Origin of the sequence: Blastococcus sp. CT_GayMR16 (assembly GCF_004570875.1) — a bacterium.
GTDB lineage: Bacteria > Actinomycetota > Actinomycetes > Mycobacteriales > Geodermatophilaceae > Blastococcus_B.
Genome location: NZ_SPQK01000014.1, coordinates 1 through 56,396 on the forward strand (window position 1 = coordinate 1; position 56,396 = coordinate 56,396).

Genomic DNA, 56,396 nt, shown 5'->3' on the forward strand with positions numbered 1-56,396 from the left:
AGGCCGTCGCAGCCCGGCCCAGGAAAGCCAGGACGACGGCGCCGCCCAGCCACCGCCAGCCGCCCACCTCCACCGACCGGAGCACCTCCGAGGCCCCCGCCAGCAGCGGGACGCCCACCAGGATCGTCGCGGCGCCCACGCCGACGAGGACGTGCGCGACCACGCCGGCGGGTGGGAACTCCGGCCGGGCCGGGTCGGGCAGGGCGAGCCTGCGACGGACCTCGCGGCGCAGCGCGCTGAGCCGGCCGGGTGTGGCCCGCTCCTCCGACCGGGTCACGGCCGAGAGCGTCAGGGGCGCCAGGCCGGGCAGTGCCGCGGCGAGCGCGTCGTCGCCCTGCACCGAGAGCGCGGAGTCCACGACCAGCGCGACGTCGCTGCGCATCGCCAGCGAGGCCATCAGCTCGGCGTCGTCCTCGGCGAGGTCCGCGTCGTCGGCACCGGTGAGGGCGTTGCCGAAGTCGACGATCCACGGCCGCCCGTCGCCGTCGATCAGCACGCTCGAGGCCACCAGGTCGTGGTGCGCGATGCGGGCGGCGTGCAGGAGCGCCACCTGCTGCCAGACGTCCGCGAGCAGGGCGGGGGTCCGCTCGTCCGGCTCCAGGTCGCTGAGCGGCCGGCCGACGACGTACTCCTGGGCGACGACCGCACCCCGGTCCGTGCCGCGGGCGAGGATCACCGAGGGCACCCGCACCCCCCGGTCGCGTGCGGTCATCGCCGCGACCGCCTCGTGCTCGGCCTGCTGGCCCAGCGGCGCGACGGCGTCGGCGTCCTTGATGTCCCGCGCGGCCAGGAGGCGGTAGAGCCGGTAGAGCCAGTCGCGCTCGAAGCGGTCCGGGTCGAGGACCTTCACGTAGCAGCGGCGGCCGCGGTCGTCGACGGCCTCGAACGGATGGGAGCTGCGGGCCTCGACGTCGGCCGGGCGCAGTTCCTGCACGGGCAGCCCGAAGCGGGCGAGGAGCGCGGCCACCCGCGGCACGGAGGGTTCCCAGCGTGGCACGCCCAGGACCCAGTGCACCAGTGAGCCCACCGCCCAGCCCGCGGCCACCCCGCCCAGGACGTCCAGCGGCAGGTGGGCGCCGACGTAGACGCGGGTGACCGCGACCGTCCAGGCGAGGACCCACACCGTGCGGCGGCTCCGCCGGCCCAGGTAGGGCGCCGCTGCGGTGGCGAGCGCCGCGGCGACGGCGGCGTGACCGGAGATGAACCCGGAGCCCCCGGTGGCCCCCTCGTGCAGGACCGCGCCGACCGGCAGACCGGCCGGCCGCTCCCGGCCGACGACGGCCTTGACGAGATCGGCCAGTCCGTAGGCGAGGAGGCCCGACACCAGCAGGTCGCGGGCCATGCGGAAGCGCCGGGTCAGCGCTGCGAGCGCGGCCACCGTGGGGACCGCGACGACGTTCCCCAGCTGCATGACCAGCCACGCGACGGGCAGGACGATGCCGGAGAGGTCGTTGACCAGCCGGAACAGGTCGCGCTCGAACACCGACAGCTGCCCCTGCTGGGCGATGAGCGAGCCCACTCCCACGACGGCCAGGCCGAGCGCCACGCGCACGAGGTCGATCGGGTGACGGATGGGTCCGTGGTGCCGGGACGGCGTGCCCTCCGGGGGGTGCACCGCGGAGGGCGTCGCCACCTCGCGGGTGGTCATGGCGGGCGTGGGCTCGGCGAGGATCCGAACCTGCGCTCCGACATCCGGGCCTCCCGCCGCGGCATCCCGACGCTCGGAGGCGGTGCGCTCCGTCCGCGGCTCGGACCAGTGTGGCCTGCGGTTCCCCCCGGCGGAACGTTCCGAGGCGTCGGGCAGGGTGAGGGCATGGACGACTGGATCCGGCACGCCATCTGGTGGCAGGTCTACCCGCTGGGGGCCACGGGCGCGGAGCGCGCGGCGCTGCCGACCGGCGCCCCGGCGGTGCCGCGGCTGACGGAGCTGCAGGCGTGGCTGCCCCACCTGGTCGGGCTGGGCTGCAACGGGCTGGCGCTGGGCCCCGTCTTCGAGTCCTCGACCCACGGCTACGACACCGTCGACCACCTGAGCGTCGACCGGCGGCTGGGCACCGAGCAGGACCTGCAGGAGCTCATCGAGGCCTGTCATTCACGCGGCGTCCGGGTGCTGTTCGACGGCGTCTTCAACCACGTCGGCCGGGACTTCCCGCGCTTCCGCGAGGTGCTCGAGCAGGGGCCGCGCTCGCCGGCCGCGGCCTGGTTCGACATCGACGCCGGACGCCCCGGCCCGGACGGCTTCGGCTACCGCGACTTCGAGGGGCACTCCGCGCTCGTCGCCCTCGACCACGGCAACCCGGAGGTGGCCGAGCACGTCACCCGGGTCATGACGTACTGGTGCGACCGCGGAGTCGACGCCTGGCGGCTGGACGCCGCCTACGCCGTCCCTCCGGCGTTCTGGCGCGAGGTCCTGCCGCGCCTGCGCGACCGGCACCCCGCGGTGTGGATCGTGGGGGAGGTGCTGCACGGGGACTACGCCCGCTACGTGGCCGACTCCGGCGTCGACTCGGTGACCCAGTACGAGCTGTGGAAGGCGGTCTGGAGCTCGCTGAACGACCGGAACCTGTTCGAGCTGGCGCACGCGCTGTGCCGGCACGGGGAGATGGTGCGCGCCTTCCTGCCGCAGACGTTCGTGGGCAACCACGACGTCACCCGCGTGGCCAGCCGGCTCGACGACCCGCGGCACCTGCCCCTGGCCCTCGCCCTGCTGTTCGCGCTGCCCGGCGTCCCCACCGTGTACTACGGCGACGAGTTCGGTCTCCGCGGCGTGAAGGAGGACCGGGCCGGCGGGGACGACGCCGTCCGCCCGCGGCTGCCGGAGAGCACGGAACCGGCGGACCCAGGGGCGGCGGCCGTCGCCGACCTCCACCGCCGGCTGATCGGGGTGCGGCGCCGGCACCCGTGGCTGGCCGACGCCCGCGTCGAGGAACCCGACCTGCTGACCAACGACGTCCTCGCCGTCCGCCTCACGTCGGACGGGAACGCGCTCGGCGTCGTCCTCAACGTCGGCGACACCCCGGCCGAGGTGCGCCTGCCGCTGTCGGGAGCCTCGGTGCTCGCGGGGGAGGCGGTGGTCGACGGGACGGCGTTCCGGGTGCCCCCGCACGCGTTCGCCCTCATCGGCAGCGAGTGAGGGTCAGCCGACGACGACGTTCCAGGGGCGGATCGTCCACCCGGTCACGAGGCCGTTGCTGACGTAGGGGTCCTGCTCGACGAAGCGCTCGACGGCGTCCCGGTCGACCGTCCAGATCAGCAGGGCGCGGTCGTAGGGGTCCGGCAGCGCCCCCGCCAGCAGCAGCTCGCCGCGGTCGTGGGCGGCCACGGCCAGCGCGAGGTGCTCGTCCCGCAGGGCGGCCCGGCGCTCCAGGTAGTCGTCGACGAGGGCGTACTCGAGCAGCAGGTACATGCCGTCACTGTCACACGGTGCGCGAGGCAGGATGCCTGCATGCCGCGCCTGCTGGTCGTCCACCACACACCGTCGCCCGCGATGCAGGCGGTGCTGGAGGCCGTGCGGGAGGGGGTCGCGCTGGTCGAGGAGGTCGAGCTCGTCGTCCGGCCGGCCCTGTCGGCGGGGGCGGCGGACCTGCTCGACGCCGACGGCGTCCTGCTGGGGACACCCGCGAACATCGGCTACATGTCCGGCGCGCTCAAGCACTTCTTCGACACCGTCTACTACCCCTGCCTGGACGCGACCGTCGGGCTGCCGTACGGCGTCTACGTCCACGGCAACGACGACACGGCGGGTGCGGTGAACGGCATCGCGAAGATCACCGGGGGGATGCGCTGGAAGCAGGTGGCCGCCCCGCTGAGCCTCGTCGGCGCACCCGGTCCGGCGGAGCTCGAGGCCTGTCGCGAGCTGGCCGCGACCGTCGCGGTGAACCTCTGAGGCCTCAGGTCAGGTCGCTGACGACCCGGTCCCGTCCCTGGCGCTTCGCCCGGTAGAGGTGGGCGTCGGCGCGGCCGAACAGCTCGAGCGCGGTCGGCTCGGGCAGCCCGGCGGTGCTGGTCGCCCCGATGCTCACGGTGATCGCCAGGGCGCCGGTCAGCTCCGACCACGGGTGGTCGGCCACGTCCCCGCGCAGGGTCTCCAGCCGGCGGGCCGCCGCGCGCGGGTCACTGCCCACCAGGACGAGCAGGAACTCCTCGCCGCCCATCCGGGCGGCGAACGAGCCGGAACCGTCCTCGATGTCCAGCAGCAGCTCCGCGACGGTGCGCAGCACCTCGTCACCCACCTCGTGGGAACAGGTGTCGTTCACGAGCTTGAAGTAGTCGAGGTCGAGCAGGGCGACGGACACCTCGGGCGCGCCCGCGGTGCGGCGCAGCAGCCGGGGCAGCTGCTCGTCCAGGAAGCGTCGGTTGTAGAGACCGGTGAGCGGGTCGCGCAGCGAGAGCTCCCGGTACCGGCGGCTCTGCCGGCGCGCCTCGGTCGTCTCGTACATCGCCTGCAGGGCGCGCGCCCGGGCGTCGCGCTGGGCGGACTGCAGGTCCATGAACTCATCGGAGTACAGCTTGTGCTCCTCGAACGCGGCCCGGAAGTCGCCCCCGGCGGCGTGCAGCTCGGCCTGCTCCCGGCGGGCCCGCACGCGGATCGAGGTCAGCCCGTGCTCCTCGCAGCGGCGGACGCTCTCGTCGAGGCTCTCCTGGGCGCCCGCCACGTTGCCGCGCCGGCGCCGGACCTCGGCGAGGGTCAGCAGGAAATCCGCGCCGGCGTCGCCGTCCAAGGACGCGGCCAGGGCCTCGGGCCGGAGTCCGGGCAGCAGCGCGGCCTCCGCCTCCTCGAGCCGGCCGAGTCCCATCAGGGCGCGGGCGACGGTGTCCAGCCGTCCGATGTGCAGGGGGACGTCGGACGTGGTGGCGACCGCCTGCAGCTGGGTGCTGAACCCGAGGGCCGCGTCGAAGTCGCCGAACAGCGTCTCGGAGTAGGCCCGGTTGTTGAGCACCATCAGCTGGCGGTCGACGTCGCCGAGCTCCTCGGCGACCTGCTGGACCTGTGCGTAGCGATCCCGCGCCGCCTCGTCCCCGTTGAGCGCCAGGCAGTCGCCCAGCCGGGTCAGGTGGTCGACCCGCATGGCCGGGTCGGCGTCCTCGCCGAGCACGTCGACGGCCCGGACGGCGTGCTCGAGTCCGAGCGAGACGTCGCCGAGCTCCTGGAACACCGCCGACAGGACGAAGTGGCTGCGGGCCAGGGTGCGGCGCGAGTCGTCGTCGGTGGCCCAGCGCTGCACGGCCTGGGCGATCCGGCCGGCCTCGGCGACGTTGCCGCGGCGCCGGAGAAGGTCGGCCTTGATCAGCTGCGCCCGCTGTTCGATCTCGGCAAGGCCCAGCTCGCGGGCGTCGGCGACGGTCTGCTCGGCGCGCTGTTCGGCGCTCCCACGGTCGAAGCGGGCCAGCATCTCCAGCTCGTCCACGGTCGCCAGCAGTTCGGCGGCTCGCGGGTCGTCGGGAGCCGGCGCGGGCGGGCGCGCATCGGCCACGGCTGGCGGGCTGATCACAATCGATCCATCGGCACCGACGCCGCGCAGCTTGAGCGCCGTCGCATGCCGGGTTCCCCCGGGCCCGGTCGCCCACGACCCGGGGTGGCGGAAGAAAGTCACTGGAGACCGATCACTTGGCGGCGGACCCTGTGTCTCAACACAGGACAGGACTGCACGGCGCAGAGGTGAGGGATCCGATGACGACGCAGGCACCGCTCGCGATCGAGGCCACGGGACTGGAGAAATCGTTCGGTGACACGCACGCCGTGGCCGGCGTGGACCTCGCGGTCCCGGAGGGGGCCATCTACGGGGTCCTGGGGCCCAACGGGGCGGGGAAGACGACCGTCATCCGCATGCTGGCCACGCTCATTGCACCCGACGCCGGTTCCGCCCGGGTGCTGGGCCACGACATCCGCACCGACGGGGACGCCGTCCGCAGCCAGGTCAGCCTGACCGGGCAGCTCGCGTCGGTGGACGAGGAGCTGACCGGCCGGGAGAACCTGATCCTGCTCGGCCGGCTGCTCGGGCTGTCTCGCGCGGCCTCCCGGACCCGGGCGGACGAGCTGCTGGAGGCCTTCGGCATCGCCGAGGCGTCGGCCCGCCTCGTCAAGCACTTCTCGGGCGGGATGCGCCGCCGGCTGGACATCGCCGCGAGCATCGTCGTCACGCCGCGACTGATGTTCCTCGACGAGCCGACCACCGGCCTCGACCCGCGCTCGCGCAACCAGGTGTGGGAGATCGCCCGGGCGCTGCAGGCCGGCGGGACGACGATCCTGCTCTGCACCCAGTACCTGGAGGAGGCCGACCAGCTGGCCGACGGGATCGCCGTCATCGACCGCGGCCGGGTGATCGCGGAGGGCACACCGGGGCAGCTCAAGGCGTCGGTGGGGACCGGCGGGCTGCACGTCCGGCTCCTGGAGTCCGAGCACCGTCCCGAGGCCGCCGAGATCCTCGAGCGCGCCGTCGGCACCGTCGTCCTCGAAGCGGACCCGGCCGCGCTGTCGGTGTCGTGCGCCGATCCGGCGCGGGCGGCGGACGGGGTGTCCGCGGTGGCCCGGGCCGGTCTCGGCATCGCGGAGTTCTCCCTCGGCCAGCCCAGCCTGGACGAGGTCTTCCTGGCACTGACCGGCCATCTGGCCGAGGAGCCCGACCCGACCCTCGAGGAGCAGCCGTCATGAGCGCCGCCACGCAGGCGACCGACGGCGCCGACACCGCCGCCGTTCGTCAGGCCATCACCACCACCGCCCGGCCGCCGCGTCCCGGAGGCCTGTCACAGGCGCTGACCTTCGGCTGGCGGGGCATGCTGAAGGTCAAGCACGTGCCCGAGCAGCTGCTCGACGTGACCGTCACCCCGGTCATGTTCCTGCTGCTGTTCACCTACCTGTTCGGCGGCGCGATCGCGGGGTCCACCAGCGCCTACCTGGACTACACGCTGCCAGGGCTGCTGGTCATGTCGGTGCTGTTCACGACCGTCTACTCCGGGGTGGCGCTGAACACCGACCTCACCAAGGGCGTCGTCGACCGGTTCCGGTCGTTGCCGCTCTGGCGGCCGGCACCGCTGCTGGGCTCGCTGCTGGGCGACAGCGTCCGCTACGTCATTGCCGGCACAGTGATCATCGTGGTGGGCGTCGCGCTCGGGTACCGCCCCGATGCCGGGGTGGTCGGCGCGGTCGCGGCGCTCGCACTCGTGGTGGTGTTCTCCTTCGGGCTGTCCTGGGTGTTCTGCGTCCTCGGCCTGCTGCTGCGTTCGCCGAACGCCGTGATGAACGCCGGCTTCATGGGGATCTTCCCGCTGACGTTCCTGTCCAACGTGTTCGTCGACCCCGCCACGCTGCCGGGACCGCTGGAGGCGTTCGTCGAGGTCAACCCGATCTCGATCCTGGCGACGGCGTGCCGGTCACTGATGGACGGCGAGCCGGACGGCCCGGCGATCCTCGTCTCCCTCGCCGTGGCCGCGGTACTGGCGGCGGTCTTCCTGCCGATCACCACGCGGCTCTACCGCAGCCGGTGAGCGGGGTGGACGACGAGGCGGAGATCCGCGGACTCCTGGAACGCTGGGCGCGGGCGGTGCACGAGGGCGACCTGGACGCCGTCCTCGACCGGCACTCCGCCGACATCGTCATGTTCGACGTCCCGCCGCCGCACCGGGGCGCGCGGGGTATCGCGGCCTACCGCGAGACCTGGCCCGGGTTCTTCGAGTGGCAGCGGCAGGGGGCCGTCTTCGAGATCGAGTCGCTCGACGTCACTGCCGGCGCGGACGTCGCCTTCGCCCATGCCCTGCTCCGGTGCGGCACCGCAGCCGAGTTCGCGGAGGACGCGGAGCGGCGGCTGCGGCTGACCGTCGGGCTGCGCCGGGACGACGGCCGATGGGTCGTCGTACACGAGCACCACTCGTTCGCCACGTCCTGACGGGAGTTCTCGATGCCTGACGACGCGTCCGCCCTCGAGCCGCTGATCGGCACCTGGGACATCGAGGCCTCGGCACCCGGGGGCGAGTGGTCCGGCACCGGGCGGACGACGTTCGAGTGGCTGCTCGGTCATGCCTTCGTCCTGGAACGCTCGGCGGTCGACCACCCCGACGCGCCGGACTCGCATGCGGTCGTCGCCCCGGCCGCCGAGGGGCACGGCTGGACGCAGCACTACTTCGACTCCCGGGGGGTGGTACGGCTCTACGAGATGGGATTCGACGGCCGGGAGTGGACGCTACTGCGGCGCACCCCGGACTTCAGTCCGCTGAGCTTCCACCAGCGCTACGTCGGCACGTTCAGCGAGGACGGGGGCGTGATCGACGGGCAGTGGGAGATGTCCGACGACGGCGCCGAGTGGCGGTCGGACTTCCGGCTCACCTACCGGCGCGTCCGCTGACTCCCGGAGCGCCGGGCCGGGTCAGCGGGGCAGCGGCGTCGGTGCGAAGGCCAGCAGGCGCCAGTCGCCCGCCGCCCTCGTCCAGACCGACAGCGCCAGGTTGTCGATCGTCTTCGGGACTCCGTCGACGAGGAGGTCGGCGGTCATCCGGCCGACCACCATCGCGCCGTCGCCCACGACCTCGACCCGCTCGACCGGGTGGTCGACCCGTCGGTAGACGTAGTACCCGCTGCGGATCTTCTCCAGGTACTCCGCCTTGGTGTCCCTGACGCCGCTGGAGTGGCAGTAGCTCAGCTCCTCGGCGAAGAACCGGTCGAGGGCGGCCAGGTCGGGGCCGAGCAGGGCCTGGTAGCGGAGGTCCTCCGCGGCCAGGACCGTTGCGACGTCGTCGGACATGCCGGACCTCCTCAGGCCACCAGGACGACGATCAGTGCGCGGGGGCCGTGGACACCTTCCACCCGCTGCAGCTCGATGTCACTCGTGGCCGACGGGCCGCTGATCATCGTCAGCGGCGCGAGCGGGTCGAGGACGGCGAGGCCCTCCGGCACGCTGCCGACGACCTGGGCGGCCTCGACCACGCAGACCAGGCAGTCGGGCAGCAGCGACAGCGCCCGGCGGCCGCACAGCGGGGAGCCGTCGAGGACGAGGGTGCCGGTCTCGGCGACGGCGGCCGAGACGCCGGTGAGCGTCGCGCCATACCCGGCCAGGTCGACGGCGGGGCGGCCGTCGTCCTCGACCGAGCCCTCGGGCCGCCAGGCCGACGGCACCCCGGGGGCGACGACGACGTCACCCTGGACCGCGGCCAGGGCGGTCGCGACGGTGGCCGCGACCTCGTCCGGCCCGCAGCGGACGACGGTGGCCTTGTAGTCCTCGAGCCGGTCGACCAGGACGTCGAGCAGGACCTCGGCCGGCCGGACATCGACGGTGCGGTAGCCGCGGGTCACCGGCGACACGGGGCCTCGCTCGCCCAGCGCCGTCCGGATCCGGCCGAGGATCTCCTCGCGCGAGCTCACGACCGGTGCTCCTCGGCCCACTGCTGGGTGAACGTCTTCGCCGGCGGGGTGGGCAGGTCGCGGGTGCGGGTCCACGTCGAGACCGGCGGCGGCAGAGCGTTCGGGAGGGTCGTCTTCCCGCGGGCGAGGAACCGGCCGAGGCCCGCGGCCCGCTGGGCCAGCCGCCACAGGCGCGGGCTCGACATCGCCTTCGACAGCGCCCGGAAGGCCACTGCCTCGGGCGTGGTGCGCGTCTGGGCCTCGACGTGCTCGGCGCGCAGGTGCACGAGGATCGAGGGGATGTCGATCGCCACCGGGCAGACGTCGTAACAGGCTCCGCACAGGCTCGACGCGTACGGCAGCGAGGCGTTGTCCTCCACCCCGGTCAGCTGCGGGGAGAGGATCGCCCCGATCGGGCCCGGGTAGACCGAGCCGTAGGCGTGTCCGCCGGTGCGCTCGTAGACCGGGCAGACGTTGAGGCAGGCCGAGCAGCGGATGCAGTGCAGCGCCTCGCGGCCCACCTCGTCGGCGAGCACCGCCGTCCGGCCGTTGTCGAGCAGCACCAGGTGGAACTCCTGCGGACCGTCGCCGGGCGTGACCCCGGCCCACAGCGACGTGTACGGGTTCATCCGCTCGCCGGTGGAGCTGCGGGGGAGCAGCTGCAGGTAGACCTCGAGATCGCGCCATGAGGGCACCACCTTCTCGATGCCCATGACGGTGATGAGCGTGTCGGGGAGGGTCAGGCACATCCGGCCGTTGCCCTCGCTCTCGACGACCGCGAGCGTGCCGGTCTCGGCGACGGCGAAGTTGGCGCCGCTGATCGCCACGCGGGCCCGCAGGAAGCGCTCGCGCAGGTGGGTGCGGGCGGCCATGGCCAGCTGCCGGGGGTCGTCGGTGAGGTCGGGATCTGCCCCCGGCATGGTGCGCAGGAAGATCTCGCGGATCTCGGCCCGGTTCTTGTGGATGGCCGGGACGAGGATGTGGCTCGGCTTGTCGTCTCCGAGCTGCACGATGAGCTCGGCGAGGTCGGTCTCGTGCGCGGTGATCCCCGCGGCCTCCAGCGCCTCGTTGAGGCCGATCTCCTGGGTGGCCATCGACTTGACCTTGACCACCTCGTCGGCGCCGGTGGCCTGCACGAGACGGGTGACGATCGCGTTCGCCTCGATCGCGTCCCGGGCCCAGTGCACGGTGCCGCCGCGGGCGGTGACCTGCTCCTCCAGGGCGATGAGGTGCTCGTCGAGGCGCGCCATGGTGGCGGCCTTGATCGCCCGCCCGGCCTCGCGCAGCTCCGCCCAGTCGGGCAGCTCGCCGACCACGGCGGCCCGCTTCGCGCGGATGGTCGACGTGGCGTGGCCCAGGTTGGCCCGGAGCTGGCCGTCGCGCAGCGCCTCGCGGGCGGCGTCCGGGAAGGACCGGTCGCCCCGCAGGTGGCCGACGCCCGGGGGAGCGGTGGGGATCCCGAGGAACACCGCGGTCATGCCGTCACCGCCGGCGTCGTCGACTGCTGCGGCGTCACGGCCTCCTCGGTCGAGGCGAGGATCTCGGCCAGGTGCACGGTGCGGGTGCCCGAGCGCAGGCGGGACAGGCCGCCGCCGATGTGCAGCAGGCAGGACGCGTCGCCGGCGGTGCACACCTCGGCGTGCGTCGACAGCACGTCGGTCATCTTGTCGGTGAGCATGGCGGTCGAGGTGTCGGCGTTCTTGACCGCGAAGGTGCCGCCGAAGCCGCAGCACTGGTCGGCGCCGGGCAGCTCGACGAGGTCCAGTCCGCGGACGGCACGCAGCAGCTGCAGCGGGCGGTCGCCGACCCGCAGCAACCGCAGCGAGTGGCAGGTCGGGTGGTAGGTGACGCGGTGCGGGTAGTACGCGCCGACGTCGGTCACGCCCAGGACGTCGACCAGGAACTGGGACAGCTCGAAAGTGCGCTCGGCCAGTGCGGCGGCGTCGTCAGCCAGCTGGTGCTCGCCGGCCCGTCGGGCGACGGCGGCCTGCTGGTGATGGATCGAGGCGACGCACGACCCGGACGGCGCGACGATCGCTTCCACTCCCGACGACAGGGCACCGGCGAAGGCGCGGACGTGGTTGGCCACGATCGGCACCGCCTCCCGCCGGTAGCCGGTGTTGACGTGCATCTGGCCGCAGCACGACTGCCCGGGCGGGACGACGACCTCGTGCCCCAGTCGCTGCAGGAGCGTGGCGGTGGCGCGGGCGACCTGGGGCGTCAGGGTGTCGACCAGGCAGGTGGCGAACAGGGCGACCTTCACGACGTGGGGTGGCCGGGGGCCGGCGCCGGCTGAGCCGGCGCGGGTTCGAGGAGCAGCAGCGGGATCTGCCGTCGGGTCCGGCTCTGGTACCCGACGTAGGAGGGGAACACCGTGCACGCCCTCGACCACCACGCGCTGCGCTCCGCCCCCGCGGCCGCCCGGGCGACCAGCGACAGGACCTCGTCCCCGTCCCGCAGGGTGACCCTCGGCTCGGCGAGCACGTTGGCGTACCAGTGCGGATGCCGGTCGGAGCCGGCCATCGAGGCGACGATCGCGTAGACCCCGGCATGGGTGACCCGCATGAGCGGCGTCTTGCGCAGCAGGCCGGTGCGGGCGCCGGCCGTGGTGAGCAGCACGACCGCCCGGCCCCGCAGGCCGGCGCCGGTGCGTTCGAGGTGCTCGACCTCCTCCCGAACCCACGGCACGGGGCTGGGGGCGTACTCGCCGTCCGGTGCCATGAGCAGAGTGTCCACCGCGGCGCAGTGTTGCCTCCGGAGGCCGCCCGGAGGAATACGGTCGGGCGATGATCGAGCGGGCGCCGTTCGGCGCGACCGGCCACGACTCCAGCCGCGTGATCTTCGGCGCGGCGGCCCTGGGCAGCGTCTCGAAGGGAGACGCCGACCGGGCCCTGGACGTGCTCCTGGCACACGGGATCAACCACCTCGACGTCGCCGCGAGCTACGGCGACGCGGAACTGCGGATCGCTCCGTGGTTGCGGCGGAACCCCGGGACGTTCTTCGTCGCGACCAAGACCGACGGGCGGAGCTACCGCGCAGCGCGAGAGGAGATCCGTCGATCGCTCGACCGGCTCGGCGTCGATCACGTCGACCTGATCCAGTTGCACAACCTGGTCGACGTGATCGAGTGGGACACCGCGCTGAGCTCAGGTGGTGCCCTCGAAGCCGCGATCGAGGCGCGCGAGGAGGGTCTCGTGCGCTTCATCGGCGTCACCGGCCACGGCCTCTCGGTGCCGGAGATGCACCGCCTCAGCCTGGAGCGTTTTCCCTTCGACTCGGTTCTCGCTCCCTACAACTTCGTCCAGATGCAGGACACCCGCTACGCCGAGACGTTCGAGGCGCTGGCCGCCGTGTGCGCCGAGCGCGGCGTGGCCCTCCAGACGATCAAGAGCCTGGCCCGACGTCGCTGGGACGGCCGACCGGCCACGGCCGCGACCTGGTACGAGCCGCTGCGCGAGCAGGCCGACGTCGACCTGGCGGCCCATTGGGTACTGGGCCGGCCGGAGGCCTTCCTCCTGACGACCGGGGACGTCGAGATCCTGCCCCGGCTGCTCGACGCCGCCGAGCGCTTCGAGCGTCGGCCGTCGGACGGGGAGATGGCCGGCCTGGCCGCCCGGCAGGACGCCACGCCGCTGTTCGTCTAGCTCCCGCAGGCCGGGGGTCCGTCAGACCGACCGACCGGGGTCGTGTGACGGCAGCGTGACGCCCCGTCGGCGACGATCCCACGACGGGACCGGACGCCGGCAGGCGGGAGCACGCGCGATGGAGCTGGAGCTCCGCTTCGACGGTCTCTCCGAGGACGTCGTGGACGCGCAGGTCGACGTCCAGGTGCTGGACCTCGGCATGGCCGACGCCCCGGCCGACTCCGCCGTGGCGCACGTGCCGTCCTTCTCGGTGTCCCCGGCCCGGCCGTCGGTGCGGGTGACCGTCGACCTGCCCGCGGCCGAGGGGGCCTACGAGCCGGGCCTGCTGGTGCGCGTGCGGGGGCGGACGGCGCGCGACGAGCGGGTCGAGTTCTTCAACACCAGTACGACGCCGCTGACCACGCGACCGGACCGTCCGGTGCAGGTCGTGCTGTCGCGGATCACGTGAGGCCGGAACCGACGAGCGGAGATGACCAGGATGAATCCCCAGGACGACGTGCAGCTCGGCGTCATCGACCACATGGCCGGCAGCGACGTCACCGCCATCGGCTACCTGACCGGGCCCGGGCTGTTCGAGTTCCCGGTCACCTACGCCGTCGTCGACGGGCGGGCGATCCACGAGGGCTGCATCGACATGGGTCCGGCCGAGGAGGTGGCCGCCCAGGCCGAGGAGATCGGACAGCGGCGGGCGGTGCGGCTGACCACCGCCTACGCCGGCAGCTCGGACGGCGACGGGAGCCTCCCCGACGTGCACGAGGCCGGGGTCGGTCTCCCCGGGGACTCCACGTTCCTCTGGACGAACGGCCGCGTCGCGTACGAGATCGACGGCGGGGTGCCCAACCCGGCGCGGGTGACCGACTCCATCGCCCACCTCGAGGCCAACACCGGGATCCGGTTCACGCTGCGCACCGCGGCCAACGCCGGCACCTGGCCGGACTACATCCGCGTCGTCAGCAACGGCGCCGCGACCTTCAGTTCCTCGGCCATCGGCCGGCGCGGCGGCATGCAGGACCTGCGCGCCGCGGACGCCCACCCGTGGCCGGTCATCGCCCACGAGTTCCTGCACGCCCTGGGCGTCTACCACGAGCAGTCACGGTCGGACCGGGACGCGTTCGTCGAGATCAAGTGGGACAACATCCAGGACGGCCCGCCACCGGCCGGCGAGACGAACGCACTCGGCAACTTCCAGACGAAGCCGGACGCGGTCGACTACTTCGACTACGACTACGGCTCGCTCATGCACTACCACGCGAAGTCCTTCGCCAAGGACACGTCGAAGCCGACGATCGTGCCCCGGCAGGCGGGTGCGGTCATCGGCCAGCGGAACGGGCTGAGCTACGGCGACCGGCAGACCGTCGCCAAGATCTACGAGCGCTTCTTCGCCAAGGGCTACTCGGGCGTGTGGCGGGCGGGAAGCGGCCGCTACGCCCTCTGGGCGAACGCCGAGTGGAACGACTTCGCCGGCAAGTGGCAGGCGTGGAGCGCCGACGGCCTGCGGCTGGTGGACATCCACGTGCAGCCCACCCGCCAGGGCCTGCGCTACTCCGGGGTGTTCCTGCCCGGCACTGGCGGGCACGCCCTCTGGGTCGATGCCCCGTGGGCGAGTTTCGTCGCGAAGTGGCAGGAGTGGTCTGGTCAGGGGCTGCGCCTGCACGACATCCATGTGGTCACCGTCAACGGCCAGGACCGCTGGACCGGGGCGTTCCTGCCCGGTACCGGCGGGCACGCGCTGTGGGCGGGCGCGACGTGGGACAGCTTCGTGGCCAAGTGGCAGGAGTGGTCGGGCCAGGGGCTGCGCCTGCACGACGTCCACGTGCACAACGCGAACGGCCAGGACCGGTACACGGGCGTCTTCCTTCCGGGCAGCGGTGGCCACGCGCTGTGGGCCAACGCGAGCTGGGCGAGCTTCGTGGCCAAGTGGCAGGAGTGGTCGGGCCAGGGGTTGCGGCTGGCCGACCTGAACTCCCACCGCGTCGGGAACGAGACGCGCTACACGGCGGCCTTCCTGCCGGGCAACGACGGTCACGCGCTGTGGGCCAACGTCACCTGGCAGAGCTTCGCGGCGAAGTGGCAGGAGCTCGCCGGCATGGGGTTGCGGCTGGTCGACTTCGAGATCGTCAACCCGGCCGCCGGGGCGATCTTCGACGGCGTCGACGTCGGCGAGTCCGACCTGCCCATGGCCGAGGAGCCTTTCGGCGGGATCCTCGCCGCCGTGGAGCCGGCGGCCGCGCGGGCCATGGAACAGGGCGCGGAGCAGGACGTCGGCTACGGCGGCGCGCAGTTCGAGGGCGAGCCGGCCGCGACCGGGGCGCCCGTGGCAGGTGACCAGGGCGGCGCCGAGCTGCCGAACATCGTCGCGCCGAGGGACACCGCCGAGGGTGTCGGTGGCCGGGTCGGGAACGGGGGCCGGACCCGCAAGGTGGCGAAGTCCGGGCAGGGTGGCGCCGTGCGCGGCTGAGCACGGGCTCTTCCGCTGGGGGACGCGAGCATGGACAGTTCGGGGCCATGCGCCCGACGTTGTACGAGTTCGCGGGGGGCGACGACGCGTTCCTGGCCCTGGCCAGGGCACATCACGCGCGCTGCCTCGCCGATCCCGAGCTGAACCACCCGTTCTCCCACGCGGACCTGAACCCGGAGCACGTGCAGCGCCTAGCCGCCTACTGGGCCGAGGTACTCGGCGGACCGCCCCGGTACTCGGCGCTGCCCGCCGACCACTCGTCCCTGCTCCGCATGCACGCCGGCAACGGCGACATGGGCGACCTCGGCCGGCGGTTCCTCGAGTGCTTCGTGGCCGCCGCGGACGACGCCGGGCTCCCGGCCGACCCCGAGTTCCGGGCCGCGCTGCGGGCGTACATGTCGTGGGCGGTCGACGACGTGCTCGCGTTCCCGGACGGCGCGGCGGTCGTCCCGGGAGGCCTGCCGATGCCGCGCTGGTCCTGGGACGGCCTGCAGTCGAGGTGACGTCGCCGGACAAGCCGCTGCCCGACGTCATCGCCCCGGGGCTCGACGTGCTGTTCTGCGGGATCAACCCGTCCCTGATGTCCGCGGCCCGAGGGCACCACTTCGCCCGGCCGGGGAACCGCTTCTGGCCGGCGCTGCACCTCGCCGGCCTGACTCCCTCCCGACTGACCCCGGAGCAGGACCGGCAGCTGCCGGAGTACGGGCTCGGGGTGACCAACCTGGTCGACCGGCCGACGCGGGCGGCCGCGGAGCTGACCGCGGACGAGCTGCGTGCGGGCGTCGGCGCCCTGGCCGATCTGGTGACCCGGTACCGGCCCCGGGTGGTGGCGATGCTGGGCATCACCGCCTGGCGGGTCGCCTTCGACCGGCCGCGCGCCACGCTCGGCGTGCAGCCGGAGCGGGTCGGGGGAGCGACGACCTGGGTGGCGCCGAACCCGAGCGGCCTCAACGCCCATGTCCAGCTCCCGGAGCTCGCTGCCTTCTACCGGCGGCTCCGGCCCGAGGATCAGGACGGCAGCTCCGGCGCGCGGACCAGGGGCCCGCCCGGCCGGTAGGCCAGGTGCCGGAAGGACGGCGCGTCCAGGACGGAGAGGTCCGCCCGCGCGCCGGGGAAGGGCGAGCGTCTGCCGCGCGGGCAGGGCGTCAGATTTCGACCGGGCTGCCCATTGTGACGGTCCGGTCGACCGGCAGACCGAAGTAGGCGGCCGGATCGGCGGCGTTGTGGGCCAGCCGCAGGAACAGCACCTTGCGCCACGGCGCCATTCCCTTCGCCCGCGTCCGCCGGATGGATCCGCGGGACAGGAAGAACGACGCCCCCTCGATCTCGATGGTGCCGGGGTAGAGAGCACCGGTCGCACAGGCCTGTGCGAGCGCCTCCGGCAGGTTCGGCTCGTCGGAGAACCCGAAGCGGACGGCGAGGTGCTGGATGCGGTCGTTGTCGTAGCCCAGGTGGTCGACTTCGAACCGGTCGGCCACGGGCACGTGGGGCACGTTGGCGGAGCTCGCGGACACGATGAGCACGTTCTCGTGGAGGATCTTGTTGTGCTCGACGTTGGCCCGCAGGGCCAGCGGGGTGGTCTCCTTGCCCGGGTGCGGGAACACCGCGGTGCCGGAGACCCGCGGCAGCCCGCGCGCGTTCACGTCGTCGATGAAATCCGACAGCGTTCCCTCCTGCTTCCGGCGGTTCCCGGCCACGATCTCCCGCCCCCGGCGCCAGGTGGTCATGACCGTGAACACCACGAGGGCGATGAGCAACGGCAGCCACCCACCGTGGGCCACCTTCGACAGATTCGCCGCGAGGAACGTGAGCTCCACGCCGCCGAAGGCCACCGCCGCGAGCGCCAGCTTCCACGGCCCCCAGTGCCACAGCATCCGGGCGACGAGCAGCATCAGCAGCGTGTCGATGACCAGGGCGCCGGTCACGGACACCCCGTACGCCGTCGCCAGCCGTTCCGCGGAGCCGAACGTCAGCATCACGACCATCACGCCGACGTAGAGCAGGGCGTTGACCCCCGGGAGGTAGATCTGTCCGCCCTCGTGCTCGGAGGTCTGGCGCACGGTCACCGGTGGCAGCAGGCCGAGCTGCACCGCCTGCCGGCTCAGGGAGAAGGCGCCGGTGATGACCGCCTGGCTGGCGATCACGGTCGCCGCGGTGGCCAGCACGACCATCGGCAGCTGCGCCCAGTCCGGATAGAGCAGGTAGAACGGGCTCTCGACGGCGTCCGGGTGCCGGATGATCAGCGAGGCCTGGCCGAGGTAGTTGAGGATCAGCGCGGGGAACACGACGAAGAACCAGCCCCGCAGGATCGGTGACCGGCCGAAGTGCCCCATGTCGGCGTACAGGGCCTCGGCGCCGGTGATCACCAGCACGATGGCGCCCATGGCGATGAACGCGATGCCCGGGTGCCCGACGACGAACCCGATCGCATAGGTCGGTGAAAGCCCCTTCAGGACGCCGGGGTACGCCACGATCCCGCCGATCCCCGCCGCCGCGAGCGCGGCGAACCACACCAGCGTGACCGGCCCGAACAGGGCACCGACCCGGCCGGTGCCGAAGCGCTGCACGGCGAACAGGAGGGTGAGGATCACCGCGGCGGCGGGCACGACGAGGTGATCGAGTGCCGGGGCGGCGACCCGGACGCCCTCGACGGCCGACAACACGCTGATCGCCGGGGTGATCAGCGAGTCGCCGTAGAAGAGGGACACCCCGAGGATCCCGATGACGACGATCGGCGCCGTGCCGGCGGGCCGGCCCGCGTACAGGCGGCGGGCCAGAGCGGTGAGCGCCATGACGCCGCCCTCGCCGTCGTTGTCGGCCCGCATGAGGATCCCGATGTACTTGATCGACACGATCAGGGTCACCGACCAGAACATCAGCGAGACGACCCCGTAGACGTCGCCGACGGTCGGGCGCACCGCCCCGTCGTTGATGGAGAACACGGTCTGCAACGCGTAGAGCGGGCTCGTGCCGATGTCGCCGAAGACGATGCCGAGGGCGGCCAGCACGAGGCCGCCGGCAGCACCGTGGGGCGGGTTCTTGGCCGGTGCCTGCGCGGCTGGGACGGGGGAATCGGCGTGCGCGACGTCCGACGCCGTCGCGCCGCTCCCGCGAACCTCGTCTTCGGTCACGAGAGGAGCCTGCACCACAGTGTCCCCGGCCGCAGTGTCCGACCAACGCCCGGTCGGCGATTCCTCGGGCCGGGGTCAGCCCATCGAGTGGATCTTGTCCGCAGCGATCCTGAGGAGGACCCGGACCTGGTCGCGTCCCCCGAACCACGGGTACGGACCACCGAGGTACCGCTGGGCGAGGGCCTCGATGTGCTCGGCTGCCCCGTCGGTGGTCGCGTCGACGACCCGGCCCCGGACGGCGAAGTACCGGGTGGGGTTCTCAGGATCGGAGACGCCCAGCGCCACGCGTGGGTCCCGTTCGACGTTCCTGACCTTCTGGAAGCCCTGCACGGTGTTGATGAGGACGTGCGAGCCGTCGGTGTCCACCCAGGTCTGCGTCATCTGAGGGGACCCGTCAGGCATCGTCGTCGCCACATAACAGGTGCTGGGCCTGCGCAGGAGGGCGAGCAACTCGTCGGGCAGGTCCATCCGGGTCTCCCTGGGAATCGGCCGCCCGCGACCGGGTCGTGCGCGGTGGAGGTCGTCTGCCGTCGAGTAGACGGGTCGCAGCCGGAATCCGCGCGGCCACCGGATGGACAGTCGCGTGCTGTGCACGCCCTGAGCCTGGCGGACGATCCGCGAGTCGGCGACGCAGCACTACCAGCTGCGGCAGCTGGAGGCGTGGGCGGCGAGGCGGACCCTGGAGGGGCACCGGGCGCTGATCGCGGACACGGCGGCCTTCGTCGCTGTGCGACCGTGGCACTGGCCCCGGTCGGCGTCCTGGTGGCTCATGCGTCGTGGCGGGCGGCGCCGGTGTTCGAGCGCATGGGCTACTCGCGGGCCGAGGTCGAAACCGTGCACCTCGAGGGCGTCCCGATCACGCGCGTGCTGATGCGGGCCCCGTTCCCGTCAGTCCTCGGCCGCCCGCCGCCTCATAGCCGAACGCCCGGCATCGGGCGTCGCCCCGGACTCCAGGAGCGGGAGGGTGCGCCAGGGAACCAGGGTGGACAGGGCGACGACGCTGGTGGAGCGGACCACCGCCGACGAGCGGTTGAGGTCGACCAGCACCTGCTGCAGCGCTTCGTGCGAGCGGGCGGCGACCCGGCACAGCACGTCGCCGCTGCCCGTGGTCGCGTGCGCCTCGAGCAGACCCGGGATCGCCTCCAGGTCACGCTGCACGTCCTCGATGGCGCCCTGCGCGATCTCCAGGGTCACGAAGGCCTGGACGCCGAACCCGGCGGCCTCGACGTCGACGTCGGGGCCGTACCCGGTGACGACGCCGCCCTCCTCCAGGCGCTGGAGACGCGCGGACACGGTGGCCCGGGCCACCCCGGTGATCCGGGACAGCTCCAGGGCCCCCGCGCGGGGGTGCTCGCGGAGTGCGGCCAGCAGGGCGACGTCCAGGGCGTCCAGGGGGCGCTTCTCGATCACCCGGCAACTATGCGCCCTGTACAGCAGAACGGGGCGACAGGTAGCTCAATAGTGCGGACAGGCCAGAACTACTGAGCCTGCTTGCGCAGCCGATCCGGTCGGGTGTGGAGTGCCGGGATGAGCCTCGAGCAGACCCTCAACGACGAGGAACGCCTCGCCGACCTCGATCTCGGCCAGCTCCAGCAGCTGGTGGGGCTGGTCGAGTACGACGCCTCCGCCGATCCCTTCCCGGTCTCCGGGTGGGACGCCCTCGTGTGGATCGTCGGCAACGCGGTGCAGACGGCGCACTTCTTCCAGTCCGCGTTCGGCATGGAGCTGGTCGCCTACTCCGGGCCCGAGACGGGCAACCGCGACCACCACGCGTTCGTCCTGCGGTCCGGGGCGGCCCGGTTCGTGGTTACGGGCGCCTACGACCCGGCCAGCCCGCTGGCCGACCATCACCGCGCGCACGGCGACGGCATCGTCGACATCGCCCTCTCCGTTCCGGACGTGGACCGGTGCATCCGGCACGCCGCGGCGCAGGGCGCCACCGTCCTCGAGCAGCCGCACGACGTCACCGACGAGCACGGCACCGTGCGGGTCGCGGCGATCGCCACCTACGGCGACACCCGGCACACCCTCGTCGACCGGTCCCGCTACGACGGCCCCTATCTGCCCGGCTACGTCGCGCGGACGTCGTCCTTCGTGAGGCGGGCCGGTGCCCCGACGCGGTTGTTCCAGGCCGTCGACCACGTCGTCGGCAACGTCGAGCTCGGCGCCATGGACCAGTGGGTCGACTTCTACAACCGTGTCATGGGCTTCACCAACATGGCCGAGTTCATCGGCGAGGACATCGCGACGGACTACTCCGCACTGATGAGCAAGGTGGTCGCCAACGGCAACCACCGGGTGAAGTTCCCGCTCAACGAGCCGGCGGCGGGCAAGAAGAAGTCGCAGATCGATGAGTACCTCGAGTTCTACGGCGGCCCGGGTGCCCAGCACGTCGCGCTGGCGACGAACGACATCATCGGCACGGTCGACGCGCTCCGCGCCGAGGGCATCGAGTTCCTCAGCACGCCGGACTCCTACTACGAGGACCCCGCGCTGCGGGCCCGCATCGGCGACGTGCGCGCCCCCATCGAGGAGCTGCAGCAGCGCGGCATCCTGGTCGACCGCGACGAGGACGGTTACCTGCTGCAGATCTTCACGAAGCCGACCGGGGACCGGCCGACCGTCTTCTTCGAGCTGATCGAACGGCACGGCTCGCTCGGCTTCGGCAAGGGCAACTTCAAGGCACTCTTCGAGGCGATCGAGCGCGAGCAGGACAAGCGCGGAAACTTCTGAGGAGGACGACGTGGCTCATTACCGGCAGGTGGGTGAGGTCCCGCCGAAGCGGCACACGCAGTTCCGTCGTTCGGACGGCGGGCTCTACTCCGAGGAGCTGATGGGGGAGGAGGGCTTCTCGTCGGACTCCTCGTTGCTCTACCACCGCGCCATCCCCTCGGCCCTGGTGGACGCACGCCCCTGGGAGCTGCCCGACCAGTCGCTGACGGCGAACAGCCCGCTGCTTCCCCGGCACCTGAAGCTGCACGACCTCTTCCCCGGTGAGGAGGCCATGCCGTCGAAAGGCGTGGGCGTCGACCCGGTGACCGGCCGGAGGCTGGTGCTGGGCAACGCCGACGTCCGGATCTCCTATGCGGTGTCCTCGCTGACCTCGCCGTACTACCGCAACGCCACCGGCGACGAGTGTGTCTTCGTCGAGCGCGGCACGGCCACGGTCGAGACCGTCTTCGGCGCGCTGGACGTCGGCCCCGGCGACTACGTGATCGTCCCCCGGGCGACGACGCACCGCTGGGTGCCGACCGGCAGCCCGGACAGCATGGAGCCGCTGCGCACTTACGCGATCGAGGCCAACAGCCACATCGCCCCGCCGAAGCGGTACCTGTCCAAGTACGGCCAGCTGCTCGAGCACGCCCCGTACTGCGAGCGCGACCTGCGCGGCCCGAGCGAGCCGATGGTGGCCGAGGGGAGCGACGTCGAGGTCTACGTCAAGCACCGCGGCGAGGGTCCCGGCGGGCTCGGCGGCTCGATCCACGTCGTCCCGGAGCACCCGTTCGACGTCGTCGGGTGGGACGGCTGCCTCTACCCCTACGTCTTCAACGTCGCCGACTTCGAGCCCATCACCGGCCGGGTGCACCAACCGCCGCCGGTGCACCAGGTCTTCGAGGGCAACAACTTCGTGATCTGCAACTTCGTGCCCCGCAAGGTCGACTACCACCCGCTCGCCGTCCCGGTGCCCTACTACCACTCCAACGTCGACTCCGACGAGGTCATGTTCTACGTCGACGGCGACTACGAGGCGCGCAAGGGCTCGGGCATCGGCAAGGGCTCGATCTCGCTGCACCCCGGCGGGCACAGCCACGGCCCGCAGCCGGGCGCGGTGGAACGGTCGCTCGGTGCGGAGTTCTTCGACGAGCTCGCCGTCATGGTCGACACCTTCCGGCCGCTCGGCCTGGGCGAGGGCGGCACGGCCGTGGACGACGGGACGTACGCCTGGTCGTGGTCCGGCCGCGGACCGCAGGCGTGAGCTGGCTCGACCTTCCCGCCGACACCGGGTTCGGGCTCGACAACCTGCCGCTCGGCGTCTTCTCCACGCCGGGCACCGAGCCTCGCTCCGGCGTCCGCATCGGCGACCTGGTGCTCGACCTGTGGGCGTGGAGCCACGACGAGGACCACCGCACCGGTTCCCTGAACGCTTTCCTGGCCCGCGGCCCGGAGCGGTGGGCGCAGCTGCGGAGCGAGCTCCGCGGCTCCCTCACCGACGAGGCCCACCGCGGCGGCACCGAGCCCTTCCTCGTGCCGGTCGACCAGGTGGAGATGCACCTGCCGGTCGAGGTGGCCGACTACGTCGACTTCTACAGCTCGCGGCAGCACGCCGAGAACATCGGCAGGATCTTCCGCCCGGACGCCGAGCCGCTTACCCCGAACTGGACGCATCTGCCGATCGGCTATCACGGTCGCGCCGGCACCGTGCGGGTCTCCGGCACGCCGGTCGTCCGGCCGTCCGGGCAGCGCCGGTCGCCGGCCGACGACGCCCCGACGTTCGGCCCCTCGGAGCGGCTGGACATCGAGGCGGAGGTCGGCTTCGTCGTCGGGACGCCGTCGGCACTGGGGGAGGCGGTGCCGCTCCGCGCCTTTCCCGACCACGTGTTCGGGGTCTGCCTGGTGAACGACTGGTCGGCACGTGACCTGCAGGCCTGGGAGTACGTGCCTCTGGGACCCTTCCTCGGCAAGTCGTTCCTCACCTCGGTCTCCCCGTGGGTGGTCCCGCTGGCCGCGCTGGAGGCGGCCCGGGTGGCGCCGCCGCCCCGCGACCACACCGTGCTGCACTACCTGGAGGACGACGAACATCCCTGGGGGCTGGACATCACCCTCGAGGTGGCGCTGAACGGCGAACGGATCAGCCGGCCCCCGTTCCGCGAGATGTACTGGACGGCGGCCCAGCAGCTCGCACACCTGACCGGGAACGGGGCCGCGCTCCGCACCGGTGACCTGTTCGCCTCCGGCACCGTGAGCGGCCCGGAGCTCCGTCAGCGCGGCTCCCTCATCGAGCTGTCCTGGAACGGCCGGGAGCCGCTGACCCTCGCCGACGGCTCGACCCGCACGTTCCTCGAGGACGGCGACGTCGTCACGATCTCCGCGTCGGCGCCCGGCCCGGGGGGCAGCCGGATCGGCTTCGGCGAGGTCACCGGGCGGGTGGTTCCCCCGCGACACACCCTGTCCGGTTAGCTTGCCGGAGATGGAGATCCGGGCGGGCCGGGTGGTGGTCCACTTCGTGGAGCACGGGGCCGGCCTACCCGTGCTGGTGCTCCACGGCGCGGGCGTCGACCACCGCGAGGCGGAGGCGTGCTTCGAGCCGCTGCTCGACGGCGTGGCCGGGCTGCGGCGGATCTATCCCGACCTCCCCGGAATGGGCGCGACCCGCGCGCCCGAGACGCTGCGCAGCGCCGACGACGTCCTCGACACGCTGCTCGACTTCGCCGACGAGGTGAGTAACGGCACTGCCTACCTCCTCATCGGTCACTCCGCCGGCGCGTACTTCGCGCGGGCGATGGCCGCGCGGCGCCCGGCGCAGGTCACCGGTCTCGCTCTGGTCTGCCCGCTGCTGCCGGGACTGCGCGACGTCCCGGAGCACCGTGTCGTCGTCGGATCGGGTGCCCTCGGGGACGACGTCTTCCGGAGCTACTTCGTGATCCAGACCCCGGAGACGCTCGAACGGTACGAGCGTTCCGTCGCCCCGGCCGCCGCTCTCGTCGACCAGGCGGCGCTCGAGCGGATCGGCGAACGATGGGCGCTCGCCCCGGATCAGGGGCCGGCCTACGCGGGGCCGACGGTCGTCGTGGCGGGGCGGCTGGACTCGACGGTCGGCTACGCCGCCGCTGCCGACCTCGTCGACCACTACCCGCACGCCTCGCTCGCCGTGGTCGATGACGCGGGTCACGCCCTGCCCCACGAGCAACCGGAACTCCTGCGCGCCCTCCTCGCCGAGTGGCTCTCCCGCGTCGAGCGCGCGTAGCGTCGCTGGGAACCGTCGTTTCCAGGGGACGCCGATGGCTCTGCTCCGCCGGATCGCGGGCGCCTGGCCGGCCGCCGCCCCCGCCGTCCTGCCCGCGGGACTGCTCGCTGAGCCCACTCGTGCGGCCGGCCGGGTCGCCCGTCCTGCCGTGGACGCCACGGCGGCGGTGGCCGGGTGGTGCCCGGCGCCGAGCTGGCACGGGCCTCGGGCACCGAGCGGGCCGAGCTGGTGCGGACGGCGGCGGTGTTCGCGCGCCTCTCCCCGGAGCAGAAGGTCTCGCTGGTCGGGGCGCTGGACCCGGTGTCCTGGCTGGTCGTGCTGGGCTGGGCAGCCGTCGGGACGGCGACAGCCGAGCTCGCGCCCGGCCTGATCGAGCGGCTCCGGGGCGATCGAGCTACCTGACCGGACCGCGGAGCTCCCGCGCGATGGCCCGTGCGGCCGCCCGGGCATCGAGATTGATCTGCAGGAGCAGGCCCTTGAGCGGGTTCGACAGCCCGACGAAGCGCAAGCCCGGGACGCTCGTCCGGGCGCCGTTCGCCGGCGGACGGCCGCGGTCGTCGAGCACGCCGAGGTGCCCGACCATCGGCGCGAGCGCGGTCGTGTACCCGGTCGCGGCGATCACGGCGCCGGGTGCGAGACGGGTGCCGTCGGCCAGCACCGCCTCGCCGCCGTCGAAGCGCTCCAGCGCGGCCACGGGGGTGACCCGCCCGGCCTTCAGCTCCCGGATCAGACCGACGTCGATCGTCGGGGTGACCCCGGTTGCCCGCATCTGGGTGACGACGCCGCTGCGCGGGGCGGGCAGGCCGTACCGGGTGAGGTCGCCGACGAACCGCCGCTGGAGGAACCGGTTGATCGGGTCGGCCAGCCAGGCGGGGGAGAAGTCCATCGAGATCGCGAGCAGCGTCGTCGGGATCGGTCCGAGGGAGCGGGGCACCACGTTCGGTGGTGTGCGCACCGCGAGCCGGACGCGGGCGGCCCCGCCCTCGGCGAGGTCGGCGGCGATCTCCGCACCGGTGTTCCCGGCGCCGACGACCAGGACGTCCGTGCCGCGGTAGCCCTCCGGGCCGGTGTAGGACGACGCGTGCAGCAGCTCGCCGCCGAAGGAGTCCTGTCCCGGCCAGGCCGCCCGGACCGGCTCCCGGTTGTAGCCGGTGGCGATCACCACCTGCCGGACCTGCAGTGGCGCTCCGTCGGTGTGCGCCTTCCAGGAGTCGCCGTCCTGCTCGAGCCGCTGCACCTCCGTCCCGAAGCGGGGGGTCAGGCCGTGGTGCCCGGCGTACTCGGTCAGGTAGCGGGCGACGTCGTCCTTGGCCACCCAGCGGCCGAACCGGCGCGGCATCCGCAGCCCGGGCAGGGCGGACTGCACGCGCGGGGTGTGCAGGTGCAGCCGGTCGTAGCGCTTACGCCACGAGAGTCGCCGACCGCCCCACCGCGGTCCACCACGAGCACGTCCACACCCCGGCGGCGCAAGCAGGCGGCGACCGCCAGCCCCGCCGGTCCCGCTCCGACCACCAGCACATCCTCGTCCATTCCGACCTCCCGGCGGGAGGCTAGCGGCAGCGGCTAGCGACAGTGGCTCTCAGGCGGCGGAGAGAGCCCGGTCGAGGCCGTCGAGGATCAGGTTGAGCCCGTACTCGAACTCGTCGCCGTAGTCGTAGCCCGGCTGCAGGATGTGCTGCACGGTCAGCTCCGTGAGGTGCGGATACATGCCGTCGGGCATGCGCGCGAACATCTGCCGGCCGACCTCCTGCGCCTCCTCCAGGGTGTCGAACGGGAGGCTCCGCTGCTGCATCGCGAACCCGTAGATGTAGCCGTCCAGCGCGGAGAAGGCGTGCGCGGTCAGCTCGATCGAGAAGCCGGCCCGCCGAAGCGTCCCGATCACCGTGTCGTGGTGCCGCAGCGTGGCCGGCCCCGGCGCCGTCCGCGACTGCATCAGCGGCGTCGCCCAGGGGTGGCGGATCAGCGCCGCACGGGCCGAGACGGCCCGCTCGCGCATCGCCGTCCGCCAGTCGGGATCGCCGGGAGGGAGGTCGATCTCGGCGAACACCAGGTCGACCATGCCGTCGAGCAGGGCGTCCTTGTTGGCCACGTGCTTGTACAACGACATGGCCTCGACGCCGAGGTCCTCGCCGAGCCGGCGCATGGTGAGCGACTCGAGGCCACCGGTGTCGGCGAGGGCGATCGCGGCACGCAGCACCCGTTCCGGGCTCAGGCGTGCGCGGCCGTGCCCGGGATCTCTCGGTGGCATCGAGGGGCCCTCCTTTCGACTCTTGACTAGCTTACGTTGTAAGCGTAAGCCTTACAACGTAAGCCAGGCAGTGCACGTCAGGGACCCCCGGAGGAAGCATGAAGACCGAGCAGCGACAGACGAACCCGGCAGCCGGGACGGCGACGATGCGAGCAGTGGTCCAGGACGTCTACGGGGACACCTCCGACGTAATGCGGCTCGAGCAGATCGCCCGCCCCGAGCCAGGCCCCGGCCAGGTGCTGGTGCGCGTGGCGGCGGCGGGCGTCGACCGGGGCGTGTGGCACCTCATGGCCGGCAAGCCCTACGCGGCCCGGCTGGCCTTCGGCCTGCGCACCCCTCGGCACCCGGTGCGCGGGCGGGAGTTCGCCGGCCGGGTCGAGGCCGTCGGCAGCGGCGTCACCACGGTGCGGCCCGGCGACGAGATCTACGGCATGGGCGAGGGCACGTTCGCCGAGTACGTCCTGGCGTCGGAGTCGAAGGTGGCACCCCGCCCGGCGAACCTGTCGGCGGTCCAGGCCGCCGCGCTGTCGATCTCGGGGGTCACCGCCCTGCAGGCGGTGCGGGACCACGGCCGGGTGACGGCGGGCCAGCAGGTGCTGGTCATCGGTGCGTCCGGCGGGGTCGGCAGCTTCGCCGTCCAGATCGCGAAGGCATCCGGTGCCGAGGTCACCGGCGTGAGCAGCGCGGCCAAGGCGGATCTGGTTCGGGCGCTCGGCGCCGACTCCGTCGTCGACTACTCGGTGGGCGACGGCCTCGAGGTGGGCGAGCGGCGCTTCGACGTCGTCCTCGACATCGGCGGCGACCGGCCGCTCCGGCAGCTGCGGCGGGTCCTCACCCCGCACGGCAGGCTGGTGATCGTCGGCGGTGAGGGCGGCGGCCGCTTGCTGGGGATCGGTCGTCAGCTGCGGGCCGCGGCGCTGTCCCCGTTCGTCGGGCAGACGCTGGGCTTCTTCGTCGCGTCGGAGAAGGCGGCCGATCTCGTCCTCCTGACCGGGCTGGTCGAGTCCGGCCAGGTCACGCCGGCCGTCGACCGGACCTTCCCGCTGGCCGAGGCCGCTGCGGCCGTCACGTACATGACCGGCGGGCACGCCCGCGGGAAGGTCGTCGTCGAGGTCAGCCGGTGAGCTCCAGGGTCTGCATCGTCGAGGCGCGGACCTCGGCGAGCAGTGCCGGGTCCTGCGACAGCGAGCGGCCGTAGGAGGGGATGGCCTCCTGCAGCGCAGGGCGCCACGCGGGGATGCGGTCGGGGAAGCACCGTTCGAGCAGGGTGAGCATCGCCGACACCGCCGTGGACGCACCGGGGGAGGCGCCCAGCAGGCCGGCGACGGTGCCGTCGCCGCCGACGACGAGCTCGGTGCCGAACTGGAGGACGCCGCGGCCGGTCGCCGGGTCGCGCTTGATCACCTGGACGCGCTGACCGGCGGTGACCATGTCCCAGTCGTGCGCCTCGGCGGTCGGGACGAAGGAGCTCAGCGTCTGGTGCCGGTCGGCACCGGACTGCAGGAGCTCCGTGACGAGGTACCGGGTGAGGGCCAGCTCCGTACGTGCGACGCCGAGCATCGACCCCAGGTTGTCCGGCCGGATGCTGGTGGGGAGGTCCCAGAGCTTCCCAGCCTTGAGGAACTTCGGGGAGAAGCCGGCGTAGGGGCCGAACATCAGCGAGTGGTCGCCGTCGATCAGGCGGAGGTCCAGATGCGGGACCGACATGGGCGGGGCGCCGACCGCCGCCTGGCCGTAGACCTTCGCCTGGTGGCTGCTGACCAGCTCGGGGGACGTCGTCCGCAGGAACTTCCCGCTGACGGGGAACCCGCCGAACCCGCTGATCTCCGGGATCCCGGCCCGCTGCAGCAGCGGCAGCGCGCCGCCGCCGGCACCGACGAAGACGAACCGGGTGCGGACCGTCCGGCGCTCACCGGTGACGGCGTCCCGGACGGTGACGATCCAGCGGCCGTCGGTGGCGCGCTCGAGGCCCGAGGCCCGCTGGCCGCAGTGCACGGCGACGCCGCGATCGGCGGCGTCGTCGAGCAGCATCCGGGTGAGGGCGCCGAAGTTGACGTCGGTCCCGGCGGCAGACCGCGTGGCGGCGACGACCTGGCGAGGGTCCCGGCCGGCCATCATCAGCGGGATCCACTCCGCGAGCTCCGCGGGGTCCTCGCTGTACTGGAGACCGTCGAACAGCGGCTCCGCGGCGAGCGCCGCGTGGCGGGCCTGCATGTAGGCGCGGCCGGACTCGCCGGTGACGAAGCTGATGTGCGGGACCGGGGTGATGAACTCCTTCGGGGCGCCGGTCAGGCCCTCGCGGACCAGGTGCGACCAGAACTGGCGGGACACCTGGAACTGCTCGTTGATCGTGACGGCCTTCGACGGGTCCACCCGGCCGTCGGATCCCGCCGGCGTGTAGTTCAGCTCGCACAGCGCCGCGTGCCCGGTGCCGGCGTTGTTCCACGCCTGGGAGCTCTCGCTGGCGACGTCCGGTGCCGACTCGAAGACGGTGACGCTCCACTGCGGCGCGACCACACCGATCAGGGCGGCGAGGGTGGCGCTCATGATGCCGCCGCCCACGAGAACGACGTCAGGATTGGCGCTGTCAGGAACCGCGCTGGGAAGGGAACGCACGTCTGCCTCTCTGCTGTCCACGATGCGCCGGAGGCGCTGCTCCCCTTGATCGTCGGCCGAACAGGACGCTGACCTGTACTCCGGCGGGTGTGAGGTATCTCGACCTCGTGATCTTCGCCATGAAATACGGCTCGGGATCGGCCGTTGCGGCGGGAACAGGCCGCTCGCCGGGAGACGCCGGCGTCCTCCTCAGGGGCGGGAGACGCCGTCGAGGTAGTGCCACCGGTCCGCGTCGCGGACGAACCTGCTGTTCTCGTGCTGCGCGCCGGCCGCGCCGCAGCGCACGTAGGAGGCACGGAACTCCACTCTGCCCTCGGCCGCGAGCAGGGTGCCGCCGGTCGTGGCGAGCACGTCCAGCCCGGTCCACCGCACGTCGGGATCGAGGTCGAGCGACGGCGGTCGGGTCGTCGGGTGCCACGTCCGGAGCAGGTAGCCGACGTCACCGAGCACGAACGCGCTGTACCGCGACCGCATCAGCTGCTCGGCCGTGGCCGCTGTGCCGGCATCCTCGTGGAGCCGGCCGCAGCACTCGTCGAGCGGCAGGCCCGTGCCGCAGGGGCAGCGTCGCGGAGGCACCGGGCCAGTCTCCCCGAGGAGCTCGCGGTGCCGGCGCGGGCCGGCCTTGGGAGAGTGGCCCGATGAGCGATACCCCGATCAGTCGCTTCCCGGTGACGCCCCGGGAGGAGGTACCGGCCGATCTCGCCGAGCGGTTCGCCGACGTCGAGCAGCGGTCGGGCTTCCTGCCCAACATCTTCGCCGCGCTCGCCTGGCGACCCGAGGAGGCCCGCGCCTTCTTCGCCCTGCACGACACGCTGATGGACAAGGAGACTCCGGGCCTGTCGAAGGCCGACCGGGAGCTGATCGTGGTGGCGACCAGCGCAGTCAACGACTGCCTGTACTGCGTCGTCGCGCACGGCGCCGTCGCGCGGATCCGCAGCCGGGACCCCTACCTGGCCGACCAGGTCGCCGTCGACTGGCGCAAGGCCCCGCTGTCGCCGCGGATGCACGCCGTCCTGGAGGTGGCGACCCGGCTGGCCGCCGAGCCCGCGGCGGTCACCGGGGCGGACCTCGCGCTGCTGACCGGCCAGGGCCTCACGCAGGACGACGTCTGGGACGTCGGGATGATCACCTCGCTGTTCGCCTTGTCCAACCGGGTGGCGCACTTCGCGGCGCTGATGCCGAATCCGGAGTTCTACCTGATGGGGCGCATCCCCAGGGCGTAGCCGGCGCCGGTCTCAGCGGTCGCGGTCGACCATGAAGGGCACGAGGTCGCGCACGAATCGGCGGGCGGGCGAGTCGGGCACGCCGGCGAAGGCCTCCTCGAAGGTCAGGGCGGCCGACCGGGCGATGCCGCGGGCGAACTCGTCGGCGAAGGCGACGCTCCCGTGGTCGTGCATCATCGCCAGGATGCGGGCGGCGATGTCGCCGGTCCGCTGGGCCGGCTCCAGGGCCAGGTAGCCGGCGACGGACGCGCGGTCGCGGGCGCTCGCCGCGGCCAGCAGATGGATGACCATCAGCGTCCGCTTCCCCTCGCGGAGGTCGCCGAGCGCTTCCTTCCCGTACAGGGCGGTGGACCCGGTGAGGTTCAGGATGTCGTCGCGGATCTGGAAGGCCGCCCCCAGGAAGAAGCCGAAGCGGAGCATCGCGTCGAGGTCCGGTGACCGGCCTCCACCCGTGCCCGTGCCGATCAGCGCCCCCACCCGCAGCGGCAGCAGCGTGGTGTACCAGCAGGTCTTCCGCATGATCAGGTCGAGGTAGTCGTCCGGCGTGAGGTCGATGCGGCCGTCCCGTTGCCAGCCCAGCTCGCGGGCCTGCCCGTCGACGGTCAGCCGGGCCATGAAGTCGAACTCCGACCAGATCCGGGCGGCGAGACGGCGGCCGAGCGGGCCCTCGTTGTCCCGGAGCGCCCCCAGCGCGAGCACCGCGAGGCCGTCGCCGGCGTTGACGGCCAGCCCGCGGCCGTACTGCTGGTGCAGGGTGGCCTCGCCGCGGCGCAGCTCGCTGTCGTCCTCGACGTCGTCGTGGACGAGGAAGGCCGTGTGCAGGAGCTCGAGTGCCGCCGCCGACGGCAGGGCGTCGTCGGCCTCGCCGCCGAAGGCCTCGCAGGTGGCCAGGCACAACGCGGGCCGCAGGCCCTTGCCGCTCCGGCCGAGGTACTCGGCGGCGGGAGCCCGGAGGTACTCCGACATCCCTTCGGCCGGGAGGTACGAGTGCACCGCCCGGCGGGACATGACGCCGTACCGCTCGAGCTCGTCGGCGAACCCGGGGACGGTCATGGGCCGGACTCCCGCGGAGCGCGCACCGCCAAGCGTAGCACCATCGGCTCGGCGGGCGCCGCGGAGGTCATCACCAGGCCGAAGTAGCAGCCGGCGGGTTGCGCGGCAGGCACCACGACGCGGACCCGTACCTCCTGGGAGGTGCCGGCCGCCAGGAGGCCGACCCGATCCGGCACGACCGACAGCGCGTCGGCGCCGATGCGGTGCCCGTCCGACGCCACCAGGCCCGACACGGTGAGGCCGATCCCCGGTGCCGCGGACGACGTCGTGTTGTGGATCCAGAACGACGCCCCGGTGCCGGAACCGGGCTCCGTGGCGGGCAGGACGAGCGTCGGGGTGGCCTCGTCGTGGGCGCCCTCGCTGCGGAGCAGGGTCGAGGTCGCATCGACCAGCCGGGACCAGGCCCCGGCCATCGCGACGGCGGTGTCCACCATGCGGCCGGACCCGGCGTCGTCGAGCGGGGCCGACGCGGCCGGCCCGTGGCGCGAGATGGCCCGATCGACGATCTCGGCATACCGGTCCACCACCGCGGCGGCCGAGAACAGGCCGAACCGCTGCACCTCGCCCACGAGGTCCCACGCCCCGGCAGCGAGGCCCGGCCCCGCGGTCATGCCGCGGTCCCGCGTGAGGCGGGCCGTCCCACGGCGCCGGACAGGACCGCCCGGGCCGCCAGGACGCCGGAGCGCGCGGCGGCCTCGATGCACCCGGCGTCGAGGCCGCAGGCGGTCCAGTCGCCGGCGACGGCGAGGTTGACGAAGCCTGTCCGCCCCGGAGCCAGCCGGTGCCGCCCGGATCCCGGAAGGGACTGCACGTAGCGGTCGGACGGGTCGACGTTCGCCCGGACGTACTGCGCGTGCAGTCGCTCCGGCCCGGCCCGGCCCGCGGCGTCCCACAGCAGTTCCCACCGGAAGCCCGGCCAGAGCGCGGCCACCTCGCCGTCGAGGAACTGGGTCAGCGTCGTCCGGACGGTCTCGTCGCCGGTTTCCGTATCCCCGTCGGGCAGCGCGCCGCACAGGTAGGCGATGCTGCGCGGCGCACCGGGGGAGGGCCACTCCTCGCGCGGCAGGAGGTGGGACATCGACGCCCACGTGTCGAACGTGTCGCCGAAGCCGGAGAGGGTGACGCCGGGCGGGCCGTGCCACCCCAGCTCGCGCTCCGATGCGTCGAGCCACAGCTGGGCCGAGCGCGTGCCCACGGTGGCGACCCGGTCCACCATGGTCTGCCAGGCCGGGTCGGCGGCCACCAGTTCGGCGGCGACGTGCGGAACCATGCCGACGGACACCGCCAGCACGGCCACGTCGAAGTCCTCGCCGGCGCGCAGCGTCTCGGTGCCGGCTCCCTCCATCGGTCCTGGGTGGGATTCCAGCCGGTCGCCGGGATCTTCGGCGAGCTGGTCGACGAGCGGCCGGTCCGGCCAGCACGGAAGTCCGCCGACCCGGATCAGCGGGTCGTACCGGCTCCTCCCGGGCGCCAGGTCGGACTGCCGCGTGAGCTCGATCGAGGCCACGGAGCGCGCGGGACCGAGCCGCAGCCGGTCGAGCCGGCGGAAGAACCGGAACTCCACGCCCCGCCGGACGAGCGCCTGGTAGAGGGGGGCGAACACGATCTCGCCCATCCCGGCCTGCATCCGCCAGAAGAGCGAGCCCTTGAAGTCGAAGAGCATGCGCCCGGCGAGCGAGAGGCCGAGACCCGCGGCGAACCGCGGCCGGGCCCGGTCGCCCCCGACGTAGGCGAAGGTGAGGTCGTACATGCCGCGCACGACGGGGGAGTCCAGGGTCTCGGCGGCGGCGCCGTGACCGGCCAGCCACTCCCGGAAGTCGAGGTGGTCGATGCGGTCGTAGCCGTTCCCGGCGAGCAGGCCGTCGGCCGCCATGCCCTGCAGGCACGAGACGACCAGGTCGACCAGTTGCCACGTCCGTCGCAGCGCCGGGTCCGCCGTGAGGGCGGCCCGGACGTCGTCGCGGGAGGTGCGGAGCGCGGCGGCGAGGGACTGCGCGAGCGGGATCTCCCGGAGGCCGCCGGCGGCCAGGCGCGACGTCCGCTCGAGCCCCTCCAGCAGGGCGGCCAGCGCCGCGAGGGAGGCGCCGCGCAGCAGCGGGGCCAACTCGGAGCGTCCTGGGCCCGGGACGGGGGACGTGCTCAGGAAGATGCGGCCCCGCTCCCGCGGGAGGGCGGCGCTGCGGAGGAAATCGGCGAGGAGGCCGAGCCCGCGCGTCGCCACGTCCACCGGCGTCAGCGTCCGGTCCTCGGCCCCGGGTTCGCCGGGAACGGCGTCGTTGCCGGAGAACCGGGTCACGAAGGAGGTCCACGAGTCGCCGTCCCGGTCGGCGAGGCCCACGTCCCCCGTCGGCGTCACCGCCTGCTGCCACGTCCGGACGGGGCACCCCGGGTCGGTGCGGTCCCGGTCCAGCTCGCCGTAGACCTCCCGGAGGAGACGGAACGTGGCGTCGTAGTAGCCCAGCAGGACGTGCAGCCCGTGTTCCTCGATCCGTCCGTGCGGGCCACGGCTGCTGGCGCCCTTGCCCCCGAGACGCCAACCGCGCTGGTAGACGCAGATGGAGTCCAGCCGTTCGCGCCAGTCGCCGGAGCTCAGCTCCCAGGCGGTGGTGAGTCCCGCCATCCCTCCGCCGAGGACGACGACGCGCGGGAGCGGCACGTCAGGAGCCGAGGAGGTCGTCGGCCGCGGCCGTGTCGTCGGTGACCGGCGCCGGGGGCAGGTCGGCCCTCGCCTCGGCGAGCACGGTGCGCCAGTCGTCGGGCCGGGCGGCCGCAGGCACGCGCGCCAGCTGGACGGCGGCGCGCAGTCGGGCCACCCGCGCCCCCTGCTCGGTCGCGATGCGGACTGCCTCGGTCAGGTCGGCCACCGCCCGGTCGGCGTTCCCGCCGCGGGACAACGTGTAGAGGGCGCGCTGCCGCAGGAGCTCGGGCAGGTGCAGGTTCTCGCCGGCCTTGTGCACCAGGAGGAGCGCCTCGTCGATGAGCTCCGCGGCCCGTTCGACGTCGTCCGCCTGCGCATGGAGGTGCGCGAGGTAGGCCAGCGCCGAGGCGACGAAGGCCTCGTGGCCCATCAACCGCAACGTCGCGATGGCCTGCTCGAGGAACGCCCGGTCGGCGGCGAGGTCCGGCGTGTCCGCGGCGAGGTAGGCCGACCCCAGGGAGATCCAGTAGGCGTAGCCGTGCAGCTCACCGAGGGCGACGACCTCGGCCCCGAGCCGGCGGGCGGCGTCGTGGTCCCCGAGGAAGCGCCGGATGAACGCGGCGTAGGTCTTGACGAACGCGAGGCTGAACGGGCCGCGCGGGAACCCGACCTCCTCGGCGCGGCGGATCGCCTCCCGCTCCCAGTGCTCGGCTGCTGCCCGTTCCCCCCGGACGGCGCTGACGCAGGCCAGCGCGATCGTCGAGGCGGCGACGGGGTCGTTGGGCAGGGGCCAGAACGGGGAGACGGTCTGCTCGGGGGGCCGGTCGGCGAAGCCCTCGACGGCGCGCTCCAGCTGGGCTTGGGCAGCGCCGAGGTGGCCCTCGTAGAACTCGAGGTAGCCCGCGCAGGACTGCACCTCCGGCTCGAACCAGCTGAAGGCGGCCTGGCCGACCATGCTGAGGAGCCGGTCGATCACCCCCTGGGCCGTGGTCAGGTCGCCGCTGGTGAGCCAGACACCCCAGATGGCGATGAGCGAGGGCAGCACCTCCGCCCGCCCGAGGCGGGTGGCCAGCACCTCGGCCCGCCGGTGGTCGGCCTGGACCTCCGGCGCGGCGTAACCCCGCATCGAGCTGACGCTCAGCGCGCGGAGCATCCGGGCGGTGAGCTCGGTCAGGTCCCGCTCGTCCGACCCCGGCAGTTCCTGCACCAGCTCCACGGCACGCGACAGCAGCCGGGCCGCCTCGAGGTTCGCCCCGCGTCCCTGCTCCGCCTGGGCGGACACGATGTAGAGGCCGGCCGCCCGCTGGGCCTCGCCCGCCAGGTCCAGGTGCTGGGCGATCAGCGCGGGCTCGCCGTCGTGGGCGGCGATCGTGTCCGCCACGGCCGCATGGGTGGCCCGCCGCACATCGAGTACCTGGGTCTCGTAGGCGGCATCGCGCATCAGGGCGTGGCGGAACCGGAAGGTCCCTGCCGACGGGCCGACCGGTTCGACGATGCCCTCGTCGGCCAGCAGCCGGAGCTGCTCGGTCACTGCGTCCTCGTCGCCGATGACCGAGGAGACGGTGGCGGCGTCGAAGGTCGGCCCCACGGTGGCGGCCACCTGGACGACGCGCAGGTTGACGCCGGGTGCCTTCAGCCGGGACGTGAACAGCTCCTGGAGCCGCAGCGGGATCGATTTGTCGCGGGTGGCGTCGAGATAGGAGCGGGTGAGCTCCTCGATGAACAGCGGGATCCCCTCGGCCTGGTCGATGACCGAGGCCCGCCGGTCACCCGCCAGCTCCTCGCCGGCGGCCAGGTTGTCGATCAGGGCCGTGGCGGCGCTCGGGTCGAGCCGACCGAGGTGGAGGACGCAGACCGTTCCGGTCCACGGGATCGGTGCCGCGTCGCGGGTCGTGGCCACGGTGAGGAGCCCGGGGGGCAGTCGTTCGACCAGCCTGCCGAGCATGGCGAGCGTGGACGGGTCCGCCCAGTGCAGGTCCTCGACGACCAGCAGTCGCGGCGCGACCCCCGCCAGTGCCGACACCCACTCCACGAGCCGGTTGAGGGTCTCGTCGAGGAAGGCGGTCGGGTCGAGCTCCGGAGCGGGGAACCCGGGGGCGGCCACCCCGATGAGGGCGCCGAGGAACGGGACCGACCGCGCCGGGTCCAGGCCGAGCGCGGTGAGGTGGGTGACGAGCGGCTCGAGGCGGTCGGGATCGCCCGTCTCGCCGAGCACCCGCTCGAGCAGCCGGGCCAGGGGCCACAGCGAGACGTTGGCGTAGTAGGGGAGGCAGCCCACCCCGAGCACCCGGCCGCCGCTGGCCTCCACCCGGTCGAGAATCTCTGCGACCAGCCGGGACTTGCCGATGCCCGCCTCGCCGACCAGCAGGAACGCCGCGCCCGCCGACGGGCCGGTGCCCTCGCGGACGCCGTCCCACGCGTCCAGCATCCGTTGCCGGGGCTCCTCCCGGCCGACCAGGCCCGCCTTCCGGTACCGCTCCACCTCGAAGCGAGCCGCCGCGTAGCGAGGGCGTTCCACCGCGAAGACCTCGACCGGGCGGCTGATGCCCTTCATCTGCCGCTCGCCGAGGGAGTGCATGTAGAAGTCGGCGTCGACCAGCTGCCGGGTGACGTCGCTGATCACCACCATGCCGGGCTCGGCCGCCTGCTGGATCCGGGCGGCCAGATTGGTCACCAGACCGACGATCGAGTCACGCTCGGCGACGGAGGGGTCGGTGCTCAGGTCGGTGACCACCACCCGGCCGGTGTGGATGCCGACGCGGACCTCGGGGGCGACGCCGAAGCGCCGGGCCAACTCGGTGTGGGCGTCCCGCAGGGCCACACCGAGATCCAGACCGGCGAGGACGGCCCGCCGGGCGTCGTCCTCGTGCGGTTCCGGGTACCCGAAGGCGGCGAGGATGCCGTCGCCCAGGTACTGCATGACGTAGCCGCTGTAGCGGCTCACGGCCTCCCGGGCCGCCGTCCGGTAGAAGGCGTAGATGTCCCGGAGCTGCTCGGGTTCGACCCGCTCGGACAGCATGGTGGAGCCCACCAGGTCGGAGAACAGGATGGTCATCAGTGCCCGTTCCCCGGACGGGCCCAGCTGGCGGGCGGCGACGAGTCGGAGGATGCGGGCAGCGCGCGGGTTGTCGGGATCGACGGCGCGCACCTCCTCGGCGGTCACCCGGGCCGGTTCGAGGTCACTGGCCGCCAGCGACGTCTCCGCGGCGGTCAGCAGACGTTCGAGCAGCCGGTCGAGCCTCGTCTCCGCCGAGGACGTGAGAGAGGCCACGGTGCTCAGGCCCCCGTGGCCTGCGAGACGTAGAAGTGCACGGGGGCGAGCAACCGGCCGTCCGGGGTGTTGAGGTCGCCGACGTACAGCCCGTGCGGGACCGTTGCATCGCGTACCTGCACCCGCGCCCCGACCGTCCCGTCCGGGAGCGCCTGCACGGTGACGGCGACGTCCCGGGCGGGGATGGTGGCGGTGCTCGCGTCGATGGACAACAGATCGGTGCACACCAGCCGGTCGGACCCGGTGAGCCCGGGCACCATGACGACGCTCCCCCCGACGTCGGCGGGAGCGGCGCCCGCCGCGGTCGTGCCTCCGCGGCGACCGGCCTCACGTGGCATCCCCGGCGGCGTCAACCCGGCGTCGAGCCCTTCCCGGGCGATCTCGTCGACGGTGTCCGTCCACACGTTCCACGCCGTGGCCCAGTCCTTGGCGAGCCGGGACCAGACCACCGCGCTGTCGGCCAGGACATCGTCGGCCGAGTACGCCCTCGACCGGATCCGGGACGTCGCGTCGCTGCCCAGCTCGATGTAGGGACGGGCGGAATCGGCCAGGAACGTCGCCCAGGCATCCATGGTGGTGACGCACGAGGACGGGTCGAGAGGGGGAGTGTGCGTCGGTTCGGTCGGCACGCTCTTGGTGCCGCCCTCCACGGCAGCGCGGATCCAGTCCGTCCAGAACGGGCACACCAGCCGGGCGACGCGGTCCCACCAGTCGTCGGTGAAGCTGACGATCTTGAGCACCTGCACCCGCCGTGCCGTGCCCAGCTCGGTGACGAGGAGGAAGCCCCGGTCGACGTCGATCTCCCGGTCGAGGCTGACGTCGAGGTCGTAGGTCATGCCGGCCGCGCCCTGGCCCCGCCAGTAGCTGCAGCGGAGCAGCGTGTTCACCAGCTTGACGAGGCGCACCTCCTCATGGAAGACGCCGTGCCAGTGCTGGTCGGCGGCCGGGGGCGGGCTGATGTCGATGGGAGCGGGCGGGGACAGGAGCAGCTCCATCCGCCGGAAGAACGCCGGCCCCCATCTCGACCAGTTGCGGGGATCGACCCAGTCGGCCACGTGCTCGAAGGGTGCATCGGTTTCGAACTCGGAGAAGACCCACGTCGCGCGGACGCCGCCGATCTTCACCTCCCGGATCGTGCAGACGTTCTCGCCGACGAACGCCGTCTCGTGGTGGGCGAAGGCCGACGCGCTGCGCGTCGTGTCGAACGGGACGCCGTCGGCCGCCGATCGGACGAGATCGTCCAGGAGGTCCTCCGGCGCGAGATCCGGGGCGTCGCGCTCGGGCCGATCGCGTCGGAGCGCCAGGGCGGAGTCCACCACGCCGCGGTACTCGTCCTGGAGGGACTCGTGGTCGGGCAATCCGGCCCGCGCCACGTCGTACAGGACGGCGAGGCGCTCCGATACCGGGATCTCCTCCGCGGAGGCCGCGGCGACGCGCCGCAGGCAGCCGCCGACCGTGAGGTCGCGGAACTCCGGCAGCACGCCGAGGTCGATGTCGCTGAAGTCAGGCGACTGGGCGTGGAGGAAGTAGAGGGCGCGGTAGCGGGCTTCGACGTCCGGGTCGCCGGTGTCCGGGGGGAGTGTCATGTCGGTCCGCTTCGACGTCGCGTGACCGGCAACGGAACCCGAGTCTGTGCCTGCAGCCGCAGCGCGTGGTCAGGGCGCCCCGTGCCGTTCCGGTCGATGTCCCCCGGATCGTCGGGCCGCCGTGCGGGTGAGTGAACGGTCTAAGGCGCGCCTCGGCCGCATCGGGCGGTCGGCCCGCCCTCTGGTGAGCGCGCCGGAACCGCCTGGAGCCGACCGGGAACTCTGCGTTCCCGCCGGATGACGCCCTGGCCGGCCGGACGGGTCGCCCGGGCCCGGCCGACCGGGCCCCGGCGGGCTCTCGTCGGCCGGGCGCAGGCCACCTCAGGAGGAGCGGTCGGCCCCCGCCGTGGCCGGTAGGCCGTTCTCCGCGTCCTCGGCGGGCATCTCGCCCGCGGTGTTGCCGACGAACGTCGTCGTCGAGGTGCCGTCGCGCTGCGCCGGGGGCCGCATCCGCCCCGGCGGCAGGGCGGCCGGGTCGGCGCGCCCCCACTCGTTCTCGACGCCGGCGAGCAACGCCTCCAGGTAGGAGCGGAGCTGGGTGCGGGTGGCCTGGCCGAAGGCCTTCAGGTAGGCCACCTGCTCCTGGAGCTCCTCGACGTTGCGGTCGCCGGCCTCGGGGGTGCCCGGGGTCATCCGGGCCGCGGCCTCCTGGGCCGCCTGGATGATCGCCCCCGCGTTCTCCCGGGCCTGGCGGATCTCCTCCTCGTACGTGGTCCGCGCCTCGCTGGTCATCTGGCGGCTGAACTCCTCCGCCTCGGCGACGTAGTTGTCCGCGGTCTGCTGGGCGGCGGACAGGATGCGCACCGCCTGGTCGCTGGGCGCATCCGGGATCACCACGCCGTCGACCTGGGCCTGCAGGGAGCGCACGTGGTCACGCAGCGCCGCCTTCTCGGCGTAGAGGCGGCCGAGTTCCTCGGCGACCCGGCTCAGTACCCGGTCCACCTCGGAGTCGACGTAGCCGGGCCTCATCATCGAGGCGCGGGTGAACCGCACGTTGTGCAGGTCTGCCGGTGTGAGACCTCGGTCGCCGTTGGCGGACATCTCGTGGTCGGTGGTCATTCGGTCACCTCTCCGTCAACACTGGGCCCCGGTCGGCTGGGGGCGAAGATCTCCATGGAAATTCGTTCGCTGGGTACGCCGTGCTGGACGAGCCGGCTCACGGTGTCCTCCACCATGACGGCCGGGCCCGCCACGCAGATCTCCCGGCTGGACCACGGTCCGTGGCGCAGGACCACGTCCCCGACGTCGCCGTGCTCCAGGGAGGAGATCTTGTCCTCGGAGACCGCGTACGTGACGGTCAGCCAGGGGTTGTCGTGCTGGAGCCGCTGCAGGTCGGCCCGGTCGTAGATCTGGTCCTCGGTGCGGTTGCCGACGAACAGGTCGACGCGTCGGGCCGGGCCCTTGCGGGCGACCTGGTCGATCAGGGCCTTCAGCGGGGCCAGGCCCATGCCGCCGGCGACGAGGAGGAGGTCGCGGTCGGACTCGCCGTCCAGGGCCAGGTGCCCCACCGGCGGGCCCAGCCGGAGCACGTCACCGACGCCGGTCCGGCGCACCAGCGCGGAGCTGACGGGGCCGCCGTCCCGCGCCTTGACGTGGATCTCCAGGAGACCGTCCGGGCGCGGTGCGTTGGCCGGTGAGTAGTAGCGCCACAGCCGCGGCCGGAGATCGGTCTCGAGCGAGACCGACTGCCCGGCCAGGTAGTCGTAGCGCGCGCGGGGCCGCACCTGCAGGACGGCGACGTCGATCGTGCGGCGCTCGTGGGCGACGACATCGGCCTCCCACCACGCGGGCTGCTCGGCGGCCTCGTCGGCCGCCGCGACCATCACCTCGGCCACCAGGGTGTAGGCCTCGGTCCAGTCCTTGGCGAGCTCCGGCGTCCACTCGTCGTCGAAGTGCTCCAGCGTCGCGAGCAGGCTGGCGCCGACGGCGGGATAGTGCGCCGCCACGGTCCCGAACTTCCGGTGGTCGCGCCCGAGCTGCTGCAGGATCGGCACCAGCGCGTCCAGGTCGTCGACCCGCGCGACGACGTCGCCGAGGGCCGAGAAGAGCCGGTCGCGCTGGTGGGCCATCGACACCGGGAACAGCTGCCGGGTCTCCGGATGGCTGAGGAACAGGTGCGAATAGAAGTAGAGCGGGGCCTCGTCCCCGGTCGCGGCGGACTTGGCGAAGTTGGCCCGCATCGCGGGAATGTCCACGGAGCTTTCTCCTCGGAATGGGCGTCCGGCCGCCGGGACGGTGCCGGCGGAGTCGGACGGGTCGATGGGAGGGCGGCGTCAGCCGGCCGCGGGGGCGCTCCGCTCGGTCGCGCCGGGGGTCTCCTCGGTCGCGAGATCGGCCTGCCAGAGATCCGGCCCGAACACCTCGTACTGGATGTCGCGGGCGGCCACCCCGAGGTCGATGAGGGCGCTGCGGACCGCCTGCATGAAGGGCAGCGGGCCGCAGAGGTAGTACCCGGCGTCGTCCGGCAGCTTGACGTCGTCGAGGTCCATCTTCCCGGCGTGCACCTCGATCGGCAGCGGGCTCTCCGCGCTCTGCCCGTCGTCACGGCGCTCGTACCAGACGTGCGCGGCGGCGCCGGGCAGGAAACGGACGTCCTCGAGCACCTGCTTCCGGAGGGCGAAGGACTCCTCGTCGACGTCGGCGTGCAGCAGGGTGATCGGCAGGTGCGACCCGGCCGCCGCCAGGTGGGAGAGCATGCCGGCCATCGGGGTGATGCCGATGCCGGCGCTCGCGAACACGACGGGGCGGGAGTCGTCGAGGACGACGTCGCCGAAGGGGAGCGACGTCGTCAGCCGGTCACCGACCTGCACCGACTCGCAGAGCAGGTTGGACACCTCGCCCTCGGGCTTGCCGTTCCCCCGCACGCGCTTCACCGAGAACTGGCGGTGCTCGCCGTCGTCGGCCTTCGTGAGGCTGTACTGCCGCGGCTGTCGCACGCCGTCGGGCGTCGGCACCTGCACGGTCACGTACTGGCCGGGCAGCGAGGTCTTCACGATGCGGTCGTCGGTCTTCCGGAGCCGGAACGTCACGACGTCCGCGGTCTCCTGGATCTTCTCGGCGACCTCCCACTCGCGCCAGACCGTCTCCGGCCGCACGCCGCGGGCGCTGTAGAGGCCGCGCTCCTGGTTGATCAGCGCGTAGGCCATCAGCCAGTAGACCTCGTCCCACGCGGCGGCCACCTCGGGTGTGACGGCGTCGCCGAGGACGTCGACGATCGCCCAGAACAGGTGCTCGTGGACGACGTCGTACTGCGCCGGCGTGATCCCGAGGGAGGCGTGCTTGTGCGCGATCCTCGAGAGCAGGTGCTCGGGCAGCTGCTCCGGCACCTGCACCAGGGAGCTGGCGAAGACCGCGACGGATCCGGCGAGGGCCATCTGCTGCGTCTTCTCGGCCTGGTTGCCGCGGTTGAAGACGCCGTCCAGGAGTTCGGGGTGTTCCCCGAAGAGGTGGAGATAGAAGCGGGTCGCGATCTCTTCGATGTTCTCCGCGACGACGGGGAGCGTCGCCTCGATCACGGGTCGGGATCGGTCGGAAAGCACGTGGTCTCCTTGCCAGTCGACGAGCCCCCCGCTGGCAGCGGTCACGTTCCGCTTGTCTTGCGTTACCCGTTCTACCCGATGGCAGGCGATCGAGTTCCGCCCGGGCGTGTCGCCGGCGTCCGGATCCGGTCCTCCGGCTCTGTCTGCGAAGGGTCTTCCTAGGGCATACCTGACGCATGCATCCCGTCGAGGCTCCGTCGAGCAACGCAGGTGTCGGGCTGTTGCTCGCGACGCTGGCGGCGGTGCTGTTCGCCGTGGGAGCCGTCCTTCAGCACGAGGCGGCGGACCTGAGCCGGACGCCGACGGGGCTGAGCCTCCGTCTCCTGGTGAAACGGCGGCGGTGGATGCTGGGCCAGGCCGCCACCATGCTCGGCACCACGTCGCAGGTGGCCGCGCTTGCCGTCGCGCCGGTCGCGGTGGTGCAACCGATGCTCGCGGCGGCACTGGTCGTCGCCCTCGCGATCCGGGCGGTCCGCAACAAGCAGGCGCCGCTGCGGCTGGAGCTGCTGGGCGCCGCGCTGACGACCGGCGGGCTGGCGGTCTTCCTGCTGGCTGCCCAGCCGGCCGCGGGCCACCTGGCGGCCCCGCCGTCCACACTCGAGATCGCCGTCGCGGTCGTCGTCTCGATCGCCCTCGTGGCCGGGGCCACCCTGTTCGGGCACGGGGCCCACGGGGCGCTCGCCTGCGGGGCCGCGGCCGGGATCGCCGCAGGGATCGGCGCCGTGCTCATCTCCGTCGGGATCCGGAGCCTCCGGGAGGGGGGCTGGGTGCATGCCTTTGCCGGCGTGGCGGTCTGGGGAGCGATCGTGGTAGCCGTCGTCGCCGTTCTGGGCGGGCAGCAGGCCTACGCGCGGGGCTCGCTGGCCTGGTCCCTGCCGGCCCTCATCCTGCTCGACCCGCTCGCCGCCGTCCCCGCCGCGCGGCTGCTCCTCGGGGAGCGCCTGGAGCCCGGCCACGCCGCCATCTGGATCCCGGCAGCCGTCGTCGCCGCCATCGGCGTCGTCGTGCTCGCACGTACCGGCGAACGGCGTACCCGGGCGCACTCGTTGTCGCCGGCCGCCCGAGGGGCCGAGGGGTCCCCGCCGGAGGCCCCGCCGGTCAGCGACCGACGGTCATCGACGTGATCACCACGGGGACGTTCGGCGCGCCGCCGCCTGCCGTCGCCTCGAACGAGCCGTCGTTGCCGGCGGCCGCGATCTGGTCGAGCACCGCCAGCCCCGCCTCGTCGACAACACCGACGGCGGTGTAGTCGGGAGCGAGCTCGGTGTCGGTGAAGCAGAGGAAGAACTGGCTGCCTGTCGAGCCGGGCATGCCGGAGTTGGCCATCGCGACGGTGCCCCGCGGGTAGCCGGTGGCGGGGGTGACCTCCTCCGCGAACCGGTAGGTCGGGCCGCCCGACCCGGAGCCGGACGGGTCACCGCACTGGAGCACGCCGAAGGTCTCCTCGTTGACCTCGCGGTGGCAGGAGGTGCCGTCGAAGAACTCCTGCTCGGCCAGGTGGACGAAGCTCGCCGACGCACAGGGTGCGCCGGCCCGGTCGAGCGTGAGCCGGAGAGCGCCGGCGTTCGTGGTCATGGTCAGGGACGCGGTGCCGCTGGTCGGGACCTGTGCGGGCGGGGTGCCGACGTCGACGAGGTTCGGGTTCCCCGACGAGTCCGGCACGAAGGAACAGGTCCCGGCAGCGTTCCCCGACGCGGTCGCGCCTGCCCACGGATCGAGGGCGTCGGTGGACGGTGCCGGCAGCTCGGCCTCGTCCTCGACGCCGGCCAGGTCGTCGATCGCCAGGTCGTCGATCGCCACGTAGTCGTCGACGTGACCGGTCATCGTCAGGACGGCCACTGTGACCGCCGCGTACAGCACCGCGGCCCCGATTAGCCCAGCGCCGAAGGCGATCCAGTAGCGGCCGTCGGGGTGCCCGGCCCGCCGAGCACGGCCGGACGCGAGTGCCGCCGGGATCAGGCCGAACAGCCCGAACAGGACGGTGATGACGATGGTGGGCGCGAGGCCGGGCGCCGGCTCCCGGGGCGGGGAAGGGATGCCCCATGCCGGGGTGCCGTACCCCGGTGGTCCTGCTGCCAGGCAGGCTGTGGTGGCGGCGGCCAGCCGCCCGGGGTCGTCACCGGGCCGGTCGGTTGCGCTCGACCGGGGCCGGGGAGCCCGCTGCTGTCTCACTCGCGTTCATGCATCTCCCTCAGCGCTGCGTCCCGCTGGATGCGGAGCCTGCAGATGGTGCCTGGAATCGGCCGCGCCTGCCAGCAGCCCTGTGGACGGCGGTCGGCCGCCCGGTTCAGCGACGGAATCCGGTGAGGGAGATGCGCACCGGGCCGGCACCGATGACCACGCCGGGTCCCTCACCGAGGGTCTTCATGCGCAGTCCCCACCACAGGCGCGGGGTCACGGCCAGCTCCAGGGTCGGTGCCTCGGCGGGGGCAGGCAGGGGGCTCTCAGCGGTCCCGGGCACCGCCGCGATCGGCACCGGCACGCCGCGAGCCGGCCGGGCCACCGGCATCGGCGCGGCCTGGCGCAGGTCGTCGAGGAGGTCGTCGCGGAGCGTCCGGGTGCGGCTCGGCCGTGCGGCGACCTGGTCTGTGGCGCTCATGGGGCAACCCTTTCGGCAGCGTCGAGAACCTCGTCGGCGAGAGCCAGGTAGGCCGCCGCCACGGGGCTGGTGGGGGAGGAGAGCACGACCGGGCGCTTGGCGAGCGTGCTCGTGGGAACCCGGCGGGACATCGGTACGCGCGTCGTCAGCAGGGGGAGCCCGGTGTCGGCCAGCGCGCCGGCGACCTCCCGGGCGGCCCGCCCGTGCTGGTCCCACGCCGTGCATGCGACCCCGATGAGCACCGCGGAGGTGTTCTCGTAGGCCCGGTGCTGGTCGAGGAACGCCGCGACGCGCGCCGCGCCGACGGCCGAGCCGGGGTCGCTGGTGAACACGGTCAGCACGGTGTCCGCGGCACACACCGCAGCCAGGGTGAGGGCGCCCAGGTCACCCCTCGTGTCGAGGACGACGTGGTCGTAGTCGCTCAGCAGGGAGCGGAGCACCCGGCGGACGCTGGTGGTCAGGCCCCCAGTGCTCGTCAGGTACGCGGCGGTCGTCTCCAGTTCGGGATGCGCGGGGAGGAGGTCGACCCCCGGGGCGACGGCGTGCCGGACGACGGCCCTCGGGTCGGCCAGCGGATCCTCCAGCAGCGCCGCCAGGCTGTCGTCCCGGCTCTTGGCGACGACGCCGAACGCCCGGCCCAGGCTGTCCTGCGGATCGACGTCCACGGCGAGCACCCTGCCGCGGCGGCCGAAGGCCGCGGCGAGATTGGCGGCCGCGGTGGTTTTACCGACTCCACCTTTGGACGAGCACACAGCAAGGCGCATGCGGGGGAGTGTGGGGACCGGCAGCGTCCCGATCCGGGAGGCGGGCCGCCGACGTCGCAGAGGTCCGTCCCATCCGGCGCACCGTGCCCAACGTTCCCGCCGGCGCCGTCCGCGGGGCCGGATCCGGATGTGACGGGCGTAACCAAAGCCCCGCGTCGCCGTTGTACCGGCCAGTAGGTTTCCTCGACCGCGATGGAGAACCCCCGTGCAGCGTCTCGCCGCGTGTGTCCTTGCCACCCTCGTCTTCGTGCTCCTGGGCGCCCCCGCGTCCTCGGCGACCAACGAGTCGCTGCGGTACGTCGCGCTGGGCGACTCCTACAGCGCCGGCTCCGGGGTGCTCCCGCCCGACCCCGAGGCCCAGCCGCAGTGCCTGCGCTCGACCAGCAACTACCCCCACCTCGTCGCGGCCGAGACCGGTGCCGAGCTCACCGACGTCACCTGCGGTGGCGCCGACACGAGTGACTACTTCACCCCGCAGTACGACGGCGTCCCCGCGCAGCTCGAGGCGCTCGAGGCCGACACCGAGCTCGTGACCATGACCATCGGTGGCAACGACAGCGGCGTCTTCATCAACTCGATCGTCCAGTGCGGCATCGCCGGGGCGGCGACCCTCGGCCAGGGCAGCCCGTGCAAGGACCAGTACGGCTCGTCCTTCGAGGACACCATCCGCACCACGACCTACCCGTCGCTGGTGAACGCGCTGGAAGCGGTCCGGGCCGCGGCGCCGGACGCGAAGGTCGCCATCCTGAGCTACCCGTGGATCCTGCCCACCTCCGGTGGCTGCTTCGACAAGATGCCGGTCGCCGAGGGCGACGTGCCCTACCTGCGCAGCCTGCAGACGACGCTGAACGACGCCGTCCGCCGCGCGGCCGACGCCACCGGCGCCACGTACGTGGACATGAACGCGGTGTCGGAGGGCCACGACGCCTGCCAGCCGATCGGCGTCCGCTGGATCGAGCCGGTGCTGCAGGGCACCAACCCGGTCGTCGTCCACCCGAACGCGCTCGGCGAGCAGCAGATGGCAGCCCAGACCCTGGCGGTCCTCGGCCTCGGCTGACGCCGGGCAGTGCGGCGCTAGGTCGTCCCCTCCGTCAGGGCCTCGAAGGTCCGGTCCAGCGCCTGGGGGGACGGCCACTGCCGTGCCTCGGCGACGGCCGCGTCGTAGGCCTCGTCCCCGAGCTGGCGGCGGGCCCGGTCGGCGACGTCGTCCAGCAGCGGCGGCAGGGCCGGCGCGCGGGGGAGGGCCAGGTGTTCCCGCATCGACGTCGCCGCGGCCAGCGCCTGGGCCGCCACGTCCGGCCGCCCGTCCCCCAGGGCGACGGCAGCCAGGCCCTCGAGGGCGTACGCGATCGCCGTCGGCTGGCCCCCGCGGCGATTGGCGGCCGCACCGTCCATGACCGACCGCCGGGCGCCGGCGAGATCGCCCCGCGCCAGCAGGACCAGGCCACGGGAGCTGAGGGCCTGGCCCGTCAGCGACTCGTCACCGAGGCGCCCGGCGAGTTCCAGGGCCGCCCCGTAGTGCTGTTCCGCGGCCTCGAGATCCCCCAGCATCAGCGCGAGCTCTCCGCCGAACACCTCCATGAAGGCCCGCCCCAGGTCCTGGCCGAGGGCGGCGAAGCGGCCGGCGGTCTCCTCGATGCCGTGGGCCCACTTCTCCACCGACCCCTCGGCCATCGCCGCGTAGATGCCGGCCATGGCCGCCAGCGCGCGGTCGTAGGCGTGGTCGTCGTCGTCCGGGAGGAGGTCCAGGCCCTCGTCCAGCAGCGGCCGGACGGCGGGCAGGTCGACGAACACCCCGGCGAGGAGTGCGCGGAGGACCAGGAGTCGCCCCCGCACGGCTGAGGTGGACCTGGGCAGCGCCTGCTCCAGCCACGCGACGGCCTCCCGCTCACCGCTGCGCCGCACCAGGTAGCCGAGTGCGTTCCGGATGAGCAGGGCGGCCGTCTCCAACCGTCCGGTGTCGATGGCGCGCTGTACTGCCGCCCGGACGTTGGCCCGCTCCTGGTCGAAGCGCTCGAGTGCCCGCCGGAAGGCGGTGGCCTCGGCGTGGACCAGCGGATCCGTCATGGCGAGGACCCACTCGGCGTGCCGGTGCCCGGTCTCGGCCCCGTCCGGGGAGGCGGCCAGCTTCTCCGCCGCGTAGGCCCGCACCGTCTCGAGCATGTCCAGGCGTGGCTCCGGGGCGGTTCCGTCGACGTCGACCAGCAGGCTGTCGTCGAGGAGGACGGCGAGGGTGCCGAGGACCTCCGGCTCGCCCGCCCGGCCGCAGACCGTCTCCGCCGCCGTCAGCGTCCAGCCGCCGGCGAAGATCCCGAGCCGGGCGAACAGGGTCTGCTCGTGGGGCTGGAGCAGGCCGTGGCTCCAGTCCATCGTGGCCCGCAGTGTCCGTTGCCGCTCCGGCAGATCCACGGGCCCGTCGCCGAGCACGTCGAGCCGGTTCCGCAGGCGGGTGAGCAGTGCGTCGGGCGGGAGCAGCCGCACCCGTGCCGCAGCCAGCTCGATGGCGAGGGGTAGCCCGTCGAGGCGGCGGCAGATCTCGGCGACGGCGGGAGCGGTCGTGGCGTCCAGGACGAAGTCGGGCCGGGTCGCGGTGGCCCGCTCGGCGAACAGCTGCATCGCCGGTGTCTCCGGCAGGGGACCGAGGTGGAACTGCTGCTCGGATCGGAGCCGGAGCACCTGCCTGCTCGTCACCACCGCGACGATGGCCGGCGTCCGGTCCAGCAGCGTCGCGACGTCGGAGGCCGCCGCCGTGACCTGCTCAAAGTTGTCGAGGACGAGGAGCGTCCGGTCGCCGTCGATCGTCGTGCGGACGGCCTCGACCAGGTCGGCCGCTGCCTCGCGCCGGGCGCCGACCGCGTCCGCCACGCTGCTCAGGACCAGGGCGGGGTCGGCGACCGGGCTCAGCGCCACGAACACCACCCCGCCCCGGAAGTCGCCGGCCACCTGGCGGGCGGCCTCGAGGGCGAGCCGGGTCTTCCCGACACCGCCGGGACCCGTGACGGTGACGAGCCGGGTCGATTCCTTGCGGAGGAGTGCGACCAACGCCGAGACCTCCGCCTCCCGTCCCACGAGCGGCTCGGCAGGTGCGGGCAGCCGCGGCTGTGCGGGAGGGCTGTCCAGCGGCGGGAACTCCCGGGGCAGGCCGGTGACGTCCAGCTGCGAGAGCGGTACCGGGCCGGGGAAGTCCTTGAGCCGGTGCGGGCCGAGCGAGCGCAGGGCCGTGCCCTGAGGCAGGTGCTCGCCGGCGAGCACCGCCGTGACGTCGGACAGCAGGATCTGCCCCCCGTGGGCGGCAGCAGCGATCCGGGCGGCCTGGTGGACGGGCAGTGCGACGTAACCGCCACCGGTGACGGCGGCGTCCCCGGTGTGGAGTCCCATGCGGACGCGGACGTCGCGCCCCTCCGGCCATGCGTGGCCGGCCAGCGACTGCTGTGCCTCGGCGGCGGCCGCCAGGGCCTGACCGGCGGACGGGAACGCCACGAAGAACGAGTCGCCCTGGGTGTCGACCTCCTGACCGCCATGGGCGGCGAAGGCATCCCGCAGCAGGCGGCGGTGGACGGCGAGGGAGGCGGCGTAGCCCGGGGGGTCAGCGCGGAGCAGGCGGGTGGAGCCCTCGATGTCGGTGAACAGGAAGGTCACCGTGCCGGTGGGCAGGGTGCCGGCACGTGGCGGGTCGACCGCGGTGCGCTCGTCGGCCATGTCGCCCCCTGGTGGTCGCGCATCTCCAGGCCAGCCCGTCGGCGGCAGGATAGGGACGCCGGCAGCAGGGAACCAGAGGCATCCCGCTGACGTCAGGTGCGTGCTGTCCGGCGTTCGGCCCGGCGCCGGACGTCGGCGAGCAGCCGCCGGACGGCGACCACGTGACCACCCGTCCCGATCACCAGCAGCCGGTAGGTGCGGCCCGCGACGCCGGGAAAGGCGGCGCGGCTCTCCGCCCGCAGCCGGGTCCGGTCGCCCTCGAGGGGGTCGATCCGGAACGTCAGGACGTAGGTCGAGAAGAAGTGGCGCCCCTCGAGCGCCAGTTCCGCGCGGGGAACCGCGGCGGTCACCCGGAAGCCGGGGATCGTCGAGCCCTCGACGAGCGGCCGCGGGCCGGACGCCCGGCTGTCGGCGCATCCGACGACCCGGCTCGCGGCGGCCGTCCAGCGCCGCGACAGCACCGCATCCAGGGTCTCGCCCAGGGCCGCCCACACGTCGTCGGGGTCCGCCGCGACGTCGGTGGCGTGCTCGTCGATGCGCGGCAGATGGGCCTGCTGCCCGGGAACCGCCCTCACCCGCCGTAGGGCCGGGTGATGATCTCCAGGACGTGCCCGTTGGGATCCAGCCAGTAGACGCCCCGGCCGCCGTCGTGGGTGTTGATCCGACCGGGCTGCTGCTGGAACGGGTCGGCCCAGAAGTCGAGGCCACGAGCCTGGATCCGGCCGAAGATCGCGTCGAACTCCGGCTCGGTCACCAGGAACGCGTAGTGCCGGGGGTGGACCTCGGAATCGTCCATGAAGTCCAGCGACACGTGATTGTCCAGCTCGACGACGGAGAACGGTCCGTACGTCGTCGGCGCGGGCACGCCGAGCAGGTCCGCCAGGAAGCTCGCCGCCTCCTGCTTGTCCCGCGCGGCGACGATGGTGTGGTTCAGCTGGACCGGCATCTCCGACTCCCTCCGCGCACGAGGTAAGCACGGTCGCGGCCGGTTCGGAACGGCTCGGCGTGCGCCTCAGGAGCCGGCGAGCAGCCCGCGGACCGCGTCGATCGTGTCGGCCTCGGCGGGCGTCTTGTCCGGCCGGTAGCGCAGCACCCGGGCGAACCGGAGCGCGACGCCGCCTGGATACCGGGTGCTGCGCTGGGCGCCGTCGAGGGCGATCTCGACGACGAGCTCCGGACGCAGCAGCACGCCCCAGTCGGGGTGCTCGCGGGCGTGCTCCGGAAAGGTGCGCGTCTGCCAGTCCAGCAACTGGTCGGTCATGCCCTTGAACGTCTTGCCGACCATGACCGGCTCGCCCCCGTCGGGGTCGCGGGCGCCGAGGTGGATGTTCGACAGCATTCCAGAGCGCCGGCCGTACCCCCACTCCGCGCCGATCACGACGAGGTCGAGCGTGTGCACCGGCTTGACCTTCTGCCACGCCTTGCCGCGCCGGCCGGCCGCGTAGGGCGCGTCGAGGGCCTTGACGACGACGCCCTCGTGACCGGCGGTGAGCGCCTCGTCGAGCACCTCGGCAGCCTGTTCGGGCTCGGGGCTGCGGACGCCGGGCATCCGGAGGGCGGCGTGCTCGTCGGCCGCCAGCAGCTGTGCGAGCGCGTCGAGGCGGACGTGCAGCGGCTCGTCGAGCAGGTCGCGCCCGTCGAGGTGCAGCAGGTCGAAGAAGAACGGGCTCAGGAGCACGCCCGCCTCCGACGCGTCGCTGCCGAAGCGGCTCATCGTGTCCTGGAACGCCCGGGGGCGGCCGTCGTCGTCGAGGGCGAGGGTCTCCCCGTCCAGGACGGCGGTCTCGCAGGGCAGGGCACGCACCCGGTCGACCAGCTCGGGCACGCCGTCGGTCACCTCGCGCAGCGTGCGCGTCCACACGCGCACCTCGTCGCCGTCCCGGTGCACCTGGATCCGCGCGCCGTCGAGCTTGAACTCGACCGTCACGTCGGCGCCGAGGTCGGTGAGCGCGTCGTCCAGCGACGAGCCGGGGCTGGCCAGCATCGGCCGCACCGGCCGGCCGACCTCCAGGCGCACCGCGTCCAGCGCCGCGACCCCGCCGGACAGTGCCATCGCCGCGGTCTCCGGGAGCCGGCCGGAGAGCATGAAGGCCCGGCGGACGGCGGCAGCGGGGACGTCGGCGGCGGTGGCGACGGAATCGAGGACGACGCCCTCGAGCGCGCCCTGCCGGAGGTCGCCGGTGAGCAGGCGGACGAGGAACTGCTGCTCGTCGGCGGTCGCGGCGGACATCAGGTCGCCCAGCAGCGCATCGCGGCGGGCGGCGGAGCCGGCGCCGCCCGTGCCGGCCAGCCCGGTGAGCGTCGCGTCGACGACCGCCACGGTCAGCGACGACGCCTCGGCGGGTGCGCCGACTCTCCGGGACAGGGTCCGCCAGCCGACGCCCAGCCGCCCCTGCCGCGTCTCGCCGGCCAGCCAGGCCGTGACCGGTCCGACCTCCTCCGGGTCGGCGCGGCGTAGCAGCTCCGCGATCACGCCGGCCTTCGCGGTGCGGGACCGGGTGGCCGCCACGGCGGCGGAGGCGGTGACGACGTCGGCGAGCAGCACGGCGACATGGTGGCAGCACGAGCCGGTGCCGATCCTGGTTGACTGGTGGTTGAGCTCTGAACAACAGGAGGACGGCAATGCATCTCGGCGTCGACAGTTTTGTCTCGGCGGTCACCGATCCCTCGACCGAGCGCGTCATCGGGCCGGCAGAGCGGATGGAGCACCTGCTCGAGGAGATCGCGCTCGCCGACGAGGTGGGCCTCTACTCGTTCGGCATCGGGGAGCACCACCGCAGCGAGTACTACGACTCGGCGCCGCCGGTGATCCTGGCGGCCGCGGCGGCGCGCACCTCGCGCATCCGGCTCGGCAGTGCCGTGGCGGTGCTCAGCGCCGCCGACCCGGTGCGGGTGTTCCAGCAGTTCGCCACGCTCGACCTGATCTCCAAGGGGCGCATCGACCTGGTGGTGGGGCGCGGCTCGTTCACCGAGGCGTTCCCGCTGTTCGGCCTCAGCCTCGCCGACTACGACTCGCTGTTCGAGGAGAAGCTCGACCTGCTCCTGCGCATCCGGGAGTCCGAGCACGTCACCTGGTCGGGCCGGCACCGGCCGCCGCTGACCGGGCAGGGCGTCTACCCGCGGCCCGTGCAGGACCCGTTGCCCATCTGGGTCGGCGTCGGTGGGACGCCGGAATCCTTCGTGCGCGCAGGTCTGCTGGGTCTGCCCCTGATGGTGGCGATCATCGGCGGCGAGCCCCGGCAGTTCGCCCCGCTGGTCGACCTGTACCGGCGGGCGGGGGCGCAGGCCGGGCACGCCCCCGAAAAGCTGCAGGTCGGGCTGCACGTGTTCGGTTTCGTCGGGGAGAGCACGCAGGCCGCCTCGGACACGATCTACCCGGGGTGGCACGAGATGTTCACGAAGGTCTCCCGCGAGCGGGGCTTCTCCCCACCGTCGCGGGCGCAGTTCGATGCCACCAGCGGACCGGACGGCGCCTTCTTCATGGGCGACCCGGACACCGTGGCCGACAAGCTGATCCGGGTCTCCGCGCAGCTCGGCGGCGTCGCCCGGATCTCGCTGCAGATGACCAACCCGCGGCTGGCGCACGCCGACCTGCTGCGGGGCATCGAGCTGCTGGGCACCGAGGTGGTCCCGCGGGTGGCCGGGGCCTGACCGCTACGGCGTCCCGAGCGCGTAGGCCACGGCCTCGTCGACGCTCATCGCCGCGCCCTCGGCGAGCAGCCGCTCGCCGTCGGCACCCCGGCGGGCCACCGTCTCGGCCAGCCGAGGCACCTGGTTGACCGGATGGTCGACCTGGTCGGTGCCGGTCAGCCGCTGCAGGTGCCGCACGGCCCCGGCGAGCCGCAGCTCGCGGTCCTCGTCCCCGGCGAGCCCGCCCAGCATCGCGAAGTCCGAGAGGTGCAGCACGATCGCGGAGACGTCGCCCACCGGGGCGAACAGCCGCAGGCTCTCCTCGAGCAGCTCCCGCGCCCGGGCCGTCCGGCCCTCGAGCAGCAGCGTGCGGCCCAGCATCCGGAGCGACCAGCCGAGGTGGAAGCCGTCCGGGCCGTCCCGCAGGCGCGCGACGGCGTCCTCGAGCAGCCGTTCCGCGGCCGCCAGGTCGCCCGCCACCATCGCCAGGACGCCGTGCAGCCACAGCCCGCGGGCCACGCCCTCGGCGTCCCCGAGGTCGGCGTACAGCTCCTGGCTGCGGTCGGCGAGTCCGACGCCCTCGTCCATCCGCCCCAGCTGCCAGACGGCGAACGCCAGGTTGAACACGGCCCCGCCAGGGCTGCGGTGTTCCCGGTCCGCTCCGCCAGCTGCACCGCCTCGGTGTACGCGGCCACGCTGGCGGGCAGGTCGCGCTGGCAGTACGTCACACCACCCACGGCGTCGAGGGCCGCGGCCCGCGCCGGCACGTCGTCGGCATCCAGCCGCTCCAGGAGGCTCTTGAGCACCGCGCGTCCTTCGCGCAGATAGCCCCGCATCTGCCAGTAGCGCCACAGCGGTGCCGCCATGCCGGCGGCGAGGACCGGGTCGTGCTCGACGGACCAGGTCAGTGCCGCGCGCAGGTTGTCGTGCTCGGCCTGCGAGACGGGGGTCCGGCGCGCGTGGCCAGACCGGCCAGCCGCCCGGCTGCGCGCCGCCACATCACGGGACCGTCGCCGCCGGCCTCGAGGAGCTCGGTGGCGAGGTCGCGGCACACCTGCAGCATCGAGAACCGCTCCGACTCCCCGGGGGCGGCGACCTGGTCCAGGGCTCAAGGGTCGCTCCGCCCGGGAAGACGGCGAGCGCGGCGAAGATGCGACGGGCCGGTTCGTCGAGCAGGTCGTAGCTCCACAGCAGCGTGCTGCGCAGCGCCTGCTGGCGGCGCGGCAGGTCGCGGGGACCGCTGCGCAGGAGCCACAGCTGGGAGCCCAGGCGGTCGGCGATCTCCGCGGGGGTGAGGGTGCCCACGTGCGAGGCGGCGAGCTCGACGGCGAGCAGCATCCGATCCACGCCGTCCACGATCCGGACGACGGCGTCGCGCTCCGCCGGGCCCAGCAGAAGGTGACGGTGCCCGCGGGCAGGCGCACGCGGGCACGCTACGCCGGCGGGCCGATCGTCAGGAAGCCGATCCGGCCCCGACCGCGGATTCTGCGGCCCCACTCACCGAGCCTGGTCCTCCACCTTTTGCAGCCACATCTCGAGGAGAGCCAGCTGCCACAGCGCGTTGGATCCGAGCGTGGTGCGCGTGGCGTTCGGCTCGCGCAGCATGCGCTCGACGGCATCGGGACGGAACAGCCCGCGTCGCTTGGCCGCCGGGTCGGTGAGCGCGTCGCGGACCCGCTCCAGGTACGGGCCGTCCAGCTGGCGGATCGCGGGCACGGGGAAGTAGCCCTTGGTGCGGTCGATGACCTCGTCCGGGACCACGCCGCGGCTGGCGCGCTTGAGGACGCCCTTGCCGCCGTCGGCGAGCTTGAGCTCCGGGGGGATGCGTCCGGCGAGCTCGACGAACTCGTGATCGAGGAAGGGCACCCGCGCCTCCAGCCCCCACGCCATGGTCATGTTGTCCACCCGCTTCACCGGGTCGTCCACCAGCATGATCGTGGTGTCGTTGCGCAGCGCGGCGTCCACCGACGTCTCGGCTCCGGGCCGCCCGAACTGCTCGGTGATGAAGGCGGTGGGTGCATCCTCGGCGAGCAGCCACTCCGGTTCGAGGAGCTCGGCCATCGCCGGCCAGCGGCGGTCGAAGAAGACGCGCGAGTAGGCCTCGACGGCGTCCTCGCGTGGGACGCCGGCCAGCGGCGGGTACCAGTCGTAGCCGCCGAGCACCTCGTCGGCGCCCTGGCCCGACTGCACGACCTTGACGTGCTTCGAGACGTCCTCCCCGAGCAGGTAGAAGGCGACGCAGTCGTGGCTGACCATCGGCTCGCTCATCGCGGCGACGGCGGCATCGATGCCCGGCAGCAGCCGGGCGTTGTCGATGGCGATGCGGTGGTGGTCGGTGCCGAACCGTTCGGCGACCAGCGTGGAGTACTCGAACTCGTCGCCGTTCTCCCCGCCGGCGGAATCGAACCCGATGCTGAACGTCGACAGCCCGGTCTGGCCCATCTCGGCGAGCAGCGCCACGACGAGGCTGGAGTCGATCCCGCCCGAGAGCAGCACGCCGACCGGCACGTCGGACACCATCCGTCGCTCGACGGCGACCCGCAGGCTCTCGAGGAGCGCCTCCTCCCAGTCGCGGGCGGTCCAGTCCCGGCGGCTCTCGTCACGGGTGAACTCGGGGCGCCAGTACTCGTGGTCACGCGTCGTCCCGTCGGCCTCGACGGTGCGCACCGTGGCAGGCGGCAGCTTGCGGACGCCGGCCAGGATCGTCCGCGGCGCCGGGACGACGGAGTGGAACGTCATGTAGTGCGCCAGCGCGGTCCGGTCGATCGACGTGTCGACGCCGCCGCCGGCCACCAGTGCCTGCACCGTGGAGGCGAAGCGGATCCGGTCGGGGCGGGCGTCGACGTAGAGCGGCTTGATGCCCAGGCGGTCCCGCGCGAGCACCAACCGGCCGCTGCGGTGCTCGACGACGGCGAAGGCGAACATGCCGAGCAGGTGGTCGACGCAGCCCGTACCCCACTCGGCGTACCCCTTGAGCACCACCTCGGTGTCGGACGTCGAG

General features: G+C 73.2%; 54 protein-coding genes (1 of these 54 running past the window's edge). 21 read left to right on the plus strand and 33 right to left on the minus strand.

The features are described 5' to 3' along the window. Positions 1-1,648: phosphatase PAP2 family protein (locus E4P38_RS14950; RefSeq protein ID WP_135132662.1), on the minus strand; the 1,648-nt coding region annotated here is incomplete at its 3' end. A 165-nt stretch (positions 1,649-1,813) separates the two neighbouring features. On the opposite strand from E4P38_RS14950, the gene E4P38_RS14955 reads away from it, so the two are divergent. Then, positions 1,814-3,133: an alpha-amylase family glycosyl hydrolase gene (locus tag E4P38_RS14955; protein ID WP_135132670.1), complete on the plus strand. Its 1,320-nt coding sequence runs from the start codon at positions 1,814-1,816 to the stop codon at positions 3,131-3,133. Between the two features lie 3 nt (positions 3,134-3,136). On the opposite strand, the gene E4P38_RS14960 is transcribed toward E4P38_RS14955, so the two are convergent. Continuing rightward, entirely contained in the window at positions 3,137-3,406 is a 270-nt protein-coding gene (locus tag E4P38_RS14960; RefSeq protein WP_135132671.1) for a YciI-like protein, read from the minus strand. Between the two features lie 39 nt (positions 3,407-3,445). Between E4P38_RS14960 and E4P38_RS14965 the strand changes: the two genes are divergently transcribed. Next, positions 3,446-3,886, plus strand: coding sequence for a flavodoxin family protein (locus tag E4P38_RS14965; protein ID WP_135132692.1), 441 nt, complete (start codon positions 3,446-3,448; stop codon positions 3,884-3,886). Between the two features lie 4 nt (positions 3,887-3,890). Here E4P38_RS14965 and E4P38_RS14970 read toward each other — a convergent pair whose 3' ends face one another. Continuing rightward, positions 3,891-5,492 (minus strand): GGDEF domain-containing protein, encoded by a 1,602-nt coding sequence (locus E4P38_RS14970; protein ID WP_245161047.1) that lies wholly within the window; start codon positions 5,490-5,492, stop codon positions 3,891-3,893. A 179-nt stretch (positions 5,493-5,671) separates the two neighbouring features. Between E4P38_RS14970 and E4P38_RS14975 the strand changes: the two genes are divergently transcribed. Genes E4P38_RS14975 through E4P38_RS14990 form a run of 4 tightly spaced genes read left to right on the plus strand, consistent with a single transcriptional unit; the run spans position 5,672 to position 8,339 of the window. Then, positions 5,672-6,652, plus strand: a complete 981-nt coding sequence (locus tag E4P38_RS14975) for an ATP-binding cassette domain-containing protein (RefSeq protein ID WP_135132694.1) — start codon at positions 5,672-5,674, stop codon at positions 6,650-6,652. After that, positions 6,649-7,485, plus strand: coding sequence for an ABC transporter permease (locus E4P38_RS14980; protein WP_135132696.1), 837 nt, complete (start codon positions 6,649-6,651; stop codon positions 7,483-7,485). Before E4P38_RS14975 ends, E4P38_RS14980 begins: the two co-directional genes overlap by 4 nt. Positions 7,486-7,490: 5 nt before the next feature. Continuing rightward, complete coding sequence (locus tag E4P38_RS14985; RefSeq protein ID WP_135132845.1) at positions 7,491-7,883, plus strand: SgcJ/EcaC family oxidoreductase; 393 nt, start codon at positions 7,491-7,493, stop codon at positions 7,881-7,883. A 12-nt stretch (positions 7,884-7,895) separates the two neighbouring features. Further along, positions 7,896-8,339, plus strand: coding sequence for a hypothetical protein (locus E4P38_RS14990; protein ID WP_135132698.1), 444 nt, complete (start codon positions 7,896-7,898; stop codon positions 8,337-8,339). Between the two features lie 21 nt (positions 8,340-8,360). Here E4P38_RS14990 and E4P38_RS14995 read toward each other — a convergent pair whose 3' ends face one another. From E4P38_RS14995 to E4P38_RS15015, 5 genes are read right to left on the minus strand one after another with little or no spacing between them, the layout of a single operon-like run. Continuing rightward, a complete protein-coding gene (locus tag E4P38_RS14995) occupies positions 8,361-8,735 on the minus strand; it encodes a nuclear transport factor 2 family protein (protein WP_135132699.1) in 375 nt (124 codons plus the stop codon). Positions 8,736-8,746: 11 nt separating this feature from the next. Then, entirely contained in the window at positions 8,747-9,352 is a 606-nt protein-coding gene (locus E4P38_RS15000; protein ID WP_135132701.1) for an LUD domain-containing protein, read from the minus strand. Beyond that, a complete protein-coding gene (locus E4P38_RS15005; protein ID WP_135132703.1) occupies positions 9,349-10,809 on the minus strand; it encodes a LutB/LldF family L-lactate oxidation iron-sulfur protein in 1,461 nt (486 codons plus the stop codon). Before E4P38_RS15005 ends, E4P38_RS15000 begins: the two co-directional genes overlap by 4 nt. Further along, positions 10,806-11,594: a (Fe-S)-binding protein gene (locus E4P38_RS15010; RefSeq protein WP_135132705.1), complete on the minus strand. Its 789-nt coding sequence runs from the start codon at positions 11,592-11,594 to the stop codon at positions 10,806-10,808. The genes E4P38_RS15005 and E4P38_RS15010 overlap by 4 nt, the downstream gene beginning before the upstream one ends. Further along, complete coding sequence (locus E4P38_RS15015) at positions 11,591-12,067, minus strand: nitroreductase family deazaflavin-dependent oxidoreductase (RefSeq protein WP_245161048.1); 477 nt, start codon at positions 12,065-12,067, stop codon at positions 11,591-11,593. The genes E4P38_RS15010 and E4P38_RS15015 overlap by 4 nt, the downstream gene beginning before the upstream one ends. Before the next feature lie 50 nt (positions 12,068-12,117). On the opposite strand from E4P38_RS15015, the gene E4P38_RS15020 reads away from it, so the two are divergent. The 5 genes from E4P38_RS15020 to mug all read left to right on the plus strand — a co-directional run bounded on the left by E4P38_RS15020 (position 12,118) and on the right by mug (position 16,490). Continuing rightward, positions 12,118-12,975, plus strand: coding sequence for an aldo/keto reductase (locus tag E4P38_RS15020; RefSeq protein ID WP_135132706.1), 858 nt, complete (start codon positions 12,118-12,120; stop codon positions 12,973-12,975). A gap of 118 nt (positions 12,976-13,093) precedes the next feature. Continuing rightward, positions 13,094-13,423 (plus strand): hypothetical protein, encoded by a 330-nt coding sequence (locus E4P38_RS15025; protein ID WP_135132708.1) that lies wholly within the window; start codon positions 13,094-13,096, stop codon positions 13,421-13,423. Positions 13,424-13,444: 21 nt separating this feature from the next. Continuing rightward, positions 13,445-15,433: a M12 family metallopeptidase gene (locus tag E4P38_RS15030; RefSeq protein WP_135132710.1), complete on the plus strand. Its 1,989-nt coding sequence runs from the start codon at positions 13,445-13,447 to the stop codon at positions 15,431-15,433. A gap of 47 nt (positions 15,434-15,480) precedes the next feature. After that, complete coding sequence (locus tag E4P38_RS15035) at positions 15,481-15,936, plus strand: group II truncated hemoglobin (protein WP_135132712.1); 456 nt, start codon at positions 15,481-15,483, stop codon at positions 15,934-15,936. After that, positions 15,933-16,490 (plus strand): G/U mismatch-specific DNA glycosylase, encoded by a 558-nt coding sequence (mug, locus tag E4P38_RS15040; RefSeq protein ID WP_135132714.1) that lies wholly within the window; start codon positions 15,933-15,935, stop codon positions 16,488-16,490. The genes E4P38_RS15035 and mug overlap by 4 nt, the downstream gene beginning before the upstream one ends. 88 nt (positions 16,491-16,578) lie before the next feature. Here the strand turns inward: mug and E4P38_RS15045 are convergent, their stop codons facing one another. The 3 genes from E4P38_RS15045 to E4P38_RS15055 form a co-directional block, all read right to left on the minus strand. Next, positions 16,579-18,564: a potassium transporter Kup gene (locus E4P38_RS15045; protein ID WP_209309121.1), complete on the minus strand. Its 1,986-nt coding sequence runs from the start codon at positions 18,562-18,564 to the stop codon at positions 16,579-16,581. Between the two features lie 75 nt (positions 18,565-18,639). Then, the gene (locus E4P38_RS15050; RefSeq protein WP_135132716.1) at positions 18,640-19,032 is read right to left on the minus strand and encodes a PPOX class F420-dependent oxidoreductase; all 393 of its coding nucleotides are present in this window, start codon (positions 19,030-19,032) and stop codon (positions 18,640-18,642) included. A 420-nt stretch (positions 19,033-19,452) separates the two neighbouring features. Beyond that, a complete protein-coding gene (locus E4P38_RS15055; RefSeq protein WP_135132717.1) occupies positions 19,453-19,974 on the minus strand; it encodes an Lrp/AsnC family transcriptional regulator in 522 nt (173 codons plus the stop codon). A gap of 117 nt (positions 19,975-20,091) precedes the next feature. Here E4P38_RS15055 and hppD point away from each other — a divergent pair, with 117 nt between their 5' ends. The 5 genes from hppD to E4P38_RS15080 all read left to right on the plus strand — a co-directional run bounded on the left by hppD (position 20,092) and on the right by E4P38_RS15080 (position 24,931). Then, positions 20,092-21,297, plus strand: coding sequence for a 4-hydroxyphenylpyruvate dioxygenase (gene hppD, locus E4P38_RS15060; RefSeq protein ID WP_135132719.1), 1,206 nt, complete (start codon positions 20,092-20,094; stop codon positions 21,295-21,297). 10 nt (positions 21,298-21,307) lie between these two features. Then, complete coding sequence (locus E4P38_RS15065) at positions 21,308-22,540, plus strand: homogentisate 1,2-dioxygenase domain-containing protein (RefSeq protein WP_135132721.1); 1,233 nt, start codon at positions 21,308-21,310, stop codon at positions 22,538-22,540. Continuing rightward, entirely contained in the window at positions 22,537-23,742 is a 1,206-nt protein-coding gene (gene fahA, locus E4P38_RS15070; RefSeq protein ID WP_135132723.1) for a fumarylacetoacetase, read from the plus strand. Before E4P38_RS15065 ends, fahA begins: the two co-directional genes overlap by 4 nt. 10 nt (positions 23,743-23,752) lie before the next feature. Beyond that, positions 23,753-24,529 carry an alpha/beta hydrolase gene (locus tag E4P38_RS15075; protein ID WP_135132724.1) on the plus strand — a complete coding sequence of 259 codons (777 nt, stop codon included), beginning with the start codon at positions 23,753-23,755 and terminating at the stop codon, positions 24,527-24,529. A gap of 177 nt (positions 24,530-24,706) precedes the next feature. Then, positions 24,707-24,931: a hypothetical protein gene (locus tag E4P38_RS15080; protein WP_135132726.1), complete on the plus strand. Its 225-nt coding sequence runs from the start codon at positions 24,707-24,709 to the stop codon at positions 24,929-24,931. Here the strand turns inward: E4P38_RS15080 and E4P38_RS15085 are convergent. Both E4P38_RS15085 and E4P38_RS15095 read right to left on the minus strand, forming a co-directional pair. Continuing rightward, complete coding sequence (locus E4P38_RS15085) at positions 24,924-25,895, minus strand: NAD(P)-binding domain-containing protein (RefSeq protein ID WP_167760578.1); 972 nt, start codon at positions 25,893-25,895, stop codon at positions 24,924-24,926. The two genes, E4P38_RS15080 and E4P38_RS15085, sit on opposite strands and share 8 nt — an antisense overlap. Before the next feature lie 213 nt (positions 25,896-26,108). Beyond that, entirely contained in the window at positions 26,109-26,777 is a 669-nt protein-coding gene (locus E4P38_RS15095; RefSeq protein WP_135132733.1) for a TetR/AcrR family transcriptional regulator, read from the minus strand. Positions 26,778-26,875: 98 nt separating this feature from the next. On the opposite strand from E4P38_RS15095, the gene E4P38_RS15100 reads away from it, so the two are divergent. Next, on the plus strand, positions 26,876-27,901 hold the full coding sequence (locus E4P38_RS15100) for an NAD(P)-dependent alcohol dehydrogenase (protein WP_245161049.1): 1,026 nt from the start codon (positions 26,876-26,878) through the stop codon (positions 27,899-27,901). Here the strand turns inward: E4P38_RS15100 and mqo are convergent. After that, a complete protein-coding gene (mqo, locus tag E4P38_RS15105; RefSeq protein ID WP_245161050.1) occupies positions 27,891-29,393 on the minus strand; it encodes a malate dehydrogenase (quinone) in 1,503 nt (500 codons plus the stop codon). The two genes, E4P38_RS15100 and mqo, sit on opposite strands and share 11 nt — an antisense overlap. Before the next feature lie 189 nt (positions 29,394-29,582). Then, complete coding sequence (locus E4P38_RS15110) at positions 29,583-29,969, minus strand: YchJ family metal-binding protein (protein ID WP_135132735.1); 387 nt, start codon at positions 29,967-29,969, stop codon at positions 29,583-29,585. Between the two features lie 62 nt (positions 29,970-30,031). Between E4P38_RS15110 and E4P38_RS15115 the strand changes: the two genes are divergently transcribed. Further along, positions 30,032-30,616: a peroxidase-related enzyme gene (locus E4P38_RS15115; RefSeq protein WP_135132737.1), complete on the plus strand. Its 585-nt coding sequence runs from the start codon at positions 30,032-30,034 to the stop codon at positions 30,614-30,616. 12 nt (positions 30,617-30,628) lie between these two features. Here E4P38_RS15115 and E4P38_RS15120 read toward each other — a convergent pair whose 3' ends face one another. The 8 genes from E4P38_RS15120 to E4P38_RS15155 form a co-directional block, all read right to left on the minus strand. After that, positions 30,629-31,669 carry a polyprenyl synthetase family protein gene (locus E4P38_RS15120; protein ID WP_135132739.1) on the minus strand — a complete coding sequence of 347 codons (1,041 nt, stop codon included), beginning with the start codon at positions 31,667-31,669 and terminating at the stop codon, positions 30,629-30,631. Further along, positions 31,666-32,280 (minus strand): hypothetical protein, encoded by a 615-nt coding sequence (locus E4P38_RS15125; RefSeq protein WP_135132741.1) that lies wholly within the window; start codon positions 32,278-32,280, stop codon positions 31,666-31,668. Before E4P38_RS15125 ends, E4P38_RS15120 begins: the two co-directional genes overlap by 4 nt. After that, entirely contained in the window at positions 32,277-34,325 is a 2,049-nt protein-coding gene (locus tag E4P38_RS15130) for an NAD(P)-binding protein (protein WP_209309122.1), read from the minus strand. Before E4P38_RS15130 ends, E4P38_RS15125 begins: the two co-directional genes overlap by 4 nt. A gap of 1 nt (position 34,326) precedes the next feature. Continuing rightward, entirely contained in the window at positions 34,327-37,578 is a 3,252-nt protein-coding gene (locus tag E4P38_RS15135) for an adenylate/guanylate cyclase domain-containing protein (RefSeq protein WP_135132743.1), read from the minus strand. Positions 37,579-37,583: 5 nt separating this feature from the next. Next, entirely contained in the window at positions 37,584-39,164 is a 1,581-nt protein-coding gene (locus E4P38_RS15140) for a hypothetical protein (RefSeq protein WP_135132744.1), read from the minus strand. 321 nt (positions 39,165-39,485) lie between these two features. Beyond that, positions 39,486-40,223 carry a DivIVA domain-containing protein gene (locus E4P38_RS15145; protein ID WP_135132746.1) on the minus strand — a complete coding sequence of 246 codons (738 nt, stop codon included), beginning with the start codon at positions 40,221-40,223 and terminating at the stop codon, positions 39,486-39,488. Further along, positions 40,220-41,359, minus strand: a complete 1,140-nt coding sequence (locus E4P38_RS15150) for a globin domain-containing protein (protein WP_135132748.1) — start codon at positions 41,357-41,359, stop codon at positions 40,220-40,222. Before E4P38_RS15150 ends, E4P38_RS15145 begins: the two co-directional genes overlap by 4 nt. A 78-nt stretch (positions 41,360-41,437) precedes the next feature. Continuing rightward, positions 41,438-42,703 carry a globin domain-containing protein gene (locus E4P38_RS15155; protein ID WP_135132750.1) on the minus strand — a complete coding sequence of 422 codons (1,266 nt, stop codon included), beginning with the start codon at positions 42,701-42,703 and terminating at the stop codon, positions 41,438-41,440. A gap of 176 nt (positions 42,704-42,879) precedes the next feature. On the opposite strand from E4P38_RS15155, the gene E4P38_RS15160 reads away from it, so the two are divergent. Further along, on the plus strand, positions 42,880-43,827 hold the full coding sequence (locus tag E4P38_RS15160) for a DMT family transporter (RefSeq protein ID WP_135132752.1): 948 nt from the start codon (positions 42,880-42,882) through the stop codon (positions 43,825-43,827). Here E4P38_RS15160 and E4P38_RS15165 read toward each other — a convergent pair. The 3 genes from E4P38_RS15165 to E4P38_RS15175 all read right to left on the minus strand — a co-directional run bounded on the left by E4P38_RS15165 (position 43,802) and on the right by E4P38_RS15175 (position 46,066). After that, complete coding sequence (locus tag E4P38_RS15165; RefSeq protein ID WP_245161051.1) at positions 43,802-44,875, minus strand: peptidylprolyl isomerase; 1,074 nt, start codon at positions 44,873-44,875, stop codon at positions 43,802-43,804. The two genes, E4P38_RS15160 and E4P38_RS15165, sit on opposite strands and share 26 nt — an antisense overlap. Before the next feature lie 115 nt (positions 44,876-44,990). After that, positions 44,991-45,302, minus strand: coding sequence for a hypothetical protein (locus tag E4P38_RS15170; protein WP_135132753.1), 312 nt, complete (start codon positions 45,300-45,302; stop codon positions 44,991-44,993). After that, complete coding sequence (locus E4P38_RS15175) at positions 45,299-46,066, minus strand: ParA family protein (RefSeq protein WP_135132755.1); 768 nt, start codon at positions 46,064-46,066, stop codon at positions 45,299-45,301. The genes E4P38_RS15170 and E4P38_RS15175 overlap by 4 nt, the downstream gene beginning before the upstream one ends. Positions 46,067-46,271: 205 nt before the next feature. Here E4P38_RS15175 and E4P38_RS15180 point away from each other — a divergent pair, with 205 nt between their 5' ends. Beyond that, positions 46,272-47,123, plus strand: a complete 852-nt coding sequence (locus E4P38_RS15180) for an SGNH/GDSL hydrolase family protein (RefSeq protein WP_135132757.1) — start codon at positions 46,272-46,274, stop codon at positions 47,121-47,123. Positions 47,124-47,140: 17 nt separating this feature from the next. Here the strand turns inward: E4P38_RS15180 and E4P38_RS15185 are convergent, their stop codons facing one another. The 4 genes from E4P38_RS15185 to E4P38_RS15200 all read right to left on the minus strand — a co-directional run bounded on the left by E4P38_RS15185 (position 47,141) and on the right by E4P38_RS15200 (position 52,310). Further along, positions 47,141-49,765 (minus strand): AAA family ATPase, encoded by a 2,625-nt coding sequence (locus tag E4P38_RS15185; protein WP_135132759.1) that lies wholly within the window; start codon positions 49,763-49,765, stop codon positions 47,141-47,143. Between the two features lie 92 nt (positions 49,766-49,857). Then, the gene (locus E4P38_RS15190; RefSeq protein WP_135132760.1) at positions 49,858-50,340 is read right to left on the minus strand and encodes a hypothetical protein; all 483 of its coding nucleotides are present in this window, start codon (positions 50,338-50,340) and stop codon (positions 49,858-49,860) included. Then, the gene (locus tag E4P38_RS15195; RefSeq protein WP_135132762.1) at positions 50,337-50,711 is read right to left on the minus strand and encodes a VOC family protein; all 375 of its coding nucleotides are present in this window, start codon (positions 50,709-50,711) and stop codon (positions 50,337-50,339) included. Before E4P38_RS15195 ends, E4P38_RS15190 begins: the two co-directional genes overlap by 4 nt. Positions 50,712-50,777: 66 nt before the next feature. After that, the gene (locus E4P38_RS15200) at positions 50,778-52,310 is read right to left on the minus strand and encodes an ATP-dependent DNA ligase (RefSeq protein WP_135132764.1); all 1,533 of its coding nucleotides are present in this window, start codon (positions 52,308-52,310) and stop codon (positions 50,778-50,780) included. A gap of 77 nt (positions 52,311-52,387) precedes the next feature. On the opposite strand from E4P38_RS15200, the gene E4P38_RS15205 reads away from it, so the two are divergent. After that, positions 52,388-53,416: an LLM class flavin-dependent oxidoreductase gene (locus tag E4P38_RS15205; RefSeq protein WP_135132766.1), complete on the plus strand. Its 1,029-nt coding sequence runs from the start codon at positions 52,388-52,390 to the stop codon at positions 53,414-53,416. Between the two features lie 3 nt (positions 53,417-53,419). Here E4P38_RS15205 and E4P38_RS15210 read toward each other — a convergent pair whose 3' ends face one another. The 3 genes from E4P38_RS15210 to E4P38_RS15220 all read right to left on the minus strand — a co-directional run. Beyond that, entirely contained in the window at positions 53,420-54,022 is a 603-nt protein-coding gene (locus E4P38_RS15210) for a tetratricopeptide repeat protein (protein WP_135132768.1), read from the minus strand. Positions 54,023-54,394: 372 nt separating this feature from the next. Further along, entirely contained in the window at positions 54,395-54,742 is a 348-nt protein-coding gene (locus E4P38_RS15215; RefSeq protein WP_135132770.1) for a hypothetical protein, read from the minus strand. Positions 54,743-54,892: 150 nt separating this feature from the next. Beyond that, a protein-coding gene (locus tag E4P38_RS15220) for an N-acetylglutaminylglutamine amidotransferase (protein WP_135132771.1) crosses the window boundary here: on the minus strand, positions 54,893-56,396 show its 3' portion. It continues 287 nt past the right edge of the window; the window shows 1,504 of its 1,791 coding nt (coding positions 288-1,791); the start codon falls outside the window, past its right edge; it ends in the stop codon at positions 54,893-54,895.

Excerpts from the sequence above, each read along its gene's own strand:
- E4P38_RS14955 (WP_135132670.1), top strand. The coding sequence starts at position 1,814 with ATGGACGACTGGATCCGGCACGCCATCTGGTGGCAGGTCTACCCGCTG.
- E4P38_RS14960 (WP_135132671.1), bottom strand. The coding sequence starts at position 3,406 with ATGTACCTGCTGCTCGAGTACGCCCTCGTCGACGACTACCTGGAGCGC.
- E4P38_RS14965 (WP_135132692.1), top strand. The coding sequence starts at position 3,446 with ATGCCGCGCCTGCTGGTCGTCCACCACACACCGTCGCCCGCGATGCAG.
- E4P38_RS14975 (WP_135132694.1), top strand. The coding sequence starts at position 5,672 with ATGACGACGCAGGCACCGCTCGCGATCGAGGCCACGGGACTGGAGAAA.
- E4P38_RS14980 (WP_135132696.1), top strand. The coding sequence starts at position 6,649 with ATGAGCGCCGCCACGCAGGCGACCGACGGCGCCGACACCGCCGCCGTT.
- E4P38_RS14990 (WP_135132698.1), top strand. The coding sequence starts at position 7,896 with ATGCCTGACGACGCGTCCGCCCTCGAGCCGCTGATCGGCACCTGGGAC.
- E4P38_RS14995 (WP_135132699.1), bottom strand. The coding sequence starts at position 8,735 with ATGTCCGACGACGTCGCAACGGTCCTGGCCGCGGAGGACCTCCGCTAC.
- E4P38_RS15005 (WP_135132703.1), bottom strand. The coding sequence starts at position 10,809 with ATGACCGCGGTGTTCCTCGGGATCCCCACCGCTCCCCCGGGCGTCGGC.
- E4P38_RS15020 (WP_135132706.1), top strand. The coding sequence starts at position 12,118 with ATGATCGAGCGGGCGCCGTTCGGCGCGACCGGCCACGACTCCAGCCGC.
- E4P38_RS15025 (WP_135132708.1), top strand. The coding sequence starts at position 13,094 with ATGGAGCTGGAGCTCCGCTTCGACGGTCTCTCCGAGGACGTCGTGGAC.
- E4P38_RS15030 (WP_135132710.1), top strand. The coding sequence starts at position 13,445 with ATGACCAGGATGAATCCCCAGGACGACGTGCAGCTCGGCGTCATCGAC.
- E4P38_RS15035 (WP_135132712.1), top strand. The coding sequence starts at position 15,481 with ATGCGCCCGACGTTGTACGAGTTCGCGGGGGGCGACGACGCGTTCCTG.
- E4P38_RS15050 (WP_135132716.1), bottom strand. The coding sequence starts at position 19,032 with ATGGACCTGCCCGACGAGTTGCTCGCCCTCCTGCGCAGGCCCAGCACC.
- hppD (WP_135132719.1), top strand. The coding sequence starts at position 20,092 with ATGAGCCTCGAGCAGACCCTCAACGACGAGGAACGCCTCGCCGACCTC.
- E4P38_RS15075 (WP_135132724.1), top strand. The coding sequence starts at position 23,753 with ATGGAGATCCGGGCGGGCCGGGTGGTGGTCCACTTCGTGGAGCACGGG.
- E4P38_RS15095 (WP_135132733.1), bottom strand. The coding sequence starts at position 26,777 with ATGCCACCGAGAGATCCCGGGCACGGCCGCGCACGCCTGAGCCCGGAA.
- E4P38_RS15100 (WP_245161049.1), top strand. The coding sequence starts at position 26,876 with ATGAAGACCGAGCAGCGACAGACGAACCCGGCAGCCGGGACGGCGACG.
- E4P38_RS15115 (WP_135132737.1), top strand. The coding sequence starts at position 30,032 with ATGAGCGATACCCCGATCAGTCGCTTCCCGGTGACGCCCCGGGAGGAG.
- E4P38_RS15120 (WP_135132739.1), bottom strand. The coding sequence starts at position 31,669 with ATGACCGTCCCCGGGTTCGCCGACGAGCTCGAGCGGTACGGCGTCATG.
- E4P38_RS15125 (WP_135132741.1), bottom strand. The coding sequence starts at position 32,280 with ATGACCGCGGGGCCGGGCCTCGCTGCCGGGGCGTGGGACCTCGTGGGC.
- E4P38_RS15140 (WP_135132744.1), bottom strand. The coding sequence starts at position 39,164 with ATGACACTCCCCCCGGACACCGGCGACCCGGACGTCGAAGCCCGCTAC.
- E4P38_RS15145 (WP_135132746.1), bottom strand. The coding sequence starts at position 40,223 with ATGACCACCGACCACGAGATGTCCGCCAACGGCGACCGAGGTCTCACA.
- E4P38_RS15160 (WP_135132752.1), top strand. The coding sequence starts at position 42,880 with ATGCATCCCGTCGAGGCTCCGTCGAGCAACGCAGGTGTCGGGCTGTTG.
- E4P38_RS15170 (WP_135132753.1), bottom strand. The coding sequence starts at position 45,302 with ATGAGCGCCACAGACCAGGTCGCCGCACGGCCGAGCCGCACCCGGACG.
- E4P38_RS15175 (WP_135132755.1), bottom strand. The coding sequence starts at position 46,066 with ATGCGCCTTGCTGTGTGCTCGTCCAAAGGTGGAGTCGGTAAAACCACC.
- E4P38_RS15185 (WP_135132759.1), bottom strand. The coding sequence starts at position 49,765 with ATGGCCGACGAGCGCACCGCGGTCGACCCGCCACGTGCCGGCACCCTG.
- E4P38_RS15195 (WP_135132762.1), bottom strand. The coding sequence starts at position 50,711 with ATGCCGGTCCAGCTGAACCACACCATCGTCGCCGCGCGGGACAAGCAG.
- E4P38_RS15205 (WP_135132766.1), top strand. The coding sequence starts at position 52,388 with ATGCATCTCGGCGTCGACAGTTTTGTCTCGGCGGTCACCGATCCCTCG.